The organism is Shewanella sp. MSW (assembly GCF_007636515.1).
Taxonomy (GTDB): Bacteria; Pseudomonadota; Gammaproteobacteria; order Enterobacterales; family Shewanellaceae; genus Shewanella; species Shewanella indica.
In genome coordinates this window covers 172542-230212 of the sequence record NZ_LVDR01000007.1, presented here as the reverse complement: position 1 = coordinate 230212, position 57671 = coordinate 172542, and the positions used below count along the sequence as shown (strand labels likewise).

Below are 57671 nucleotides of genomic sequence, written 5' to 3'. Positions count from 1 at the left end.
TGACACAGATGTTGAACAAATTCTGACCCGATTGGGCTTCCAAGTTTTAAAACAGGGCAGTGACTGGCAGGTGAAAACCGCCACTTACCGTTTCGACATGGCAATTGAAGAAGATCTTATTGAAGAAGTTGCCCGGATTTACGGCTATAACAACATTCCGAACACAGCCCCGCTGGCGCGTCTGTCTATGACAGATCATAAAGAGTCGGATCTTAAATTGAGCCGGGTAAGAGCTTTGTTGGTGGCACGGGGTTTCCAGGAGGCCGTCACATACAGCTTTGTGGATCCCAAGCTGCAAAAACTGGTTCACCCTGACAGCGACGCTATGGTATTGCCTAACCCGATTTCTAGTGAAATGTCGGCCATGCGCCTGTCCATGTTCACCGGATTGCTGAATGCCGTGGGTTACAACCAGGCCCGTCAGCAGGCTCGTGTACGCCTGTTTGAGACAGGTTTACGCTTTATTCCTGATGCACAAGCAGAATCCGGCGTAAGACAACAAACCATGCTGGGCGCGGTGATCGCCGGCCCCCAGAGCGATGAACACTGGAGCATGGAGTCGAAAACCGTTGATTTCTTCGATCTTAAAGGTGATTTAGAAGCCATTATTGGCTTGACAGTTTCCGAAGCTGAATTTAGTTTTAAAGGAGCGCAGCATCCGGCTATGCATCCGGGGCAATGTGCTGAAATATTGAGAAATGATCGGGTCATAGGCTATATAGGTGCAGTCCATCCCAGCCTCGAGAAGCCTTTTGGGCTGAATGGCAAAACCATAGTTTTTGAGCTGGAATTGGACGCCTTGCTGCAGGCTAAATTGCCGCAAGCCCAGGCTGTGTCTAAGTTTCCAGCCAATCGCCGCGATATCGCCATAGTGGTTGATGAAGAAGTCGCCGCAGGTGAAGTGATGACGCTGATAAGAAAAGTTGGCGAAAATCAGTTGGTTGGCTTAAACTTGTTCGATGTATACCGAGGTAAAGGTGTAGAGCAGGGCAAAAAGAGTCTGGCGATCGCACTTACGTTACAAGATAACACTCGTACACTTGAGGAAAAAGAGATTGCTGAGATGGTTGATACAGTGGTTTCTGCACTCAAGTCTGAGTTCAACGCATCGTTGAGGGATTAAAGTATGGCACTTACCAAGGCCGAAATGGCAGAGCATCTTTTTGAAACGCTTGGTATTAACAAGCGGGTAGCAAAAGAGATGGTTGAAGCGTTTTTCGAAGAGATCCGAACCGCGCTTGAAAATGGTGAGCAGGTCAAGTTATCTGGCTTTGGCAACTTTGACCTTAGGGATAAGAATCAAAGACCGGGAAGGAATCCCAAAACAGGTCAGGATATCCCAATTTCTGCCCGCCGGGTGGTGACATTCCGTCCGGGACAGAAACTGAAGAGTCGCGTAGAAGCCGCTAACAAAGGCAAATAACTGCTCGGTCAGTAATTTAGAACAGGGAAGCCGCTCCTGTGGGTGGCTTCCCTGTTTGTGTCTGTAGAAAGTGCTTCTACCCTGCTGTGTCGCATTTTTAATGCCTGGTTTGGCATTGCATTGGGATTAAACCCAGGGGTTAAACCTTGTCAAATACACCTTCCAAGCCTAAGAAAGGCAAATACTTCGATAGGCGCTTCCGTTGGTCATTGCTGCACCCCAGGTTTTGGGGGAGTTGGTTGGCGATAGGCGTACTGGTTCTGTTTGGTCTCTTGCCTGCTCTCATTAGAGATCCTATTGCCCGTGGGTTGTCGCGTTTGGTCAAACGTGTCGCTCATAAACCGATAAGTGTAGCCAGAGCCAACCTTAAAGCCTGTTTCCCCGATAAGAGTGAGCAGGAAATCGAGCAGTTGCTGGAACGCAACACCGAAGCTTTTGTAATGACACTGCTGGCACAATCTGAGCTTATCTTGATGCCGAGCTCCTATATACGCAAAAGAGTCAAGGTTGAGGGAGAAGAGCATATTGCCTCTGCCCGTGAAGCCGGGCAGCCGATTATCTTTATCATGCCTCACGTTTGGGGCATAGAGTATGCCGGCCTAAGACTCAATTTGGACTTGCCCATGGTGTCTATGGCCAAAGCGCATCGAAATGAATTGTTCAACTGGTTCAATAACCGGATGCGTAGTTCGCAAGGCGGCAATATCTATATGCGTGAAGCCGGGATCCGGGCCTTGTTGGCTGAGCTGAAACAGGGCAACAGTTTCTTCTATCTGCCGGATGAAGACTTAGGGCCGGAGCAGAGCGTATTTGCGCCATTTTTAGGGACTGTCAAGGCCACCTTGCCAGTGGTTGGCCGCTTGGCACAGGCAGGTAACGCCCAGGTGATGCCGGTGAAAATTGGTTATGATGACCAAGCCAGATGTTTTCGTTTGACGGTTATGCCGGCGATTGCCCCTGAGTCGATGCAAGGTAAGGAAAATGAAGCCATTGCATTAAACAAGGCCGTGGAGCAGGTGATTACCGCCTATCCCGAGCAGTATATGTGGTTTCTTAAGGTGCTGCGTACCCGCCCGGAAGGTATGCCGTCTATCTATTGAATATCAACATAGGCTCGGATTACCAAGGAACTTAATATCATTACTTGCATTTAGACTTGTGTCTCATGCGGTCATTGCCATAGCGGGATAGCTGCTTATGGCAATGACTTTGCGTGCAATACCGGCAGGTTTGTGCTTGATAGTGGGCACTATGCAATATCAGATAATTCCGGCACGACTTAAACGCGCGAGATTAACCCCTTTCAGTACCGCTATTTGATTGACCAACTTATTTACTTCAAAAGCCTGACCTTTGAGGATAATGGTTTCCAAACACTTATGATGGTCTATGTGGACATGGGTACTGCAGAGCACGTGTACTAGATGATTGTGCTGGATTTCAATCAGCTTTTCTGACAAACCTCTCTGATGATGATCGAAAACCAAGGTCAGTACACCTACAACATCCTCTTTGCTGTTGTTCCATTGCTTATCAACTATCCTGTCGCGAAACAGATCGCGAATATATTCTGAACGTGATTGATAGCCTCGCTCGCGGCTATCATTTTCTATCTCTTCGAACAGTGATTGGGGTAGGGATACGGTAAAACGTTGAGTTTCATCTGTCATGACTGTTTCTTCAGAAAAACACTATTGGTTAGTAGAGCTTACACAAGCTTTGCCACAAAATGTCCTTTTCCATTTTAATTGGGTGTGATCTATAGCAAACTTTTTATCTTTGTTGGTTTTTTGTGCTGTTACACTGAAAGGAATCGGGGTAGTGTTACTAAAAATAAATAAGTAATATCGGCGGGTGGCGTTAGGTTCCGGTCGAACATAACACTGAAAATGCCTTGTGGGCGTTTAATAAACAAGCCTATTTAAGCAATCAAGAGAGTTTGATCATTTCCTGCTGCACCCATTGGCCGGATCCCTAGCTTATATGAATAGTTAGGGTTCGGCTCAAATGATCTGGTTATGCACTGAACTTGAATTGCGCTCTTCTCCTTGGCAAACCAACATACAAGTTAGTATCACTTTGCCGCGGAACCGCCATCATATCCGTCAATAAGTCTAAAAAATTTTAGCCAGGTTCGGGAGTTTCAGGTGTTGCTTTCATCTGCTTATATCAAATCCAAGCGCAAACCCATTTGCCGGTCCAAGCCGCAAAGGTCAGAAAAACTGACACAATCAAAACATGGGTCCAAGTCGACAATATCAACTACCGGATTGCTGTTACTGACTCTGTTGGCAGTAGCTTTGCCTTTCCAGTTGAAAGCGAATACGACCCCAGAGCCCTTGGTCATGGTGCTGGGTGCGGAGCCCGATGGTGGCTTTGACCCCATCCTAGGTTGGGGGCGCTACAATAATCCGCTCATTCAATCTGCCTTGCTGCGCCGCTCAGGCGGCGGCGAGTTTATCGGTGATATTGCCAGCGATTGGACCTTGAGCCCCGACAGGCTCAAATGGACAGTAACCCTGAGGCCTAATCTGGTGTTCAGTGACGGCAGTCCGCTCAACGCAGAGGATGTGGCTTTTACCTTTGAGCAGGCCAGAAATGCTGCCGGTATGCAGGATTTATCCAATTTGGTCAAGGTGGAACAAAAGTCTGAGCTGCAAGTCGAATTCACCCTCAAGCAGGCAGATATCGGTTTTATCGATACCTTGGCCGAGCTGGCGATAGTGCCAAGCGACAGTTACGGCCCGGATTATGGTCAGCATCCCATAGGTTCGGGGCCCTATAAAATGCGCCGCTGGGATAAGGGGCAGCAGTTGATCCTGGAAGCTAACCCTAAATATCAGAGTGCCGATCCTGACAACCCGCTGCTGAAAAAGCCCTTTTTCGACAAATTGGTTATCGTCTTTGCCGACGAAGACAGCCGCTTTGCTATGCTCAGAACCGGGCAGTTGCAACTCTCGGCGCTGGCACCCAGATATGCCGATGCCCTGATGGCGCAGGGTAATTATCGGCTTTGGTCACAAACCAGCGTCGATAACCGCGGCATTGCCTGGCCGATGCGGGCGGAAGATAACCCGGTCACCAGTGAATTGGCGGTGCGCCAAGCCTTCGATATGGTGATCGACCGCCAGCAACTGGTCGATAATCTGCTGGGGGGCTACGCAAGACCGGCCTGGTCAATCGCCGATGACTTGCCATGGGGCGGCGCGGTTCCCGATTGGGCCGATTGGCAGATGAAGCAGCGTTTACTCAAAGCGTCAGAACTCTTGGCCAACGCCGGTTGGTTACCGGGAGCGGACGGCATTCGCGAAAAGAATGGGCAACGGCTGACATTCCCGCTCTACTATCTGGCCGGTGACAGCATACGTGAGCAGTTGGCGCTGGCCAGTGCCCAGATGGCCAGAATGGCTGGGTTCGAGGTGGAGCCCAAGGCGGACAGCTGGGAAAATATCTATCGGGTGATGCATCAGGCGCCGGTGCTCTTTGGCTTTGGCAGCCTTTCGGCCAATGAGATGGCGCTTGTCTACGACAGCCGCAATGCCGGTAAAGGCTATTTCAACTCCGGCTATTATGATAACCCGCTGGTCGATAAGGCGCTGGAAAAGGCTCGCGAGGCAGACTCTGTCGACAGTGCGATTGCATTCTGGCAACAGGCACAGCAACAGATAAGCCGGGATGTGCCCTGGAGTTGGTTGGTGAATCTGCAGCATCTGTATGCCGCCACCCCTTGTCTCGACTTGGGGCAACCCTTGGTGGAACCTCACGGTCATGGCTGGCCGATCACCAATAATATCAACCAGTGGCGTTGGCAATGTCCATGAAACCAATGTTGTCTGCTATCAAGCCGGTAGCACCTAAAAAGTGGTCGTCAGTCTGCTGGCGGGGAGCTTTGTTGCGGTCTCTGCGGCTGGCGCTGCTGTTGTTGCTTGCTTGTTTGCTGGCTTTTGTGCTCTTGTCCTTGTCGCCGCTCGATCCCTTAATTCACTATCTGGGTGGTAATCTGCTGGCGGTATCCGATGCCCAGCGCACCCAGATGATCCGCGAGCTAGGGTTGGACACCGGACTCTGGCAGCAGATCAGCAGTTACTTTTCCGCTCTGCTGAGTGGCGATATGGGTCAGAGTCTGGTGTTTCGCCAGAGCGTTTCCGAGGTGATTGCCGAGCGCTTGCCGCTATCCTTGCTGTTGATGGCGCTCTCCTGGGGACTGGCTCTGCTGCTCGGTTATGGCCTGGGACTGCTGTGTGCCATCACCGAAGGGAGTTTCTGCGATCGCTGGCTGAGACGCTTTGCCTGGCTGCTTTCGAGCATTCCGTCATTTTGGTTGGCAATGATAATGATAAGCCTGTTTTCTGTCACTCTGGCCTGGACACCCGTGTGCTGCGCTGCGCCGCTGGGGCTGAGTTTTACCGAGCAGAGCCTTGGCAGTATGTTGTTGCACCTCGCTTTGCCCTTGACTGTCCTGACGCTAAGCCAACTCTCACCCTTGGTGCTGCACACCCGGGAAAAGGTGCTGGATCTCTACCACAGCGAATATGTGGGATATGCCCAAAGTCACGGTAAAGGTCGTCTGGCGGTATTCAAGAAGCATATCTTTGCCAATAGTCTAAAGCCCGCGATAGTGCTGCACTTTGCTTCTTTTGCCGAGCTGTTCGGCGGCTCTATTCTCGCCGAAACCGTGTTTAATTTCCCCGGACTCGGTAGCGCCTTGGTCAAGGCCGGACTCGGTAACGATGCGCCCTTGCTGATGGGGATTACCCTGTTTTCGGCGCTGTTTGTGTTTTGCGGTAACCTGGCCGCCGAGCTTATCAGCGCCAGATTGCAGCGTGGCAGGCTCAGTGGACTTTCGACTCACGCCACTGGAGTGCAGGCATGATGGGCGGATTAACGCTTTGCTTGAAAAGCCTTCAGGCCAAGGATGGCAGTCGCGTCGCCATCTGGTTTTGGCCGGTTTGCGGACTTTTCTTGCTGACGACACTATGCCTGCTATTTGGTAATCATGCCAGTGAGCTTAACCTGCTGTCCAAGAGTCAGGGGCCATCCTGGGCTCATCCCATGGGGACGGATTGGCTTGGGCGTGATATGGCCGAGCGTAGCGGCGCGGCCATGCTCAAAAGTCTGTGGATAGGCGCGCTGGCGGTACTGCTCAGCAGTTCGCTGGCACTGCTGCTGGCCTTGCTGGCGCAAACCGGCTCCAGGTGGCGTCAGGCTGTATTGCTCGGTTGCGATCTCTGTATGTCACTGCCACATCTGTTGCTGCTGATCTTGCTGGCGCTGGCCTTTGGTGGACAGGAATATGGGGTGATTGCGGCCCTGGCTTTGAGTCATTGGCCGAGACTGACCCGTTTACTCTTACTGGAAATGGATGAAATCCTGGCTCAGCCCTATGTCAGTTTGGCTTTGGGTTTCGGCGGCTCCAGGTTAAGCACCCGCATGCGCCACTTATGGCCTCATATCATGCCGCAGTGGCTGATTGGCGGGCTCAACTTGTTTCCGCACGCCTTGCTTCATGTCGCGGCGCTGAGCTTTCTTGGTTTTGGCCTCGACAGCAACGCGCCCTCCATAGGCGAACTGCTGGCTGAGGCCAATCGCTATCTGTTGCTTGGCCAATGGTGGCTGGCGCTGTTTCCCGGGATCTTGCTGCTGAGCTTTGTTTTGCTGTTGTCTAAGCTTGCCGAAAATCTGATCCAGTTTGCCAGAGACGGTATGGCTGCGCCTAAGTTACCGGGCACCAATGCCTTGAGATCTAAAAGTGATTTACTTTCCTCAAGCGATGTTAAACCCGTCGTCGCCATTCATACCCAAGTGACAGATTTAACGCTTAAGGATAGCAGTGGCAGAACCTTGCTGGATGGGCTCAATATTGAGGTGACACCAGGACGAGTTACTGCAGTGCTCGGTGAGAGCGGCGCCGGTAAGAGCTTGCTGGCGCTGGCTATCATGGGCAGTTTGCCAAAGGGCATAGCCATGCAATGCGTTGGTTTGATGCGGCCGCAAAAGACGGCGCTTTGCGCTCAGAGTACCCAGGTGCTGGACGCCAACATTAAGATAAACGAATTGCTTGACTGGTACTGTGATGATGCCATGCGCCCTTACCGGCAGGCTCTGTATGACGAGCTGGGTATCACAGCGGAGATCTTGGCGGCTTATCCCCCCATGCTCTCCGGCGGTATGGCCCGGCGGGTATTACTGGCGCAGGCCCTATTGCAAGCGCCGGAACTATTGCTGGCCGATGAGCCTTGTTGCGGTCTGGATGAGCTTGCTGCCACTGAGCTTTACGCCTTACTCAACGACTTTGCCAGCGGCGCCTTGCAGCAGCGGCTGGGTTTAGACGCCAGCCCCAAGGCGGTACTGGTTATCAGTCATAACCTCAGGGCCGTGTTGGCCTTGGATGCCGAGCTGTATCTGCTGCGCCGCGGTCGGCTCACCGAGGTGACGGATAGCGCCAGTCTGCGGGGGAGTATTGCCGGGCATAAGCCGGGAGATGAATGTGAGAGTGACGGCTGCTATAGTCACACCTTGCTGGCGGCGTTGCCGGAAAACTGGCCTGCAGGCAGCTGTCGCTTGGCTGATGCTGAACCAAAGAGCGGTCCCAAGAGTCACCTCAATAGCCGGCTCGATAATCAAGCTGCCAGTCAACCCGTTGGCGAACCCGCTAGTCAACCAGCTGGTCAACAAAAGCCCCATGGTGACAGCCTGGAGAGTTTCAGCAACTCGCCTTGTCGGAGGCGTGCATGAGTCTAAATTCTTTGCATAACAAACCGACTCAATCCGGCTCTGCCTTGGCGCTTGAAAGCGCGCCTTTGCCTTCTGCATCCTTATCGCCGCTGCTTTCACTCAGTGGGGGCTTGGCTTATCGGGGCAGCAAGGTGATTGAGCTGCCTGATATCGCTATTAATCGCGCCGAGATTCTCGGGATCTGGGGTGACAGTGGCTGCGGCAAGTCCACCATGGCCGCGATACTCACAGGCTTGATGCCGCTTGCGGCGGGAAAGCTTGAGTGCAGTCAGGTGCTCAAGCAGGTTGGCGGCCGCCCTTCACCCATTCAGTGGGTTATTCAGCAGCCGGAGCAGGCGTTCAACCCCAGATTGACCCTGGCGCAATCCTTGAATGAGAGTTGGCACGGGCGTGATTATGCTCATCTTTTGCCCATGCTCGGCGTGGCCGAGTCTGAATTCAGGCGCTGGTTGGCATCACGCCCCGGCGGCCTTTCCGGCGGTGAGCTGCAAAGGCTCAATATTTTAAGGGCAGTGGCGCCGGAAACCCGGCTGCTTATCTGTGATGAAATCACGGCCCAGCTGGATATGCTGAGTCAGCAAAGGCTTTGGCAACAACTGTTGCAGATAGCCCGTGATAAACAGCTGACGCTACTGGTGATCTCTCACGACAAACCTTTGCTCGGCGCGGTTTGCGACAGAGTACAGCCCTTTAAGCCGGTGTAAAATACGTAGCAAAACTTGATATCCAGCCAATAAAAAACGCGCCCGGAAGCGCGTTTTTTTGGATAAGAACTCGTTAGAAGTTGGCGCTTCTTGGGGCGCGAGGGAAGGGGATTACATCGCGGATGTTGGAAACACCGGTAACGTAAGACACCAGACGCTCGAAGCCCAGACCGAAGCCTGAGTGAGGCACAGTGCCGTAACGACGCAGATCTCTATACCACCAGTAATCTTCCTTGTTGAGATTCATCTCGGCCAGGCGCATATCCAGTACGTCCAGACGTTCTTCACGCTGTGAACCACCGATAATTTCACCAATGCCGGGGGCCAATACGTCCATCGCTGCCACTGTCTTGCCATCTTCGTTGAGACGCATATAGAAGGCCTTGATATCTTTTGGATAGTTCTTCACGACCACAGGAGCCTTGAAGTGCACTTCGGCCAGATAACGCTCGTGCTCGGATTGCAGATCTATGCCCCATTCGACATCATACTCAAACTGCTTGCCGCAGTTTTTGAGGATCTCAACGGCATCTGTGTAGTCCACCTGGGCAAAGTCACTGCTGACAAAGTTTTCCAGGCGCTCAATCACGCCTTTATCGACGCGCTGGGCAAAGAACTGCAGGTCGTCCATTCGCTCTTCCAGCACCGCCTTGAAGGCGTACTTGAGCATAGCTTCGGCGAGACCGGCAATGTCGTTCAGATCGGCAAAAGCCACTTCCGGCTCAACCATCCAGAACTCGGCCAAGTGGCGGCTGGTGTTGGAGTTTTCAGCACGGAAAGTTGGGCCAAAGGTGTAAATCTTCGACAGGGCACAGGCGTAGGTTTCACCGTTGAGCTGACCCGATACGGTCAAAAATGCCTCTTTACCGAAAAAGTCTTCTTCGTAATTTACCTTGCCATCGGCGGTACGTGGCAGGTTTTCCATGTCCAGCGTTGATACGCGGAACATTTCACCGGCGCCTTCACAGTCGGAGGCGGTGATAAGTGGGGTAGAAACCCAGATAAAGCCGTTTTCGTGATAGAAACGGTGAATCGCCTGTGACAGGCAGTTACGTACTCGGGCCACTGCGCCAATGATGTTGGTACGTGGACGCAGGTGCGCCAGTTCCCTCAGGTGTTCAACCGAGTGGCGCTTGGCGGCCATAGGGTAGGTATCAGGATCTTCCACCCAACCTGTGACTTCCACTTGGGTGACCTGCAGTTCAAAGTCCTGGCCTGCGCCTGGGCTTTCAACCACTTCACCTGTGACAATTACGGAGCAGCCGGCAGTGAGCTTCAGCACTTCGTCATTGTAATTGGGTAAGCTATTTGGCACCACGCCCTGGATAGGATCGAAACAGGAACCATCATAGACGGCAAGAAACGAGATGCCGGCCTTGGAATCACGACGGGTTCTTACCCAGCCACGTACAGTGACCTGTGAACCGACCGCATGCTCACCTTTAAATACAGATGCGACAGATGCAATGCTCATTATTGCTTAGTTCTCCAATGAAACGTTTTTATGCTTCAATTCGGCTCCGAAAATAGTTCGAGAGCAGAAATCAGGCAAATCCCTGACTATATTGATGACACAGGAAAAATTTGGAGGTTAATATTACCTTGCTGGTGGCTTTTCTCAAGCTGAAAAAGGTATTCTGGGGACAATATCCCCCTTCAGACGGAAGGAGTTCGGATGAAGAAGGTCAAAATCTTTCAATATCTGTTGGCGAGCCTGTCGATTATAGGTTGGTCACTGGCGATTTATGCCCTGTTGATATTCGATAAGGCGAGGCCGGACAGGGCCGTAGGTTACTTCTTCAGCAAGGGAGCGCCAGTGCGTTTGTACTGGGACCCTCAGCAAACCATGCTGCTGGAATATATCATCTGGGCTTGCGCCGCCATCAGCTTCCTCAGTCTGGGCTTTAACTGGTATGTGGCTCATCACAGCCGTTTGGGTTACTGGTTCAATATTCCACTGTTGCTGCTCTCATCCACCGCCGCCGGCTTGTATCTGCGTTTCTTCATCTAAGGAAGGTGCGAATAAGTCCTCGCGGCCTTCTCTTTTGTAGAGAGTGGCTTACATAGCAATTGGCATTCAAGGCATCTGACTGAAGGCATGCCGGGGCCTGTCAAAGTCTTCCCTAACTGCCTTTATGCTGTGCTGTCAGCGCAGTTGTCGACAAAGCATATCGATAATCGCCGCGGTGGCGCCCCAGATAAAGTGCCTGCGATAGGGAATAAAGGTGACAGGGTAGAAATGGCCGCGGCGCTCGAACATAGCCGTGTGACGATTTTCCTCTTCCAGTAAAAACGCCAGCGGCACCCGAAATAGCTCCTGCACTTCGGCCGGGTCAATTTGGGCCTCAAAGGGTGACTTTACCCAGCCAAGCACAGGGGTGATCTCAAAGCCGGTAAAGGTGGGATGATTGGGCAGTTGACCTATGATTTCGACATTATCCGGCGCCAAGCCTATCTCTTCTTCAGCTTCTCTGAGGGCTGTCATGATAAGGTTCTGATCTTCGGCTTCCGGTTTGCCGCCGGGAAAGCTCACTTGACCTGGATGAGCCTTAAGATGCTTCGGTCTTTGGGTCAGGATAAGCTCCGGCCCCTGCAAACCCGGCTCCAGTGCGATAAGTACCGCCGCGGCCCTGAGTTTGGCCGGGAGCAAAGGACTTGAATGGTATCGACTCAGGGCCCTGAGTTGAAAACGGGTCAGCAGCTCGTCTTTATCCATAGCGTCCTTGAAGTAAATTGAAGTAATCAATAACCCAAGCCATTACTGTCCTGTCTTCGCAAAGAACTATCATCAAGCTTAAATGGCAAGCTTAAGGCTAAGGCGAGTCTGGCTCAGGGGTCAATAGCGGCAGTATTCGACTCACTTTATCATAGGTTTCCTGGTATTCGGCATCCACGTCTGAGTCGGCTACTATCCCGCCGCCGGCCCAGCAATAGAGTTGTCCGGAATCGGCAACCAGGGTTCGAATGGTGATGCTGCTGTCCATTTTGCCATCCTGACTCAGATACCCGATGGAGCCGCAGTAGAGTGAGCGGCGACTGGGTTCCAGCTCTTCGATAATTTCCATGGCGCGGATTTTGGGCGCGCCTGTGATTGAGCCGCCGGGGAAGGCGGCTCGCAGCAAGTCTGTGGCCTGATAACCCGGTGCCAGTTCGGCAGTCACTGTACTGACCAGATGGTGCACCGCCGGAAAGCTTTCTATGGCAAACAGATGCGGCACGGCCACACTGCCTGGGCTGGCAACCTTACCGATATCGTTGCGCAGCAAGTCCACTATCATCAGGTTTTCGGCTCTGTCTTTTTCTGAACTTGCCAGCTGTTTGGCAAGTACCTTGTCTTGCTGTTCATCAGCACTGCGGGGCAGGGTGCCCTTGATGGGCTTGGTTTCAATATGGCGATTGGAATCCAGGGCAATAAAACGCTCGGGTGAGATGGACAGGATGCAGTTGTGCTCCAGGCGAATAAAGGCAGAGAAGGGCGCGCCGTTGGCTTGTCTTAGCTTACGATAGGCTTGCCATTCATCACCCTGATAGTCGGCCTGGAATCTTTGGGTCAGATTGATTTGATAGCAATCGCCGCTGTGAAGATATTGCTGCACTTGGGCAAACTTGTCGCCATATTGCTCGCGGCTAAGCTGCGAGCGCCACTTACCACTGAGCCGGAACGCTTTCTGGTCAAGGTGCTTATTGGGGCTGTTTGCGACTTTGGACGTCAGCCGCGACAGGGTGTCAATCAGCGCCTTTTCACCGCGGTAGTGCACCAACTGCCAGCACGCTGATTCCTTATCTCGAATAAGGGCCCAGTCATAGAGGCCGACATTCATCTCCGGCAGAGCGATATCGGCTGCGGCCAGTTTCGGCAGTTTTTCCAGTCTGCGGCCAAGATCGTAGCTGAAGGCGCCCACAGCGCCGCCGCTGAAAGGCAGATTGACCTGCATGGCGTTGGGAAAATACTGTTGCAGCAGTTGTTGCAGCAAGGCAAAAGGATCGTCACTTGAGCGTCGTACGCTGCCTGCCTCAGCGATTTGGGTGGTTTCACCTGTGGTGACTAGCGTGGCTATCGGCTCGGCGACTATGATGTCGTATCTGGCGTCAGAGTGTTTGGCATCGGCCGAATCCAGCAGCATGGCCCAAGGCTCACCGCTGAAGTGGGAAAACAGCTCTAAGGTTGATAATTGCCAGTCAAGAAGGCGAATGGCGGGAGGGCAAATAGCCTGCTGGTACATCGAACGACCCTATCTGAAAATGTGATGTAGCCCAAAAAGGAACGAAAGAGTATCATAACGGCCACAAAAAACTAATAAAACCACCCCTGGCCCTTGGTGAAAACGCGTTGTATCACGGCTTTGCTATCGTTTTGAGCATTTTTGTGTCGCAAAACCGGCAAGCGGAGCCTGAAATTCAAGGCTTTGGCTTGAATCTCTGTTGAGCGTTGATCCTGAGCTGAAGGGGCGGATCCTTAGGCTAATGGAGCGCCAAACATGTCTGTAATCAAGCAAGCTGACTTTATCGACAGCATCACTGATGCCCTGCAATATATCTCCTATTACCATCCGAAAGATTTTATCGATGCCATGGCTGCCGCCTATGAGCGTGAGCAGAGCCAGGCTGCCAAGGATGCGATTGCCCAGATTTTGATCAACTCGCGCATGTCTGCCGAAGGGCACAGACCCTTGTGTCAGGATACCGGCATTGTGACCTGTTATGTCTATCTGGGGATGGGCGTGCAGTGGGACAAGACAGATATGACAGTACAGCAGATGGTGGATGAAGGCGTACGCCGCGCTTACACCAATCCTGATAACCCGTTGCGAGCTTCAATTGTGGCCGACCCGGCCGGCAGCCGTAAAAACACCCGCGATAACACGCCTTCTGTGGTGCATATTCAGATGGTTCCCGGCGATCATATCGAAGTGGCCATTGCCGCCAAGGGCGGCGGCAGTGAAAACAAGGCCAAGATGGTGATGCTCAATCCGTCTGACGATATCGCCGCCTGGGTTGAGAAGACACTGCCAACCATGGGCGCCGGCTGGTGTCCACCGGGTATGCTGGGAATCGGCATTGGCGGCACCGCCGAGAAAGCCGCTGTGCTTGCCAAGGAAGCCTTGATGGAGAGCGTGGATATTCATGAACTGATGGAACGCGGCGCCGAAACCACGGAAGAGAAGCTGCGTTTGGATATCTTCGAGCGCGCCAATAACTTAGGCATTGGTGCCCAGGGCCTGGGCGGTTTGACTACTGTACTGGACGTTAAAATCAAGACAGCGCCAACCCACGCCGCCTCCAAGCCTGTGGTGATGATCCCTAACTGCGCCGCCACCCGCCATGTGCATTTCCATCTTGACGGCAGCGGCCCTGCCGAGCTGACTCCGCCAAGCCTTGATGACTGGCCGGAAATCACCTGGGAAGTGGGTGAGAGCGTGCGCCGGGTCAATCTCGATACCGTTACCCAGGAAGAGATTGAAAGCTGGAACAGCGGCGATACTCTGCTGCTCTCGGGTAAGATGCTCACCGGCCGTGACGCGGCTCACAAACGGATCCAGAGCCTGATTGAAAGCGGTGAAGGCTTGCCTGAAGGGGTTGATTTCACTGGTAAATTCATCTATTACGTAGGTCCGGTCGACCCCGTAGGTGATGAAGTGGTTGGCCCGGCCGGTCCGACAACCGCTACCCGTATGGATAAGTTCACCGATCTCATGCTGGATAAGACAGGGTTGATGGGCATGATAGGCAAGGCTGAACGTGGTCCGGCCACTGTCGAATCTATCCGCAAGCACAAGGCGGTATACTTGATGGCCGTCGGCGGCGCCGCTTATCTGGTGTCCAAGGCGATTAAGCAATCTCGCGTAGTGGCGTTTGAAGATCTCGGGATGGAAGCTATCTATGAGTTTGACGTCAAAGATATGCCTGTTACTGTAGCGGTTGACTCCAACGGGGTGAATGCGCACGAAACCGGCCCGGCAATCTGGAAGGTGAATATCCAGAACGCCAAGGCTTAAGCTGAACCTTGAGGGGCCTATTGGCCCCTTTTGCATTGCAATCTACAACCAATAAGAAGATTTATAATGAAAACCAACCCACTATTGATGGCGCTGCTCGCCGCAGGACTGGCTCAGCCGGCGCTGGCTGCCGATAAGGCCCCTTTTACTGTCCAGGATCTGGTCAAGCTCAACAAACTTCATTCTGCCGCTGTATCCAATGACGGCACCAAGCTTATCTACGGCCTGAAAAAGGTTACCGATGATGGCAGCAGCTCAGATCTCTATCTGTTGGATCTCAGCGACAAGCATGCGACTCCCAAGCAGCTGACTTCTGCACCGGGTACCGAACACGATGTGGCCTTCAGCAGCGACGATAAGCAAGTCTATTTTATTGCTGCCCGTGATGGCAGCAGCCAACTGTATCGCTTGCCGCTGGATGGTGGTGAAGCCCAGGCCGTATCTGATCTGCCTCTGGGTATCGACGGCTACAAATTATCGGCCGATGGCAAGCAGGTGGTGATGAGCATTCGTGTGTTTCCCGAGTGCGACACCCTGGAATGTTCAAAAGCCAAGTTTGATAAAGAAGCCGAGCGCAAGAGTACAGGTCGTGAATACGATCAGTTGATGGTGCGTCACTGGGACACCTGGTCTGACCATGCCCGTAATCACCTGTTTGTGGCGCAGCTTGAAAACGGCAAGCTGGGTAAGCCGGTGGATGTGACCCAAGGCCTGGATACCGAAACCCCGCCAAAGCCATTTTCCGGCATGGAAGAGGTGACATTTAGCCCGGATGGCAAATACATAGTCTATAGCGCCAAGGCACCGAGCAAAGATCAGGCCTGGACCACCAACTACGATCTCTGGCAGGTGCCGGTAACAGGTGGCAAGGCCAAGAATCTCACCGAAGATAACCAGGCCTGGGATGCTCAGCCGGTGTTTTCCGCCGATGGCCGCTATCTGGCCTATCTGGCGATGAAAAAGCCCGGATTCGAGGCCGACAGATACCGCATCATGCTCAAAGACACAGTCACGGGTCAGAGCAAGGAAGTGGCGCCCATGTGGGACAGAAGCCCAGCCTCACTGAGCTTTGGTAAAGACAACAACACCCTGTATGTGACCGCTCAGGATCTGGGCCAGGTATCTGTCTTCGCCATCAACACTCAGTTTGGTGATGTGCGCACTATTTACAACGATGGCAGCAACAGCCTGGTGGGTCTGGCGGGCGATCGTTTGATCATCAACCGTAAGTCGCTGATAGAACCGGGCGATCTCTACTCCATCAATATGGATGGACAAGATCTGACCCGTTTGACTGAAGTCAACAAGGCCAAGCTGGACAAGGTCCAGTTCGGTGAGTTCGAGCAGTTCAGCTTCAAGGGCTGGAACAACGAAGAGGTTTATGGTTACTGGCTCAAGCCGGCGAACTTCAAAAAAGGCAAGCAGTATCCGGTGGCCTTCCTGGTACACGGCGGCCCACAAGGTTCATTCGGCAACAGTTTCAGCTTCCGCTGGAATCCACAGTTGTGGGCCGGTGCCGGATATGCCGTGGTGATGGTGGATTTCCACGGCTCTACCGGCTATGGTCAGGCTTTTACCGATTCCATCAGCCTGGATTGGGGCGGTAAGCCTCTGGAAGATCTGCAAAAAGGTCTGGCTGCGGTTGCCAAACAGCAGAAGTGGATCGATGCCGATAACGCCTGCGCCCTCGGCGGCTCCTACGGCGGTTACATGATGAACTGGATCCAGGGTAACTGGAACGACGGTTTCAAGTGCCTGGTTAACCACGCCGGCTTGTTCGATATGCGCTCTATGTACCATGTGACCGAGGAACTCTGGTTCCCAGAACATGAGTTTGGCGGCAGCTATGAGCAGGCCAAGGATCTTTATGAGAAGTTCAATCCGGCCAACTATGTGGAAAACTGGAAAACGCCCATGCTGGTGATCCACGGCGAGAAAGACTTTCGGGTTCCTTACGGTCAGGGTTTGGCGGCGTTCAGCTATATGCAGCGCAACAATATCCCTTCGGAGCTGCTGATCTATCCGGACGAGAACCACTGGATCCTGAATCCCAATAACCTTGAGCAGTGGTACGCCAAGGTGCTGGGCTGGATGGACCGCTGGACCAAGTAGAACAGGGAAACATGGCACAAGCTTGGTTATATGTTGCAGCGACATATACAGTTTATAGCCACAGATGCTGACTTAAACCACAAAGAGCCAAATCCGACGACTTCAGGTTGTCGGATTTTTTGTGTCTATAAGTAAAAATTTGATATCAGCGACGGTTAATAGCCGTTTTTAATAGGATGTTTTGCTAACAGAGAAAACGCTATCTATACGACAAGCATAAAGGCGTCATTTTCTTGGGAATGAGATCTACTGTTAACTTCTGAATACGGGGCCAATCATCTGATTGTTTTACCTATTTTAATGCTGTGCAGACTGCTTTTTACACCTGGGTTAACTATGTCCCCATTTATTCTTTAAGTTTTGATGCTAGTTATCTTGAATGAAGACCAACTATTGAAGTGAAGGTTGGGAAGGACAATAAAAATGCCGTCCACAATTGTGAACGGCATTTTGTGTTTCCAGTGATATTATCGACAGTCTTAAGCGGCTTGTTCTTCGCGGTTTTCCGGCTCCAGGCTCTGAGCCTTGAGTTCGGCGGGGTCAAAGTCATCCACGTTGATGGACTTCATTCGGCCGATTTCAGCGCGCTCCAGCAGGGCCACTTCTGCATCGCTCAGAACACCCAGCGCCTTGCCTTCTGCGGCCACTTTATCCAACCACATGAAGGGCAGACGTTTGCCGGCAGCCTTACAGACTTTGTCATACAAGGGCTCTGCCGCCAGTATGTCTTTGAAGGTCTGTTCCTGAATACCTACGGCATTATTGTCGCAGGCTTCCCAGAATTGTCCCTTACCCAGACGGTCACGGCTGGCACAAGGGGTCTGCATTATCTTGGCTACCTTGTGGTCCAACACATCACTTGGGCGCTTCAGTGGTCGACCGAAGGGGAACAACACCAGGCGCAGCACGCCGCCGAGGCCAGCAGGGAAGTTATCCAGCAGCTCATCCAGAGAAGACTGCAGCTTGTAGAGCGCGTCTTCAACCGCCCACTGTACCAGTGGCAGATCTTCACTTTGACGGCCTTCATCCTGATAACGCTTGAGGGTTGCTGATGCCAGATACAACTGGCTGAGCAAGTCACCCAGGCGAGCAGAGATCCGCTCTTTACGTTTGAGGTTACCCCCTAAGGTCGCCATCGCCAGATCCGACAGCAAGGCCAGGTTGGCACTGAAGCGGTTCATATGCTGATAGTAACGCTTGGTCTTGTCGGCAAAAGGCGCATTGGAGAAGCGACTGCCGGTGAGGCCCATCCACAGGCTGCGGATAAGGTTACTTGTGGTAAAGCCGATATGGCCAAACAGCGCCGCATCAAAGTTATTCAGGCCGCGGTTTACGTCGGTATCAAAGGCCGACTCCATCTCTGCCAGCACATATGGATGGCAGCGAATGGCACCTTGACCATAGATGATCATGGAGCGGGTCAGAATGTTGGCCCCTTCAACCGTAATGGCGATAGGTGCCGCTTGATATCCGCGTCCCAGATAGTTGTTGGGGCCAAGACATACCCCTTTACCACCGTGAATATCCATGGCGTCGATAACGCATTTCTGCATTCTGTCGGTCAGGTGATATTTGACTATCGCCGAGATGACGGAAGGCTTTTCACCCAGATCAATACCTGTGGTGGTCAAGGAGGTTACAGCGTCCATCAGATAGGCGTTACCGCCGATACGCGCCATAGGCTCTTCAATGCCTTCCAGCTTACCTATTGGCAGCTTGAACTGACGACGAATGCGGGCATAGGCACCGGTTGCCAAAGCCGCGGTTTTAACGCCACCGGCTGAGTTGGAGGGCAGGGTGATGCCGCGGCCAACCGACAGGCATTCCACCAGCATGCGCCAGCCTTGTCCCGCCATTTTCGGGCCACCTATGATAAAGCTCAGAGGGACAAACACCTCTTTGCCTCGGGTTGGACCATTTTGGAACATACAGTTGAGCGGGAAGTGGCGACGGCCGGTTTCCACACCTTCAACATCGGTTGGGATCAGGGCGCAGGTAATGCCCAGCTCTTCCTTATCGCCAAGCAGATGCTCGGGATCTTTAAGCTTGAATGCCAACCCCAAAACTGTGGCAACAGGTGCCAGGGTGATATAGCGCTTGTTCCAGGTCAGTTTCATCCCCAGCACTTCTTCACCTTGCCATTGGCCTTTGCAGACTACACCGAAATCCGGAATGGCGCCGGCATCTGAGCCGGCCTCAGGACTGGTCAGGGCAAAGCAGGGAACTTCCAAACCTTTGGCCAGGCGGGGCAGGTAGTGATCCTGCTGCTCCGGGGTACCATAGTGCTGCAGCAGCTCACCCGGGCCCAGTGAGTTGGGCACACCTACGGTCGAGGCCAATTCACTGCTGACACCGGCCAGTTTTTGCAGTACCCGGGATTGGGCGTAGGCAGAGAATTCCAGACCACCGTACTTCTTCTTGATGATCATCGCAAAGAAGCCTTTATCTTTGAGGAATTGCCATACTTCGGCAGGCAAGTCCGCCAATTGATGGGAAACCATATGCTGGTTAACCATGCGGCAGACCTCCTCCACAGGTCCTTCCAGGAAGGCATGCTCTTTGGCGCTCAGACGGGCAACCGGATAGTTGTGCAGCTTCTTCCAGTTGGGATTACCGGCGAAGAGATCGGCTTCCCACCAGGTAGTACCGGCTTCAATCGCCTCTTTTTCGGTGGAAGACATCTCCGGCATGATGCCGCGATAGAGTTTAAGTAATGGCCGGGTTATCACACTCTGCCTGAAGGCACTCAGGTTCAGCGGCAGGGCAATAACCAGGAAAATTATCCAGCTAATCAGTCCAGTTACATCCAGCAGGCTGCCTGCTGCCATGACCACTGCGGCGGCTATGGTTGCAGTCAGCAGGGATACTCTGAGGTACGCTGCTGCTCCTAAAACCAAGAGCAATGCCAGGATCCATAGTAGGGTAGTCACTGTTTGTTCTCCTTAATAAAACGACCACTTTATTCAGTGTAGAACGCCTCACTTGAGAGCGATCAAGATCACAATTATAGTGTGTGGTCAGACCTGTGTCGCAATAAAATTAAACCTAAGCGAAATCGAATACAAGCATTTTTCAAACAATTGTTTAAATTTTTTATTGCAAGCAATAATTCCCCTGCCGACAAGGCTTGGCTACAATGCCGCAGATAATGAAATAACAGATTCAGTGACAGGAAAACCAAGATGTGTGAGCTGCTGGCGATGAGTGCCAATGTGCCAACGGATATTGTCTTCAGCTTTACCGGGCTGGCGGAGCGAGGCGGGGTGACCGGGCCCCATGTGGATGGTTGGGGGATCACCTTTTATGAAGGCAAGGGCAGTCGCACCTTCAAGGATGCCAGCCCCAGCAGCCAGTCCCATGTGGCAAGCCTTATCAAGTCATACCCGATCAAGAGTGAAGTGGTGGTCAGCCATATTCGGCAGGCCAACCGCGGTGAAGTCTCGCTGGAAAATACCCACCCCTTTACCCGCGAGCTTTGGGGGCGCTACTGGACCTATGCCCACAACGGCCAGTTGTCTGACTATGAACAGAAGTTTCAAAGCGGCCGCTTTCAGGCCGTAGGTGATACAGACAGTGAGCAGGCCTTTTGCTGGATAATGAGCCGCCTGGCCGAGCGTTTCGGTGAATCCGAGCCGGATGATATTTTGCCCGTGTTTGAATATGTCGCCCAGCTTGCCGAGGAGATCCGCACTCTAGGGGTGTTTAATATGATCCTCAGCGATGGCCGTTATTTGATGAGTTATTGCAGCAATAACCTTTGCTACATCACCCGCCGGGCGCCCTTTGGCCGGGCGCAGCTGATAGACACGGATGTGGTGATTGATTTCGACACCCAGACCACCCCTAAGGATGTGGTCACTGTCATAGCCACCCGGCCGCTGACCGGCAATGAAAACTGGCAGCTATTGGCGCCGGGGGATTGGAAATTATTCCGTCTTGGCGAGCTGGTTATTGACTTCCGAGCCCAGGCTCAGCTTGGCTAACTTGATATCGAGCTGCTTGCTGCCTGACTCGAAATGGGTCAGGCGCACCGGCAGCCAGCCGAGATCCGGTGCCATCCAAATAAAGGTCTGCCGTTTGCTGCTGTCGCGGACCACTTCCAGTTTCACCGTGTTATAAACGCCACTGTCCAGTGTCATCCGCTCCTTGCCGACTATCTTGAAACTATAGTCATCTATCTCGTTGTCCTTGACCAGCTCATAGGCCAGTGGCTCCTTGCCGGCGGCGAGATCCAGCCGAAACTGCAGCTGTACCATCAGGGCATCGTAGAGGGCGCCTGAGTAGTCCAGCTTGCTCTTTTCATCCTTGTAGCGACTGAAGATTTTGCCCTGCTCCTTGGCAAAGGCTATCTGCTCATTGAAGTTGGGGCCTGTGCCGGTTCGCTGATGGCTGAAGCGCAGCGGCGTCAGCTGACCATCCTGATAGGTAAATTCACTGCGGATATGGCGTTTATCGCTCAGCACCAGCAGGCTGAGATCGCTGTCCAATTTGTATTGATAGAAGTCGCCCTCTGGCGGCAACAGCATAAAACGGGCGCCACCGAGATTGATTTCGCCATAATTGACCTGATATTCAGCAGTGTGGGGTGTCAGGGGGCTGGTCTGCGCCCATAGCGACAAGGGCAGTAACAGTACCAAGAGTAGAAGTGAACGGATCAAAGGCAGTCTCCTGTGGTTAAAACGGCATGGACAAGACCAGAGTGGCCATGTCCGGCCGCCACTCATATTCAGACAGGGCAATTCTGCCTTGGTTCACTTGTACGCCTTCGCTGCGCAGCAGGCTCATCTGTAGCTTAAACGGATGGGTATCCTTGGCAAAGGAGATTTTCCCCTGACTGTTGATCACCCTGTGCCAGGGCAGTGCCAGGCTGTCCGGCGCCTGTTTCAGTGCCCGGGAAACATAGCGTGCCCGTCCTGGTAAACCGGCATAGTCGGCAATCTTGCCATAGCTTGCCACCCGACCTTCGGGGATCAGTGCAACTATGTGCCAAATCTTCTGCATTGGACTTAGTGGCGGGGCGCTCGTTTCCGGGGTCATCTTGGCTCCTGATGCTATTGGCGCAAATTATAATACCATTCCATAGCGGAGGTTACTCACTTGGCAAAAGTGTCATGGCGGCTCTGCGCTGCACATGCAAGATTTGCCTTTTGATGCTTTTTCGCCATAATGGCGCCCATTGAACGCCAAGTCGAGTAAATTGAGAATATAACCCTATGGCAATTATGGATATTTTGACGGTTCCCGATCCCAGGCTCAAGCGTAAAGCCAAGCCTGTTACCGAAATAGAAGCCGTGCAGCCTTTCATCGATGATCTGTTGCAAACCATGTATCACACAGACGATGGTATCGGCTTGGCCGCGACCCAGGTGGGCAGTGAACACGCAATAGTCGTCATTGATATCTCAGAAGAGCGCAATCAACCTCTGGTGCTGATCAATCCGCAGATCACTGAGTCCAGCGGCGAATTTATCGGTGAAGAGGGCTGCTTGTCCATTCCCGGTTATCGCTCCAAGGTAAAACGCTTCGAGTCGGTCACTGTCAGCTATCTGGATCGCCAGGGCCAAGCCCAGACGCTCCACAGTGATGATTTCCTGGCCATAGTGCTGCAACATGAAATCGATCATCTGCACGGCAAGGTATTTATCGAGCATCTCTCTCGCCTTAAACAGGAGATGGCACTGAAGAAGGTGCGTAAGTTTACCGCTTAAGCGATAGACTTAAGTTGGGCTTCGCTGCAGCTTGGCAGTTGCAGCGGCAGCTCAAGCAATATGCTCAAACCGCCCTGAGGCCGGTTGACCGCTAGGGCCGAGCCGCCCAGGAGCTGCATACACTGGCGCACAATCGCCAATCCCAGCCCATAACCTCCCTGAGAGCTGTGACGCGCTTCATCCAAACGGGTGAAAGGGTTGAACAAGGCTTCCAGTTGCTCCTTGGGGATCCCGGGTCCATCATCGCTGACACTCAGCTGCAGCCTGCTATCACCTAATTTGTCGTCACCCAACTGAGATACCTGGATTTCCACCCGGCAGGTTTCACCGGCATATTTGAGGGCATTGCGACAGACATTTTCCAGCGCCCGCTTCAAGTAGGCCATATCGGTATGCAAAGTTTGCTCATCAATGGGGGCCTGTGCCCAGACTATGCTTTGCTTGGGGCCAGACTCAAACTCCAGATCCTGCAGCAGTGAGCGGCGTAATTCTGTCAGGGTAAAAGGCGCTGCCGTCAGCTTGATGAAGCCGTTGCTCAGGCGGCTGAAGTCTAAAATGGTGTTGATCAATTGCGCCATCTCTTCGCCCTGGCGTCTTAGCCTGGCAAGCGGTTGTTGATGTTCCTCCCCCAAGCGATTTTCCAACAGGTGTAAGGCCAGCTCCTGCCGGGCAAGAGGAGTGCGCAGTTCGTGGGAGACATCCCTCAGTAACCGCTGCTGGGTTTGAATGCTTTTTTGCAGCTGCTCGGCCATATGGTCAAAGTCGGTCGCCAACTGGAAAAACTCCGGCTGCTTTAGTGAAAAATGGCCGGCAATCCGGGTATCGAGTTGACCCTGTGCCAGCTGACGGGTGGCACTGCGCAGTAAACTCAGCGGCTGGATCAGATAGCGGCTCAACAGACGACTGAACAACAAGAGCACCAGTACTCCTACCAGGATACGGATAAGCCAGAGGCTTTTATCCAGTTGCTGCGCCGGATGTAAAGAGGCGTTGAGCTGCACCACCAAGAGCAGGGGATTATCCGGCTCCAGGCTATTGCGTAGTGGTAGGCCTATCAAAGGTTTTTGCACCCTGTCTCCCATAGGCTGCTGCAACTGCCTGAGGAAATTGAGTTTGTAAACAAAGTGCGGGTGCATTTCCCGCTGACTCACCGCCTGCTGCTCGCTATCCAGCACATAGAGTACAAATGCCTGCCGTCCCTCCCAATCCGCCAGTCCCGTAATATCGCCCCTGACGATATAGTCGTTGGCCTCATCGGCCAGTTGCTGTAACTGGCTTTGGGTCTGCTGGGGCAGCAGTAACAGGCGGTTTAGCAACATGGCTTCAATACCACTGGCGAGCAGCAGGATAAGCAGTAATGACACACCAAAATAGCCAAACAGTCGCCATTGGAGTTGGGAAAACAGGCCGGAAAAGGGCAGCAAGGCACGCTCCTGAATTATTCGCTGAAGTCGAGAATATGTTTCGATAATCATTCTCATTTATTCTATCTCGGGTTAAGGCTTTGGCGCCAGCACGACTTGTCAGTTGGCTAAAGTTAGTTATACTGTATAAAAATACAGTATCGGTGTTTTTCATGCCTGTTTCAGCCAAAACTCACTCTGTAAAATCTAATTCAGCAAAATCTCAGGCCTTGAACAGCCTGCTGGAGCGCCGGGATCTCTGGTTGGGGCCGGGCAGTCAGGGCAAAATATTGGGGTATCCCAGTGGTTTTGAAGCATTGGATGCGCAGCTCAGTGATGCCGGGTGGCCAAGGCAGGGCATTTGTGAACTCTTCAGTCAGTCTCCGGGGCACGGGGAACTCAGCCTGTTGCTGCCTTTGATGCGTTATTTACTGCCGGCTCAGTGTGGCTCTTATTCCGAAAGAAATCATTCCGAAATAAATCATTCGACAACAAGTCAGTCCGCAAAAAATCAGTCCAAAAGAAATCAATTTAGAGGGGATGAGTCCAGAGATACCATGATAATGCTGATAGCGCCGCCACTGCAGCCGCTGGCACAGAGCTTTGCCCAGCACGGTATTGCCGCCGAGTGTATTTTGTGGCTGGAGTTAACCCAGCGTAAAGAGGTGCTCTGGGCCATGGAGCAAGGGTTGAGCAGCGGCGCCTGTTCTTTGGTGCTGGCTTGGCTGGACAAGCTGACACTGAGTGAGGCCAGAAGGTTGCAACTTGCTGCAGAGCAGGGCAAGGCGCTGGGAATTTGCCAGTTGCCTATGGCTCAGGCCGATAGTAATCATCCTGTTACCCTAAAGCTGGCTATCAGCGCGGCTGGCGTTAATACCGCCAGGCTGCAAATTTTAAAGCGTCGCGGTGGTTGGCCCGTCCCTGAATTGCATCTGCGTGGCTTGCCGGCACTGGCGCTTGAACTGCCCCATGTCGAGCCGGGTGTGGTAACCCTGAGAAGCGGCAAGGCGGGTCTCAATCATAGTTTAAGTAACTCAACAGATTTAATTGAGCCAAACCATTCCGGCCGCAAGGCCAATGGCCCTGTGCTTCACGACTCTGGTTTACATGGCACTGGTTTTCATAGCACTGGTCTTCACAACTCTGGTTTTCATAGCACTGTGCTTCATGGTCCTTGGGGGATGGCGCAGTCAAGGATTGCTGCATCCAATGAATGCGCGGCTAATCCCTGGACGGCACGGCAAGAGTCAAATAAACCCGCGGGGCTTTTCCCAAGCGCTAATCCGCAACCGGCCAATTCTCAAACGGCCCAGAGCCAAGCCGCTCAAAGCCATACTGCTCAGAGTCAAGAGGCTATCTGAGATGCCCCAGGTATGGATGGGAGTCTGGTTTCCACAGCTATTGCTGCAATATCAGCGTTATCGCCTGGCTATGCTGGGCAATATGGCGGGCGCTATTACCGGTTCTATGACCGGTACTATGACCGACACTGTGACAGGTACTATGACTGGAAGTATGACAGGCAGTGGTGCGGCTCAGGTTCAAATACGCGCTCAAACTCAGCCCCAAACCCAAAATCAACCAAAAGCAGTGCCAACCGCTGCGGCGTCAGAGCCTTTTGATCCCCAAGTCCCCATGGCCTTGTATGACAGCCGGAAGCTGGTTATACATTCGGCCTGTCCCGCCGCTCAAGCAAAAGGCGTTACAGCTGGGATGAGTATCGGCAGCGCTCAGTCGCTGCTCGGAGAGTTGCAACTCTGGCCGCTGCAGGAGGTGGACAGCGAGGCGTTGCGGGATTGGTTATGTCAGTGGAGCTATGATTTCAGCGCCAGAGTCTGGCCGCCGTTGTTATCCGGACTTACTGAACAAGCGGCTCAAAGTGCGGCCGATGCGCGCTGGCCTACAGATACCCTGCTGCTGGAAGTGGGATCCATGGTTAAACTGTTTGGCAGTTTGAGCGCCATTGTCGAGGCTTATCTCAACGAAGTCGCCGACTATGGTCTGGAATGCTCATTGGTGCTGGCACACAGCCCGCTGGATGCGGCGATATTGGCGCGGCATACTCACGTCGGCATCAGCGCGGTATCAGCTGCCTTCATGAGCACGCCCACAGCTGAAAAAGCCGGGCGCCTCAAGGTGCATCACGGCTTACCGCCGGATTTACCACTGGATTTGCTGCCATTGACCCAAGAGGAACGGCAGCGGCTCGGCGCGCTTGGGCTGACGACTCTAGCCATGCTTGATGCTTTACCCCTTGCCGAGTTGGGGCGGCGCTTTGGTCAAGGTTTGCTGCAGCTGCTGGCACAAATCCAGGGGCGTTTGCCCTGTTGCCGCAAGGGATATGAGTTACCCGAACAGTTTCAGGCCAGGTTGACCTTGCTGCATGATGTTGAGTGGGTTCAGGGATTGCTGTTTCCATTGCAAAAACTGCTGGGGGAATTGGCAACCTATTTGCGGATCAGGCAGTTGGCGGTGCAACAGTTGGAGCTGTGGCTGAAGTTTCGCGAGCCAGAGACCCCGGCGCTGCAACTGACACTCAACTATCCCTTCGGGGAATATCAACTGCAGGGACTATCTCAGCTCTGCCGCTTACAGCTGGAAGGATTGCAACTGCCGAGCCCGGTCGTCGATATTGAGCTGCGAGCCAAGCAGTTTGTGTCGCAGCAGCAGGGCAGTCGAGAGTTGACCGAGTCCAGAGAAGGGCAGCAGCAGGATGCCAATCAATTACTCGCCAGATTACAGGCCAGGTTAGGTAACCATAAGGTGCGCTCTTTGGTGTTGGCGGCCGATCCCATGCCTGAACTGGCCAGTACTGCGGCTCCCCTGACTCGCTGGCCGCCACCGGCAAGGCCGCCCGTTCAGCCGTCGCTGGCGCTGCGACCTCTTTGGCTGCTGCAAGAGCCGCAAGCCATTGCTCCTGAAGCCGTGGAGCTGCTTAGGGGGCCGGAAAGGTTACAGAGCCCCTGGCATTCAGGGCCTTTTCCCTGCCGGGATTATTTTCTTGCCCATCATAAGGAGAGCGGCGGTCTGTGTTGGCTGTTCCGCACCGCTAATGGGCTCTTTCTTCATGCTTGGTTCAGCTGATGTACGCCGAATTGCATGCTATTTCCAATTACAGCTTTTTGCGCGGGGCTTCCCACCCGGATGAGTTGGTGCAGCAGGCCGCCAAACTGGGCTATGAGGCCATCGCCATTACCGACGAGTGCTCTCTGGCTGGTGTGGTCAAGGCGCATGAGGCCGCCAAAAAAAGCGGTATCAAGCTGATTGTCGGCGCCGAATTCCACCTGCCGGAAGGCTGCCTGGTGCTGCTGGCAAGAAATCGCCGGGGCTATGGTCTTATCAGCACTCTGATAACTAAAGGGCGGCGCCGGGCCGATAAGGGCAAGTATCGGTTAAGCCTAGATGATTTTGCGGCCATTGACCGCGGCTGCTTTTGCCTGTGGCGGCCGCCATCTGTGAGCGAGTTGCTGGTGCAAGCCGACTTGCAAAGCACTGAGCACCAGAGTCTTGGTCAGCAGAATGTCGATCATCAGAACTCTAAAAACCAGGGAATAGGCAACCAAAGCCCAAGTCAGCAAACCCCTTGGCTGACGCAGCTGCAGCAGCGCAGTCTGGCACAGTTGAATACCCTGACGGCACGGGTTAAAGCCGCGTTTTCACTGCCGCTTTATCTCTTGATGGAGCGGCAACTGCAACCCGGAGAGGCTTGGTATCTCGAGGCCTGTGAGGCGCTGTCGAGTTGTTTTTCCCTCCCCTGTGTCGCCGCCGGTAATGTACAGATGCATCTTGCCGAGCGGCAAAGGCTGCACGATGTGCTCAGCTGTATCCGCCATGGCTGCGCCGTGCCCATGGCCGGCGAGCTGTTATCGGGCAATGCCGAGATGGCGCTTAAGCCGATAACCGCTATGGTCAGGCGTCACCCTCAAGTTTGGTTGGCAAGGAGCTGTGAGCTGGCGTCCCGGTGTCATTTCAGTCTGGATGAACTCAAGTATGAGTACCCGGCCGAGTTGGTGCCAAGCGGCCTAAGTGCCAGTGAATATCTGGCGCAAGAGGTGGAAAAGGGCGCCAGCAGGCGTTTTGGCGAGGCGGTTCCACCTGAAGTGCAGACTCAGTATCGGCGCGAGCTCAAGCTGATTGCCGAGCTCAATTATGAATACTTTTTCCTGACCATCTATGACCTGGTCTGTTTTGCCGCCAGGCAAGGGATACTGCATCAGGGACGAGGTTCGGCCGCCAACTCTGTGGTCTGTTATTGCCTCGGGATCACCGAGGTGGATCCCACCAAGGTCAACATGCTGTTTGAGCGTTTTATTTCTAAGGAGCGCCATGAGCCGCCGGATATCGATGTCGATTTTGAACATGAACGCCGCGAAGAGGTGATCCAGTATATCTACCAAAAATATGGCCGTGAGCGTGCAGCCCTGGCCGCCAGTGTGATCACTTATCGTTTCAAGAGTGCCATGAAAGATGTTGGTAAGGCCCTGGGGCTCAGCGAGCAACGGCTGGATGAGCTGATAGGCGCTGTCGATCGCCGCGATCCGCAAGTGCCTTGGCAGCAGCAGTTGCAACAAGGCAAGCTGTTGCCACAACAAGGTTTGGGGCAGTGGTTGTTGCCGCTGGTGGAGACTCTGATGGGTTTTCCAAGGCACTTGTCGCAACATGTCGGCGGCTTTGTGATTTCGGCCGGGCCATTGGCCGAGCTGGTGCCGGTAGAGAATGCCGCCATGGCCAAGCGCACTGTGATCCAATGGGACAAGGATGATCTCGAGAGCCTGGGGCTGTTAAAGGTCGATGTATTGGCGTTGGGAATGCTGACGGCGATCCGCAAATGTTTCGAGTTGCTCTCCCGCCACATTCATCCCTTTGCCATGTCGGATATTCGCTGGGAAGATCCGGCTGTCTATCGTATGTTGCAGCAGGGCGACAGTATGGGGGTGTTTCAGGTGGAGTCACGAGCCCAGACCAGCATGCTGCCCAGGCTTAAACCCGCCTGTTATTACGATCTGGTGATACAGATAGCCATAGTGCGCCCGGGGCCAATTCAAGGAGACATGGTGCATCCCTTTCTGCGCCGCCGCGATAAAATCGAGTCGGTCACTTTTCCTTCGGCCGAGGTGGAAAATGTATTGTCACGCACTCTGGGGGTGCCCATTTTTCAGGAGCAGGTGATCCAATTGGCCATGGTCGCCGCCGGTTTCAGTGGCGGGGAAGCCGATCAGCTGCGCCGCGCCATGGCTAGTTGGAAACGCAGTGGCGAGCTGGAGCAATTTGAACACAAGCTGCTTCAGGGGATGACGGCCCGAGGTTACAGTGACACCTTTGCCAGGCAGATATTCAGCCAGATCCGCGGCTTCGGCGAATATGGTTTTCCCGAGTCTCATTCGGCCAGTTTTGCGCTCCTGGCCTATGTTTCGGCCTTTCTCAAACACTATTACCCGGTGGCGTTTTGCTGCGCCTTGCTCAACAGTCAACCCATGGGCTTTTACAGCCCGTCACAGCTTATTCAGGATCTTCGTCATCATGGCGGCCTGGTGTTGCCGGTTTGCATCAACCTCAGCCAGTGGCACAGCACACTGGAGCGACAAACCGATGGTTCCTTGGCACTGCGCCTCGGGTTCAGGTTGGTCAAGGGGTTATCCGAGCACAGCGCCGCCAAGATAGTAGCGGGTCGGGGCGAGGGCTTTACTCACTTGTCGCAGTTGGCGGCTCTGGCACTGCCAAGGCGTGAGCAGGAGGCGCTGGCTAGCGCCAATGTTTTTGCTACCCTGGGGGGCGATCGCCATCAGATCAGGTGGCAGTTGGCCGCCCGTCAGCAGAGTTTGCCCTTGTTTGAGCTGCCGGACGAGGCCGATTTTCGCCTTGAAACCGCCTTGCCTGAGGTCACTGAAGTCGATGCCTTGCTGGCTGACTACGCCTGTACCGGGCTAACTCTGGGACGCCATCCTCTGGCACTGCTCAGAGAACAGGGGTTACTCGGCAAGTGTCACAGCGCCGCCTCTTTGTGGCAGTGCCGTCATGGCCAGAATGTGACTGTGGCCGGGCTGGTGGTCGGCAGGCAAAGGCCTGGCACCGCCAGTGGAGTCACCTTTATCACCCTCGAAGATGAAACCGGTAATGTTAATCTGGTGGTATGGAGTGATACGGCCAGAGCCCAGAGACAGGCTTATTTGAGCGCCAGGATCCTCAAGGTGAGTGGGGTCGTGGAATTTTCGTCCGGCGTATTACATCTGCTGGCCGGTCGGCTGGAGGATATCTCGGGCAGTATGCACGCGCTGGTGGTACACTCGCGGGATTTCCATTAGCCGATAACTCATTTTGAGCTGCTGTTGCCTGTGAAAATAATCCTGCTGACCCATGAAAGAGAGCTGAATCGAGCCAGTAATACAGCCACCCTGGCGCTTAATGCTTATCCGACTCTGTGTAAGCGGGTACTGTGGGCGCGTAAAGCCCCGGATGCTTGGTTAATGGAGCACTTGTCTTTGGGGCGAACCGCCTTACTCTATCCGCAAACCGAAGAAAGTACTTCCGAAGAAAGTATTTCGTGAACTCAAGCTGCAAATGAAAGCCCAAACTTAAGCCAAAACTTAAGCCAAAACCAAGACCCAAATCCAACTCCAGACCCAAGTTCAAAGCTAAACCCAAGCCCCGCTCAGGGCGCAACATTGCCTCAGGAAGCCGTTCAGAAAACTGCTCTGAAAGCTGCTCTGAAATTAGGGAAGCCGCTAAATTCGCTGGTCATACTCGATGCAACCTGGCAGGAGGCCGGCAAGATGTATCGCCAAAGCCCCTATCTGCAGTCGCTTGCCAGAGTCGAACTGCAAGCAGAGCTGGGCTCAGCGTTTCGGTTACGGCGCAATCAGCGCCAGGGCGGGTTATGTACCTTGGAATGTATTGCGGCTGTTTGGCAAGACTTGGGTGGAGACTATAGTATCGCCGCTCGGAGGTTACTCAGTGAATTTAATCAATGGCAAACTGAGATAAGAGCTCCGGCCTAGCTGCACTAGAGTTGGCACAGCAAGCCGGAAGCCGTCTCTCTAGGGCGGCGCTGAGTTAAGCCTATTCGCCTGCGTTAGATCACCGTCAGATAAACACACAGGAAATGGCAAACGGCGCCGCCCAATACAAACAGATGCCAGATGGCATGATTGAAAGGGATCGCCTTGGTGGCGTAGAAGATCACCCCCAAGCTGTAGCTCAGCCCCCCGGCCAACAGCAAGTTGAACCCGGCAGTTGACAGGTTATCGATAAGCTCAGGCAACACGGCGACGCAGAGCCAACCCATGGCCAGATATAGCACCAGGCTCAGCGCCTTGAATCTGTGAATAAAGCAGCTCTTGAACACTATTCCCCCCAGTGCCAATAACCAGATGGCTATCAGCACCCATTCTTCCTGGGCATCGGCCAAAGTAATTAACATCAGCGGGGTATAGGTTCCGGCGATTAACAGATAGATGGCGCAGTGATCCAGCATCTTGAGGCGCCGCTTCCACACTGGCTGAGGAATGCTGTGATACAGGGTCGAGCAGAGAAACAGCAGGATAATACTGCTGCCATAGATGGTTACACCTGTTAACTGAATGGCATCCAGCGAATGCCAGCCCTTGAGTAACATCAGCACTAATCCCAGAATGCCGGCAATCACCCCCAAACCATGGCTGACGGCATTGGCTATCTCTTCATTCAGACTGTATCCAGCGGAAAACTGGCCATTGAACTGGGCTTCGGCTGCTGGGACTTTGCTGTTGGGCATGATTGACTCTCTGGTTCGACCTCATTGAAAGTGAGTCTAACAGCGCTATGGCACTCTGGCTAGATAAAAGTGTACAGCTGTTCGCTGAGATTGATTTGTTCTTTAAACCGTATCATCTGCATTTTTTGCAAACGTCTAATGCTGCACCTTAACAACTCGTTGCTCGGCTTCCAAGTCGCTTTTTACAGTTATTTTGTTCAGAGGATCCCGTCAGCCTTATTCGACAAAGGTTTTACCTGTTTTGTTTGAAGCCATCGATTTGAGTTTGTAGCGTAAATTGCTTTTCAAACAAGGGAATGAACTTTTTACCGAGGGTTTTCTCTAACACTGAGTTTACATTTGGTGAAAGATAAATCAGCGGCTTATGCCTCCACATTCAGATAAATTGATTGCCAGCCGAGACGAAAGCCCGGCGACAATGGCAAGCTTGAGCTTCAGCATTCCGGGTAGGGATGCTGCCTTTGAGCTTGATCTGGATGAAATCCTTAACACAGGTTCCTGCCAACCAAGCCATTTTCAAATACATTCGATTGACCCTTTCTTTGACCAATCGCTTTTTAGTCAACAGCTTGGGGTTCAACCCCAATGCCTGGCGCAAGTTGGCATGGCTAAAAAAGCAGAGCAGGGGGATGCTGAGGCAAAGGGCAACGCCTTCAGTAGTTGGACCGTGGCGGGAGCCGCGCACTTAGTGCTATTGCTGGGGTTATCCTGGTTTTGGCAGCAAGCCGAATGGCAAAGAGTGGTGACAGAGCCTGCCAAACCCAAGGCGTTGCAATCCTATCTTTATTTCAGTCAGCCCAGCCCAAAACCGTTAACGCCAGTGCCGGAAGCCTTGGCCGAAGAAGCAATAACCCAGCCCAAGGAAGCGATAGAGGTTAAAAAAGCTGACTCAAGCAACAGCACTGAGCCACAAAAAACCGAGCCACAAAACACTGAGCAACAAAAACAAGCTGCCGAAGAGTCAGAGCAAGAGACTGAACAAGTGGCTGTTCAAGACCAGAAAGAGCAAAGCGTCCCCAAGATTCGGGCTCAAAGCGTTAAACCTATTGGTAGCGTTATTGAAGAAACGAAAAATGCAGCCGTACCTGCGCCAGAGCGAGCAAATGACTTTAAATCGCAGCCGGCAGAGCAAGCTCAGCTGGACTTCAGTTCAAACGCATTAAAGTCTGCCCGAAAAGTATTGCAACACTCTCAACAGCAGGCGCTGCAGCAGCTATCACAGCAATATGCGGATAAGGCTACGGGACGCAAGAGCCTCAGTGAAATGGATGGGGAGATGGAGGTGCTTTGGGTCAATGACGCCGATGATTTCAATAAAGTGGCCAGTCTGGATCTGCCGCTCGACCCTAACCGTATCGTCAAGGATGGTGATACCTGCTATCGGGTCGTCAAGGTGCCGACTCCGCTCAATCCCTACGCCGAAAACTTGGGGTTTCCATTTAAGTGCGGTCAGACAGAGATGGAAAAAGCGCTCAAGGAGGCGGTGGCCAGCCGTCTAAAGCGGCTTGGTAAGTGAGTTTTGCAATCAATTTATTTGATTTGAAATAAGATTATTTTCAATTTATGAGAATATTTTAATTTAATTCAAATGCTTAAGTTGTGATTTTAATGGATTCAACACTGCGGTGCGTTTTGCTATTGGGCTTGTTTCCTGCTTCGGCTTGTGCTTATACTCGGCAGCAATCTTGTCGGAGTGCCCTCTGGGCTGAGACCGTTTATTCGGGATCCGTTGAACCTGATCAGGCTAGCACCTGCGAAGGAAACAAGCATTCAGCTGCAGCATTACCGCAGCCACTGCGAGCAAAAATCTATGCCAAAGGCTTTAAAGAGCCGAGGCGATATCTGGCTTCTCCAGCGGACATTGAACTGACCTGAAACCACGAGGTCAGTCTGCCAACACCGCCGGAGGAGGACTCCAAATCAAGGAGTTTAACCAGTCAGCTTGCGCCGCTTATTATTCAACTCTCCTGACAAGCAATTTCATTTTCCAAAAGAGTGAGCTTGCTTATGTCAAATCGTCAATCCAATCGTCGTCAAACCCGTGAGGCCGCCCAGGCTTTTATCGATAACCTTAAACCCTTGCAGCATCCCAATTCACAGAAGCTGTTTGTTCAGGGCTCCCGGGCCGATATTCAGGTTGCCATGCGCCAAATCAGGCAGACAGACACCCGAATACCAACCCAAGATGGCAGTGAGCAATTTGAACCCAATCCCGTTGTACGTGTTTATGATTGTGCCGGCCCTTATTCAGATCCCAACGCGGCTATCAATGTGCGCCAGGGCCTGGATAAACTGCGCCAGGGCTGGATCTTAGAGCGTGATGATACGCAAGAGCTGACCGAGGTCAGTTCCAGTTTTACCCAGCAGCGACTGGCGGATGAAGGGCTGGATCATTTGAGATTCGACGCTTTGCCCAAACCGCGCCGGGCCAAGCCGGGTAAGCGGGTGACCCAATTGCATTACGCCCGCGCCGGCATTATCACTCCTGAAATGGAATATATCGCCATTCGTGAGAATATGGCCCGGGCCAATGAAGCGCTTGCCAAAGATCCGCAACTGGCCCGCAAGGCCAAAGGAGAAGCCTTTGGCGCTATAGTTGCCACGCCGATAACCCCTGAGTTCGTTCGCAGCGAAGTGGCCCGTGGCCGCGCCATTATTCCCGCCAACATCAACCATCCGGAAGCCGAGCCTATGATTATCGGCCGTAACTTTTTGGTGAAGGTTAACGCCAATATCGGCAATTCGGCGGTGACCTCTTCCATCGAGGAAGAGGTGGAAAAACTGGTGTGGGCCACCCGTTGGGGTGCCGATACGGTGATGGATCTGTCCACCGGCCGTTATATCCACGAAACCCGCGAATGGATAGTGCGTAACTCGCCGGTGCCCATAGGTACCGTGCCCATCTATCAGGCGCTGGAAAAGGTCAACGGCATTGCCGAAGATCTCAGTTGGGAAGTGTTTCGCGACACCCTGATAGAGCAGGCCGAACAAGGAGTGGATTACTTCACCATTCATGCCGGGGTCTTGCTGCGCTATGTGCCCATGACGGCCAATCGGGTGACCGGCATGGTATCCCGCGGCGGCTCCATTATGGCCAAGTGGTGCCTGAGCCATCATAAGGAAAACTTCCTCTACAGCCATTTCCGCGACATCTGTGAGCTTTGCGCCGCCTATGATGTGTCACTGTCGCTCGGTGACGGCATGCGCCCCGGCTCGATTGCCGATGCCAACGACGAGGCTCAATTTGCCGAGCTGGAAACCTTGGGTGAGCTGGTGAAAATCGCCTGGGAATACGATGTGCAGACCATAATCGAAGGGCCGGGCCATATTCCTATGCAGCTGATCAAGGAGAATATGGACAAGCAGCTTGAGTACTGTGATGAGGCGCCTTTCTACACCTTGGGGCCCCAGACCACGGATATTGCGCCCGGCTATGATCATTTCACCTCTGGCATAGGCGCGGCGATGATTGCCTGGTACGGCTGTGCCATGCTCTGTTATGTGACCCCCAAGGAGCATCTGGGCTTGCCTAACAAGGAAGACGTTAAACAAGGGCTTATTGCATACAAAATTGCGGCGCATGCCGCCGATGTCGCCAAAGGACATCCAGGCGCCCAGCTGCGCGACAATGCGTTGTCCAAGGCCAGATTCGAGTTTCGCTGGGAAGATCAATACAACCTGGGGTTGGATCCCGATACCGCCCGGGCGTTCCACGATGAATCCCTGCCTCAGGAGTCTGCCAAGGTGGCGCATTTTTGCTCCATGTGCGGCCCCAAGTTCTGCTCGATGAAAATCACCCAGGATGTACGCGACTATGCAGCGTCTCTGGCTGCATCCTTGTCTGCATCTCAGCTAGCTTCGGGGGATTCGTCAGGGCCAGACGCGGCAGAGCGCCAAACCGAGCCAGTGCAGGCAGAAGAACTGATGGCACAGCCGCTGGAAGTACTGGATGCCGAGGCGGGGATGGCGCGGATGTCTGCGCAGTTCAAGGCCGCTGGCAGCGCCCTGTATCAACCGGCAACAGCAGGCGAAAAGTCCGAGTCCAATCCCAATCCAAAGCCTAAGTCCAAGTCCAAGCCAGAGGCTACACGCTATGAAGAGGAAGCCTGAAATGGCGGCTGATAAAAGGCCGATAGTCTGGAGCATAGCCGGCTCAGACAGTGGCGGCGGCGCCGGTATCCAGGCCGATCTTGCCACCTTGAGTAATCTTGGCTGCCATGGCTGCTCTGTCATCACCACTTTGACCGCCCAAAGCAGTGTGGCAGTGACGCTAACCGAGGCGGTGAGCGAGGAGATGTTGCTGGCGCAGCTCAATGCTCTGCTCGGAGACTTACCGCCCAAGGCGATAAAAATCGGCTTGCTTGCCAATCAAGCGCAGCTGCAGCTGCTTTGTGACTGGTTGGCTCGGCACCTGCCTGATGTTCCTTTGGTGGTCGACCCTGTCATGGTGGCCAGTTGCGGCGATGCACTCTCTAAGAGTACTGCAACGGGCGCAGCGCGGCTCGATTACCGGCCGCTGGCGGTGCTCGCCACTGCGCTGACCCCCAATATTCACGAGCTGGCGTTGCTGAGTCGCAGCGATATTCATGACTTTCCTTCCTGGCAAGATGCGGCAACTTGCCTGGCAAACGAACTGCCTTGCCATCTCTTGGCCAAGGGCGGGGATTTCGAGGCGGGGATCGCGCGCGGTCTGGCAGAAGACTTATTGCTTTTTAAAGACTTGCCTCACAGCTCAGGGTTGCATCAACGGCAGGGGTTTGTGTTGGCGAGCCCAAGGCAAGCATCCAGCAACAACCATGGCAGCGGTTGCACGCTATCCAGTGCCATAGCGGCATTTTTGGCCCACGACTGGATCTTGCCCGATGCCCTAATTCTGGCCAAGGCCTATATCAATGGCGCTTTGGCGCAGAGTTATCGGGTAGGCACTGGTCCCGGGCCCTTAGGTCGACCCGGGGCTTGTCTGGCCGCCGAGCTTATGCCTGTCATCTGGCCGCTGGAGGATTATCCCTGGGCCAACCCAGCCCAAGTGCTCGGCGCCCCCTGGCTTGCAGCGCCAACCTCTGCTGATGCTGTTAGTGCTAAAGGCGTTAGTGCTGAAGGCTTTAAAACACTGCCCCATAATTTGGGTATCTACCCGGTCGTGGCCGATGTCGAATTGCTGGAAGCCTTACTCAAGGCAGGTTGCCGCACTATTCAATTGCGGCTCAAGGAGGAAGTACAGCCAGGTTCGAGCGCCGAGCAGGCGATCATTCGCGCCATCGCGCTCGGGCGCCAATACCAGGCGCGGGTATTTATCAATGATCACTGGCAACTGGCCATTGCCCACGGCGCCTTTGGTGTGCATTTGGGCCAGGAGGATCTCAGCCAGGCATCCCTTGAGGCCATTCAAGGGGCGGGTATGGCGCTGGGGTTATCCAGTCATGGTTATTTCGAGGCGCTGCTTGCATTGCGCCACAGGCCCAGTTATCTGGCTCTCGGACATATCTTTGCCACCAAGACCAAAGTGATGCCGTCTCTGCCCCAGGGACTGACGCGCCTTGCTGCCTATAGCGAAACCTTCGGCTCCTTGCTGCCGACGGTCGCCATTGGCGGCATTGACGAGCATAACCTTGATGCCGTCAAGCATACCGGAGTGGCCAATGTCGCCGTGGTGCGGGCCATTACCGAGGCCGCCGAACCGGTAACGGCTTTCAGGCACCTGACACAAAGCTGGTTAGGGCGAGCAGCCACGATTGCAAGCGGGATTAGCTATGCTCAACAAAATGCCGGGCTTCAGGAAGGTGCAGCTGAGCGGGATGGTACTGGAGTTCTGGGCCGTGCTGGGGTTCAGGACTGTGCTGGGGGTCAGGACTGTACCGGGCTGAGCGATCGCGACTTTATCCGTTACGGTAGCCAGTTGCTGCTGCCCAGAGTCTCAGAAGCGGGGCAGCTCGCCTTACAGGTAAAGACGGTCGCCATAGTGGGGCTCGGAGGTCTTGGTCATCATCTGGCGCGCTCTTTGGCCGCCGCCGGAGTAGGGCGTCTCATTCTAATCGATCCCGATATTGTCGAGTTGGGTAATCTGCCGAGGCAACTGCTCTACAACGAGCAGGATATCGGCCGTTTGAAGGTCGACGTGGCCAAGGAAAAGCTGGGGCGCGATTATCCAAACTGCCTGATTGAGATTGAGCCCAAGCTATTTGGCCCCAAGAGCGCGGAGCTTATTAGTGAGGCGTCATTGGTATTGGATGCCAGCGACAATTTTCTTTGCCGTCATAACCTTAACCAAGCCTGTGTGAAGTTGGGCAAAGAGCTGATTGCGGCGGCGATCAGCGCCGATTCCGGCCTATTGTGTCATACCGCCCCTTGGCTTAACCCCGAGGCGGGCTGTTATGAATGCCTGTTCCCTCGGGATAGCACTGGCTCGGGGCGCTGCCGCGACATGGGGGTGTTGGGTCCTGCGGTGCAAACCCTGGCGGCGATGCAGTCGCTGGCAGCCATCAATACTCTGCTTGGAGAGCGCAGCACCCTGGGACGGCTCATCAGCTTGGATTGCCGCACTCTAAGCATGCGTGAGGCCACGCTTTGTGCCGACCCGGCATGTCTTTGCTGTCAAACCCACACTCAGGCTGGACATAAAACACAAGCCCAATTCATGAAAGGGCGCCCAGAGCTTAGCCGTGAGGAGAATTGCGATGCAAATTAAGATAAACAATCAAGTCAAAGAGTTGCCTGAAGCTATGACGCTGTTACAGCTGCTCGAGTGGTGTGAGATAGCGCCTGGCAGCGTGGCGCTGGTGCGTAATGGCGCCGTAGTGCCCAGATCTCAGTGGCCAGAGCTTGAATGTCAAAACGGAGACAGCCTCGAGCTGTTTTCCGCCGTTGCCGGAGGTTGATATGTTGCAAATTGGCGAGTTTGAGTTTCAATCCAGGCTGTTTGGCGGCACCGGCAAGTTTGCTTCGGCAGAACTGATGCAACGCTCGCTCGTGGCCAGCGGCGCCGAGTTGGTTACTGTGGCGATGAAGCGGCTCGATTTTAACCAGGGCAGTGATGAATTGCTGGCACCGCTCAAAGAGCGCGGCGTGCAGCTGCTGCCCAATACCGCCGGGGCCCGCAATGCCAGGGAGGCGATTTTTGCCGCCGAGCTGGCGCGGGAGATGCTGGGCACCCAACTATTGAAGCTGGAGATCCACCCGGATCCCCGTTATCTATTGCCGGATCCGGTAGAAACACTGGAAGCGGCCCGAGTCTTGTGCGCCGAAGGCTTCACTGTTCTGCCTTATGTGCATGCCGATCCCGTGCTGTGCTTGCGCCTCGAAGAGGTAGGCTGCGCCGCCGTGATGCCGCTTGGCAGTCCCATAGGTTCCAATCAGGGGCTGGCCACAGAACCCTTTTTGAAGATCATCATAGAGCAGGCCAATGTACCTGTGGTGGTGGATGCCGGGATCGGCGCGCCGTCTCAGGCGATGCGGGCGATGGAGTTGGGCGCCGATGCCGTGCTGGTCAATACTGCCATCGCCTCCAGCTTGGATCCCGTGACCATGGCGAGTAGCTTCAAAGATGCGGTGCGCGCCGGGCGAGCGGCCTATCTTGCCGGACTCGGGGCCATCAGCAATCGAGCCCAAAACACCAGTCCGCTGACCGGGTTTCTCAATCTGGGAGAAAACCATGGCTGATTTTCTCGAGCGTTTTACCGCTATCGACAGAGATCTACTGCGCCTTGCTATTGCCAGTGTCAGCGCCGCCGAGGTTGAGCGTTGTCTGGCGCGGCCCGAGACGATAGCGCACAATCCCTCGGCCTTGCCCATTCTCTTGTCACCGGCGGCCCGGGAGTTTCTCGAGCCTATGGCGCAGCTCTCTGCAGCGCTCACCCGCAAGAAGTTCGGCGCCAACATAGGTCTCTATGCGCCGCTCTATGTTTCCAATCTATGCGCCAATGATTGCGACTACTGCGGTTTCAGCATGAGCAATAAAATTCGCCGCAAGACCCTAAGCCAGGCCGAACTGGATGCTGAAATTGCCATTCTCAAGCAGCGCGGCTTTGATTCTGTATTGCTGGTTTCCGGCGAACATGAAACCAAGGTAGGGCTGGATTATTTTGCCAAGGCGCTTTTGAGGTTCAAGCAGGACTTCAGCTATCTGGCGATTGAAGTGCAGCCCCTCGCCGAAGCGGGCTATCGGCGCCTGGTTGATGAGGGACTGGATGCCGTGATGGTATATCAGGAAACCTATCAGCCCGCCACCTATGACCGCCATCATCTTAGAGGCAATAAAAAGGACTTTGGTTTCAGGCTTAATACACCGGACAGAGCCGCCAGGGCCGGGGTCGACAAGATAGGCCTGGGGGTCTTGCTCGGGCTGGATGATTGGCGCCTGGACTCGGCACTGATGGGATTGCATCTGGACTATCTGCAGCAAAAGTACTGGCGTAGCCGCTTCAGCGTGTCGCTGCCAAGGCTCAGGCCCTGCGTTGGTGGGGTAACGCCGGCTGTGACTCTGGATGATGCCGGATTGGTGCAGTTAATCTGCGCCATGCGCTTGTTCAGCCCGGCGCTGGAGTTGAGTCTCTCTACCCGGGAGAGCGCCTCACTCAGGGACAATCTATTGCCCCTTGGGATCACTCATGTGAGTGCCGCCAGCTCAACAGAGCCAGGTGGTTACAGCAATCCCAAGTTGCAGCTGGATCAGTTCCAGATAAGTGATGAGCGAACTGTCCCTGAGGTGGTCAGTGCCATTCGAGCACAAGGCATGCAACCTGTGTGGAAAGATTGGGACGCGAGTTGGTTCGCAGGCGCCTCTTTTGCGGTAACCCATCAAGGCGCATGAACCTTTCGGGCTGTACATCTGCACCGAATTGACCAATAATCGTTCAAAGCTGTGGTTGAAATGGTAGCAACTGATTTTAACCACAGAACGACAATCCACAGTCCAATACAGACAAGGGGCAATTATGCAAATTCCATCGGCTTTTTCGGCGGGAGTTCAAGGGCTGCAAAGCGCCCAGTCCGGCCTGACTCAGGCAACAGTGGATATCGCCCGTCCGGCACCTGCGCAGCAGGCCGATTCGGCCCGCCCAGTTGAGGAGGCAGACAAAACCTCGGCACTGGTATCGGCATTGGAATCCAAGGCCCAGGGTCAAGCTTCAGTAGAGGTGATTGAACGCGCATCCGACACCTTGGGCAGTATCATAGATATCGAGGTGTAATATATGGTTGGCGCGCTGGCCGGCGCGGGGCTGACGGCAACAGCCGTGTCCCGGCGGCCAAGCTCGTCAATTGCCAGCTTAAGCAGTGGCAGCTCCATAAACCAATCGCCTCTCAGTGCCAACCCTGCCGGTAAAATCTCCGCCAGTCAAAATCCCTCTCAGATAAGTGGCGTAAAGCCCAGCTCAATAAACCCGAGCTCGGGAAATCAAAGCCCAGTCAATACAAGTTCAGTCAATTCGAGCCCGCACCAAGGTTCAGCTGCGCAACATTCAGAGCCTCAAATTGAAAAGCCGCCGCGGGAAGCACTGGTCAGTTTGACTAAAGGAGCCCTTGGGGCAGCAGCCTTGTCCAGCTCAGGCCATTGGCATGGAGAGGTTCAAGCATCGATGCCGCTCGCGGGGACATCGACTCAAGCATCTGCCTTTTCCGGCCAAGGTGCAGATGTTGCCGGCGGCCCTGCGATACCAGTAACTTTAGCGGGAGAAGCGCCTGAGGTTCCCGCTTTTAATGGCGCAAATACTTCCGCCAACTCTATGGGTGAGGCAGAGCAGGATTTTGACAACACTTCCGGCAGCTCTTCGAGTCGCTCATCGAGCCAGGCAGGAAGCGAAGTAAAAGAAGGGGATTATGGGGCAGCTCGTCAGTCAACCGGGAAGCCGAATACGACAAGCGCCGCTGAACCCAAGCCGGATGAGGCGCAACAGAAACAGCAGCAGAACCGTGAGAGTCGTGAGCAACAGGCGCTTGAGCGGGAAATCGACTCCCTGATGAAGCGCGATACCCAGGTGCGCTCCCATGAACAGGCTCATGCCGCAGTAGGTGGGAGCCATGCCGGACAACCGGCATTTGAATTCGAGAAAGGACCCGATGGCAAGTGTTACGCGGTGGAAGGCGAAGTTCAGATAGATGTCTCTGTGGTGAACGGCGATCCGCTGGCGACCATGGCGAAAATGAAACAGGTCTATGCGGCGGCGATGGCACCTGTCGATCCCTCCATGGCCGATATCCGGGTCGCCGCCGAGGCGATGCGTAAATATAACCAGGCAAGGGAAGAGGCCGGCACCCAGAGACTTGCCGCCGCGCCGAAGCCTGAGCTGAGTCAAAACCTGATGGGAGCCGTAGATCCGGCCGCTGAAAAGTCCGCGGCTTCCTTTGAACCCAAGGCTGGCGAATCTGCAAACTTTCCCATAGGCCTGTCTCGTCTGATGGGCGCCATAGCACAGCAGTCAAATGCCTTGAATGAACAGACTTTCAGTCCATCCAAGGCCGAGTTGCAGCTTGAGTCGGGTTCAGTTGCCGATGTGATAGCCGCTGAGCAGCAACAGGCGCAGCGCATTCGGGATGAGAGTCGTTAGTGCTTCACCTATCTTCAAGGCCAATTTGAGTTCGGCGATGGCGCGGCATAATAACCTCCTTGTTAAATGCTTAAACAAAGCATAGTCGGGGGTTTACTTCCGCGTCATTAACGCTGGGTGTCCATATTCTCGCAAGGCATACTAGACGCCTTTGTATGACATTACAGCAACTAAATCACTAGGTTTAGCACTATTTATTGTTATTACCCATTGCTCTAGAAAACTACTGCCTTGATACAATGTATATGAAGTTGTACTCAGGTTGGCAGATTGAGAAATTAGTTCTTTTTTATATGTAAAACCGCTACCTTTGGGTGGTAACCAAGCCTCCATGCTCGCTTGAATAGTATTTGGGTCACCTTGATGTACGTATACGGAACAAAGTTTATTTTGCAGTAGTGCTAACCCGAAACTACCCTCACTATTATTCAAGTGCCACGCTTTACCAGCATTACCCTTTAAGTAATTTTGAGCAATTTGTTTAGGAGCGAGTACGAAACCTTTTCTTTTAGCTGACTCTTCAAGAGCCGCTGGGCTTTGACGACCAACTACACATGTCCCCATGAACAGTTGAATTGGTGTTGATTTTCGTAAAGCAAGACTTTCATCTTCTTTTTCTGAAGTTGATTTACACCCAGCAACTGATACTAGAAAAATTGCAATAATATAAGACTTAACTCGATTCATATTCCGTATGCCTAACAGTTGTATAGTACGCTTACGCGTTTTAGTCCTCGGATGAGTGAAACGCGCATCGCTATTTTTTTGTATCCTATCTATTTGTATCGATTGGTTAAATAGGCTTTAGTCCTAATATCCCTCGCAGCTAAACGCACATACGCGGTTTCCAAACCTGTTATCTAACAAAAAATCGAGCCACCCATTATAAAACAATAACCTAACCTTCTTTCTGTCTGCGTTCAAGCACAGTTAGGTGATTTGACAAAAGATATCCTTGTAGTCAGAAAGCCACGCCGTACCACTCGGCTACAACAGTGATAGTAAGGCGTATCTTCAAGACTAATTTGAGTTCGGCGAGGGCGCGGCACAATAACCTTCTTGTTAAATGCTTAAACAAAGCATAGTCGGGGGCGTGCCATTAACGCAGGGTGTCCATATTCTTTCAATAGAGCTCATAACCAACTTGCTACTTGATTTGGCGCACAGTAATGGTATCGCTAACACCATCGACTTTTAGCGTGCAACCACCGCTTACAGGATAAATCATGACTTTTGGCATGAACGAATACATATAGGTGTAGGAGTAGCTGCTCTGCTGCCAGATTTGCCCATTCATAAGCTTAAAAATGGTTTCACCTTCCCAGCCTTCAAAATCTCCATCTATCTGAGATTCGATTACTGGCTCGCAACCACCGCCTCCCGATCCACCAAAGCCCCTTAGTCTGTTGTGGACTTCGAGTGCCCCCTTAGCCTCGGCTGGGGATAAATCATTAGCCTTCTTTTGCCTTTAACGATAAGCAGATAGTTTTCTAAAGCTCGTTCAAGATCAGCCATAGCTACAGATGGTGCTACCCAGGCAAGCATGGCGAGAGAAAAACCAATGGAAAATCTGATAGTTTGGTTGCTTTTCCTCAGAGAGTTTTCCTGTAAATGGCCCGTTACTTTTTACACATACCAGCCATATAGTGCGCATGCGCGGTTTCCAAACCTATTATCTACCAACAGTGTTTTATATCTATATGACTTTAATGATACTTTCTGTGATATTACAGAAATAATGCGCCAGATTATCTTCAAATTTCCGAGGTTTTTGTCAAAACCTCAATAATACTGTGTGAAAAACAAGCACTATAGTGTGCTTCCGGAGCTGTTCGAGTCTTTTTCTAACTGATATTTGTGACGTCATACCTTACGGACACAGGGTAAATATGAAGTTGCTCCGTTTCTTACTATTTATAATGAGCCAGATTTATACTGAGCCGGATTTATGTTGAGCCAGGATCAGTGATTCCAGCAGCTTACAGGCCGGGCCTTGTTTATCTCTCTGTGGCACCACCAGACTGAGCAGTATCTTGCGGCTGCTGGAACCTTTGAGACTGAGCCGTACCAACTCTCCATTTTCCAGCTCCTGCTTGACCAGATGCGCCGGGATCCAGCAAAAACCTATGCCTTTGGCCAGGATCACCTTGGCTTCGTGGAAGTTGCTGACGGTCCAGCGCTGCTCGGCCTTGAGCCAGCCGATTTCCAGTTGACTATTGACGCCGGTATCTTTGATCACAATTTGCAGATGTTGGGCCAGCACTCTGTCGTCTTCAATTTCCACTTGGGCCGCCAGCGGATGGGAAGGGTGGCAGAGCAGGTAGAAGTTCAAGTCGCAAAGGGGCTCTGAGATATACCCCATGGGCGGGGTACCGCAAATCGCAATATCCACCTGATGGTTTTTGATCATCTCCTGAGTACCGCTGATCACAGTGTCCCGCACTGTGACCCGGGTTCCGCGACTCTGGGGCAGAAAGGCGGCCAGCGCCTCGGTCAGGGTTTCCATGGGGTAGACCAGCTCCCTGGCGATGCTCAGACTCGGCTCCCAGCCCTGTTCCAGATTGCTGGCGAGCTGCTCCAATTCCCCCACAGCCTGAGTGACGTGACGAGAGCGGCGCAGCAGTACTTCGCCGCATTCTGTCAGATAGGCCTTGCGGCCGCGCACTTCGAGGAGTTGGATCCCCAACTGATGCTGCAGCTTGGCAACAGCATGGTTGAGGGATGACTGGCTCTTGTTGAGCTGCTCGGCAGCCTGGGCGTAACCACCGAAGTCGACGACGGCCTGCAGGATCCGCCACTGTTCCAATGTGGACTTGGGTCTGTTCATTTTCTAAAAACTCGTCAGATTTCGGCCTATCATGGGTGGAAACTGCCAGTTTTTCAAACTATTTAGCCTTTTTCGTCGACTCGGTCGCCTGTTTGACCGACTCGAGTGGCGTCACCTGCATCGGCAGGTATTTCCGGGTCGCCTTGAGCTCACTCAAATAGGGGCCTTTATGCAGTTTTTCCGGCCATTTGAGCAGCATCATCGCCAGCACATTACGGTGTTCACCCAGGGCCAGCGCCGGGTTGCCTTTGGGGGAGCGAATAAAGTCCACCTCAGGATCGAAGGACTTGATGATGTGCGCCTGAGTGGCTTTCACCATGGGATGATCTTTGCCCTTGCCGGCGAGCAGATAGCTTATTCCTACTTCGGCAATAATATCGTCGGTGGCATCACTGAGGATCCGCTGGCGGTTGGCTTCGAAGTAGTCGAGGATCCAGGCGAACTCCTTGGTATCTACCGGGTGCTGATAGTATTCACTGGCGGCGAAGATAAAGTGAGTCAGGCCATAGAGCTTATTGCGATATTGTGCCTTACTGAGCTTGCCATCCTCGGCATCCGGGTAGACACGTTTGAAGGCGGCTTTGTAGTCTTCCAGGTAATCGCCAACGCCAAGTTGCTTGGCCCAGTAAACATAATTGATCAGCTGCGCCGCCCAGGCTTCAATCATGGCTTCGTCGGTCAAGCCGTGCTGCAGATCTGTACTCTTGAGCCCTTTGAGCAACTTGTCGTGGCAGGGGCCGGTAAAACCAAACTCATTTATACGGCTGGCGTAGCGCAGCAGCACATCGGTATAAAACAGAAATTCGGGGAAGGGTTTGAGCGCTTTTTTGCGTGCCTTGGCCCGGGGGCCATTGCCCAGTTGGGATATTGCCTTGAGCGATTCACTTTTGACAAATTCAGGGTCGTCCAGTTGGCAGGCATAGAAGCTTTGCGCTTCAGTAACCGCAAACAGATCCACCAAGGCGGCGTTGGCGTACTGCTCGTCACCTGTCATCCGATAGAGGCGGATCCCGTAATGGCCCTGCACCCTTGGGGGCAGCTGGTAGAGATGTTGCTCCAGATTCTGCTGAATGCGTTGATAAACCTCATCAGCGCTGGGCTGGCTCTTGGCGGCCAGGGTACTGCTCATCACTCCCAGGCAGAGGGCAAGTGTCAGTTGACCGGTTCTCTTGAGTATTGGCATCGCGTATCCTCCGGATGAGTGTGGCCGCATCGGCAGCGCCAAACAGGCTTTGCAAACGGGCGGCCATAGGTTGGGCTGATTCGTTGACCAGCAAGAGATCAAATAGTTGCGCCGGGTTGCAGCCCCGGGTGTGAACATCTATGGCTCTGGCAAGTTGCTGTTGCCAGAGCCCGAGATAATAGAGCGGCCCCTGAACGCTGATGGCGCCAAAGCTGTAGCTATAATCACTGACTTCGGGCCAGGAGCCATTAAAACTGGCTTCAAACGCCTTGTGCAGCTGTGGGTATTGGCTGTTGCCAAAGGCTTCAAAGCTGGTGAGGGCCACTTTGGCACGAAACACCTTGAGCTGCTGCTGGTATTCTTCGGCCAGTTGTTCGCGCGAGCCGGGAGCCGGCTTGAGTGAAAATGCAAAGGCGCCGCTCAGATAGCGTTCCAGCCAGGCTTTGCCCACTCCGGCGCCATCCTGAGGCAACTCCAGACTGTTGTTGAGATAATAACGGCCGCCGCCACTGAGTTGGGCTATGGCGGCGCTCAGGGAAGAAACTGCGGTCTGATAATCTTTTAGCCTAAGTTGCTGAGGCTTAAGCACCAGCTCGCTCTGGCCGGTTTGTTGGCCGACAACAGCGCGGCGCAGCATTTTATGGCGGTTGTGTTTGCCTTCGCTGATAAGCAGTTCACCCAGCAGCCGACCATGGTGATACACCCTGAGCCAGTCGTCGTTAATCCGCTCTGCGGTTAATCCCAGCGGTTTGAGATGGTCAAACAGGGCTTTTAGTACTTCAGAGCCTTTGAGCGCGACCATTTCGGTCGAGTGGGCCTGTTGTAACTCACGGCCCAGATCCCAAGGGGCGTAATCCAGTTTTTGAGTGCTGGCATCGAGAAATTTGGCCACATCGCTTGGGGTACTCAGCAACTGAGAACTGAGGATAAAATCACTGTAGCTCGGGTAACCATGCGCTTTGGCTTGCTCCTGTCTGAGGGCAAAAATGGATGACAGCGGCAGTTGATTGCGTAATCTGGCGCGGCCCTGATAAGTGCGCCAAACCTTGGCGCGACAATCACTATTGGCCTGTTGCATCAAGTAAGAGGCTATATTGACTGCAAAAAAGCCGGGCTTTTGGGCTGATTGAGCGGCTTCCTGCTCCGCTGAATCCTCTTCGGGGTTGGAAGCCTGTTGCATGCCGGGCAGGGCACATTGTCCCAACTCCAGCTTGAGATCGTCACTGCGCATTCCCTGGCGAATGCTGGCCTGGGCGCCATGAAGACGGGCCTTTTCCTCTATGCCCAGATGTTGCTGCATCAACCAGTCCAACCTCTGGGCCAATGCCTGAAGCTGTGGCTCATCATCCTGGGTCAGTTCGGATGTCAGGCTTGTCAGCGCCGGTTCGCTCAGGAATCTATCCATGGTGTCGGCCAGTTTCAACTGACATTGCAACAGCAGCTCATGCTGTGCCGCTGACAGGGGGAAACTCCGATAATAACCGAGGCGGTCATTGATATTGTGCAGCCCTAGGGTTTGCCGCTCCAGCAGCTGCAGATCCTGAAATTCAGGTTGAAAATTGTTGCTGTATTCGACACATTGAGCCGTCAGCAAGGGGACGGCATTAGGCGCGGCCAGGGCAGGGGAAATGCCCGAGGCCATTGTCGATGCCAGCAGGGACGCCAACAACGACAGTGGCAGTCTGGACTTGAGGCGAGATGGACTCAGGCCGGAGTTAGCGGCTGGCAAAGTGCTTCTTGGCATAAGCGACCCGTTCTTCCACTGACATGGGTTTGCCTGTCATTCTTTCCACATGCTGCAGCCTTGGCAATATCCCCATGCCATTGGCTATCTGGATAGCAAGCCCGGGACGGGCGTTGAGCTCCAGCAGCAGTGGTCCCTTGTTTTGATCCAGTACCATATCGGTTCCCAGATAACCCAGTTCGCACATCTCATAGGCGCTCGAGGCCGTGTGCAGCAAGGTATCCCAGTGGGGCACCTCGATTTCAATCAGGTTACGCCCCGTGTCCGGATGCAAATCGACCGGGCGGTCAAACTGCACCGCATGCAGACCGCGGCCGGTGGCGATATCCAAGCCGACACCAACCGCGCCCTGGTGCAGGTTGGCCTTGCCATCGGAAGCGGCGGTGGACAATCTGAGCATTCCCATCACAGGAAACCCCTTGAATACTATCAGGCGGATATCCGGAACCCCTTCATAGCTGAAGCCATCGAAGACGGGATCGAATTCAATCAAGCCCTCGATAATGGCCACATCCGGCTTGCCACCGAGGGAGAACAGACCGCTGAGGATGTTGGAAACGTGGCGGTCGACCTCGCTCGGGGTGACTTCATTGCCATTGGGCTTATAGAAGCGACCATTCTCCACATGGGTGATCACCAAGATCCCTTTGCCGCCCGAGCCTTTGGAGGGTTTGATCACAAAGCCACTGCGATCTTTTACCTGCTCGGGAATGCTATTGATACCGTGTTGCTCGCGCACCACACCTATGAGATCGGGCACGGCAATATCATTGGCAAGCGCCAGTTGTTTGGTGGTGAGCTTGTCGTCCACCCGTTTGTAAAACTTGCGCGGATTGTAGCGGCCAATATAGTCGATATTGCGCTTGTTCATATTCAGCACGCCAGCGCGGCGTAGCTGCCATGGCCAGGCAAAATTCATTTTATTCTCCTGCCAGTGGCTTGAAGCGCTTGAGCTCCAGCAGTCGATAACCCGTGTACTGACCCATCAGCAGCACCAGCGCCAGGATCACCAAATGGATACCCAGGAAGTTGAACACCCAGTGCTGTACCCAAGTGGCGCTCATGGCCAGATAAGCCAGAGTGGCTACCAGAAGTGAACCGCCACCTTGCACCATCACCTCTTTGGCGCCTTCCTCTTCCCAGAGGATAGACATACGTTCAATGGTCCAGGCGAGAATGATCATCGGGAAGAAGGTGATAGTCAGGCCTTCACTGAGGCCAAACTTGTACGACAGCAGGGTAAACAGGCCAATAATGCCTATCACCACTATGATCACCGCCGATATTCGCGAAATCAGCAACAGGTTCAGATGCGATAGATAGGAGCGGATCATCAAGCCAAAGGCCACAATCAGCAGGAAACCTATCAGGCCGGTCAGCAGTGTGGTCTGGATAAAGGCCAGGGCGATAAGCACAGGCATAAAGGTACCTGAAGTCTTTATTCCTATGATAACCCTAAGGAATACCACCATCAGCACTCCGATGGGGATCAGCAAAATCCCCTTGAACAGGCTCTGCTCTTCCAGCGGCAGTTGGTAGAGAGAGAAGTCGAAGGCGCTGTTTTTGGCCATCATATCAATGGAGGTCGCCAGGGCTGAACGTGTGTCTTTCAGCATGGAGAAGTTGACCTGGGAGTTGCTGCCACCCAGTACGTCCAATACCGATTTGCCATTGCGCTCCCACAGCACCATGTTTTCCGGACGGCCCTCTGTGCCTTTGACCAGATCGAACAGGTGCCATTTACCGTCCTGATAGACTTCGACAAAGGGAGACAGTTGCTGCCGACGACGCTGATCTTCCAGATACAGACCATTGACTTCCTGAGTTGGAATACCGCGGCTATTGAGCATATGGACAAACAGTTTGGTGGGTGAGTTGGCCGACAGCAGCAGCTCTATGTTCTGACTGCGATCACGGCCGGCAATGGCGCGCATGATCTCACGGGCAAAAGAGAGGTTACCGGCACTGCGGGCCCAGGCTTCGTCCATCACCTGTTCGGCGGCGGCTTTCTCGGTCGCAGACCAGATATAAGGTGCCGGCGGCAGGGGTTCTTCCTGTGCCTTGAGTTCTTCTCGGCCTGTGGGGATCAGGGTGACCTTGTAGTAGAGGTCCTGTTGGCCATTGGCTTGACGAATCGACCAAAGCGCGCGGCGGCCCTGTTCATTGTTGCTGATAGTCAGGCCATAACCCGGGGAGGTGGCATTTTCCATCAAGACTTCAAATGCCGGGTCTTGTGGCAGGGAGAAAGAGACTTCTGCCGGGCCACCCGTACCCTGAAAACTCACCTTGGCATCGACAGCCCAACTTTGCACCTGCTCACCGGGCAGGAAGGGCACATTGTGTTCAATACCACGATAAATACTGGCGCTTAGCCCAACAATAAACAGCAGAGCTACCACCAGGTAGAAAGGTTTCCGTGAATGCATTACCGCTCCTATTTATGGCTCGAAATCACTAAGTCTTTGGCTTTGCCATGCAGATAGGCTTGGCCTACATCGACAACGGCTATGTCTTTCATAAACTTGCGGCCAAGCAGCAAAGGATATTCGAGGTGACTGCGGTCGGTAAGGTTAAGATCGGTTTCAGCGGCATATTTGCCTATTTTGAGGTGGGCGTGGATTACCGGACGACGATCGTCCTTTTCATCGGCCTCTTGTTTGATACGCACAAAACGCACCACCTTGGATTCGAAGGTTTTTCCCGGTGCATCTGCGCCATTGATCATCACATCGAATCTAACCCACTGGGCGCCGTCACGCTCAAACAGAATTATGTTGCGGGCATCGAGTGACGAAGATTCGGCGCCGGTATCGATACGGGTGTCGAAACTGGCATTCAATTCATCGATAAAGACGCTTTCGACTTCACCGAGAATATATTTGTCGCCAATAGGTGAAGCTTCGCAGGGCGCAGGCACCTGTACTTCCTTGATGGTTTCTTTGGGGGGCTGCTGCAGTTTCTTCATCTGCTGTTGCAAACTCTGAAGCTGAGTATTCAAGGCATCCAGATGCTGTTGCTGTTGATTCTGCGCCTGAGCAATCACATTGACTATGCTGGCTTCCTGAGAGGCGAGGTTGGACTGCAAGGTCTGGGCGTCGACCGGCACCGGGGCATTGGCCACTTCCTGAGTGCTGGCGCAGCCGCCGGCAAGTGTTGCCATGGAGGCCATGACGGCGATTGAAATCGTCTGTTTCAACATGTTGCTTCCTGTATTCTGTTTTCCAGATTGCGTCACTTTTATATAGGGCTCGGTGAGCTCGATTTACTTAATCGCGATAAAGGTAGCCCGTTTGGGAGCGGGGTAACCTTCCACTGTTAAATTGATGTCGGTCGGATCGAGGTAATCCACCAGAGATTCGTTGCGCATCCAGGGCGTGGAGCGTTGCTCGGCCAGAGATGTGACATCGACGTCGACACAGCGAACCTCACGAAAATCGCACTTCTCAAGCCAGAGTTGCAACGCGGCAACGGACGGGATAAACCATACATTATTCATCTTTCCATATCTATCCCGTGGCAGCAGTACGGCATTTTCATCACCTTCTATGACCAAAGTCTCCAAAATGAGTTCACCTCCGGTTCGCAATTGATCACGTAGTTGCAACAAGTGATCAATGGGGGAACGCCTGTGATAGAGCACTCCCATGGAGAACACGGTATCAAAGGCATCCAGTGGCGGCAGTTCTTCTATCCCCAAAGGCAGCAGGTGCACTGGCGGAGTGCCGCCTGTAAGGCGTTTGACCGCTTCGAATTGGCATAAAAACAGTGAGGAGGGATCGACACCGACCACCATTTTGGCGCCTTCACCATACATGCGCCACATGTGATAGCCGCTGCCGCAGCCTACATCCAGCACGGTTCTACCTGCCAGCGGGCTGATATGGGGCGCGACGCGCTCCCACTTCCAATCAGAGCGCCATTCGGTATCGATATGAATGCCGTGAATATGAAATGGTCCCTTGCGCCAGGGATGCAGCAACTGCAGCAGGTTTTCCAGCTTTTCCCGCTGCCCTGTTACCAATTGCTCACCTGAGCCTATGGTGACACTATCTTTGAAATCCAGACGGTCGGGGGTGGGGTAGTTAAGCTTGGCGAGTACTTTTTCCCACTTGGGCAGGGCGCCGTGTTTGTGTTCTCTTTGCCAGTCGCCGAGTTTGGCCGGCAGTGTTTCCAGCCAATGCTGCAGATTGGAATCGGCAATCTGTTGATAGAAATTACTGAAACTGATCACTTGATAGCTACCATGGATGTGAAATTGAAGCACTGGAACCAGACACCGTAATGGCCAAAACCGGCCTGGGATAATCTGTTGTAGTGATTGTCGAGTTGATCGGGTTTCATCACGTTTTCCAGTGCGCTGCGCTTTTGGCTGATCTCCAACTCGCTATAGCCATTGGCGCGTTTGAAATCCAGATGATGTTCATCCAGTACTTGCTGGATAACTTCATCGCCGAAGCGGATTTTTTCCGACAGTACCAAGGCACCACCGGGGCGTAAGCCGGCATATATTTTCTGGATCAGGGTATCGCGATCCTCGGGTGGCAGAAACTGCAAGGTAAAGTTGAGTACCACCAAGGAGGCGTCTTCGATGGCGACATCACGAATATCACCACAAATAAGCTGCACTTGGGTATCGCTGACATAAGCATTGAGATACTCCTGACAGCGCTCGGTCATCGCCGGTGAGTTGTCGACGGCGATAATCTCGCAGCCCTTGCCTTCAATACGCCTACGAATACTTAAAGTCGCCGCGCCAAGAGAACACCCTAAATCATAGACTTTACTGTCTTGTGTCACAAAGCGTTCGGCGAAATCGCCTATGGTGTTGATGATCTGGCCGTAACCCGGCACAGAGCGACGGATCATATCGCTGAATACGCCGGCCACCCTATCATCAAAAGCAAAGTCTGAGACCTGACCGCAGTCAGTTGCATATATGGTGTCTTGAGAAGTGTTCATCTGAAATCTTGTGCGGGAAAATCAGTGACGTATTTTACCGAATCCCGCCTGAAAGCAGCAAGTGTGCTCTGGTAATTGACGCAAATTTTTTGTCTAATGATGCGGGAATAACAAAATAATTACATCGCCTTATCAGGAAATAAGCACTTGAAATCGCTGACCTCTCTTTTGAGTCTATTGTGGGTGCTCGTATGTCTGCCGCTGGAAGCGGCCACCCAAGATCTGTCTTCTGCCCCCCCTCTTGTCATCGTCATGGGGGAGGACAGCTATCCCTACCAATTTGTTGATGATGCCGGCCAGCCCCAGGGGATATTGGTGGACCTATGGCAGGAATGGAGCCGGGTCAATCAAAGACCCATCACACTAGTGGCACGGCACTGGAACGACTCTTTGAAGCAGCTCAAAGAAGGCAAGGCGGATGTGCACCTGGCGTTGGCGCTGACCCCGGAGCGCGAAGCCGAGTTTGAATTTGCCAAGCCCATCAGTCGTATTGACACCTACCTTTATCTGCACTCTGAACTAAGACGCAAGGACAGTTTCGATGAGCTGCTGCCGTATCGGATAGGGATAGTCACAGGCTCGTCCCACGAATCGGATCTTAAGGCGCAGCAGTCCGGCCTGTCATTTGCCTTCTATCCAGGTCGCGACGCTTTGCTCAAGGCGGTATCCCGCGGAGAGATCAAGGTGTTTGCCGGCATGGAAGGGTATCTTCGTGATCGGCAATTGGCGCGCAGTATTGCCCAGCAATATCCAACCGCCAACAGGATGCTGATAAAGCACTCGCCGGTGGCGCCGGCTGTTGCCAAAGGCAGGCAGGCCTTGGTGGCCGAAATCGATAGTGGCTTTGCCCAGATTACTCCTGAGTTTATCGTCCAGACCCAGAGGCGCTGGCTGGGCTATCGCGCCGATCAGCATGGGATCACGGTTGCCATGCCACTGAATATGGAGCCGTTTTCCGATCTTGGCCCGGATGGTTTACCCCATGGCCTGTATGTGGATATCTGGCACAAATGGTCTGCCAAAACCGGGGTGCCGGTGGAGTTTGTTGCCGGTAGCATGAACAGCACTCTGGAGCAGGTCAAGCAGGGGATTGTTGATGCCCATATAGGCTATCCGGAAAGTGATGACCTCAGCTCAGGACTCAAGCGTGCCTGGCACTTGCACACCCAAAACAGTCGGCTATTTCTCAAAGGGCAGGTGGTGGATTCGCCTGCACTTTTGGACGGCAAACGCTTAGGCATTTTCCCGTCATCACCTTATATCACAGAGCTGAAACAGGGCTTGCCCAAGGTACAGCTCAAATATTTCGACTCTCTCGATGCCATGGTCAATGCCGCCGACCGCGGTGATATCTCAGGCTTCGTCTCGCCCTCGGCCTGGACTCAGCACTACCTGTTGACTCATGGACTCTGGGCCGGTTACCAGCAAGCAAAAGCCTTGCAATTCAGCTCAGATATCTATGTGTTGACCCGCAGGCAGGACCATGGCCTGACCCAAAGACTGAGCGCGGGCTTTAATCTGTTGACCCGCGACGAGTTGGCGGCGCTGGAAAACAAATGGATGCTCAATGGTGACGATCATGTTTACAACAAGGAGCAGAGTCGGCTGCCATTGACTCAGGTAGAGCAGCGCTATCTTGAAAGCTTGCCCGAGCTTAAAGTGGGTTATCTCAAGGATTGGCCGCCCTTTGAATTCAAGGATGAGCAGGGGCAGTTTGCCGGAATTAATGCCGACGTGATGACCAGGGTGGCGCAACAGTTGGGGCTTAAACTCGCGCCCGTGGCTTTCGATGAGTGGCGCGATCTCCTCAAGGCGCTTGGCAGCGGCGATGTGGTGATGGCCGCCAGCCTGGCGGCGAGGGATGAGCAAGATGCTGCGCTGGCTTTTTCCGATGGTTATTGGCCATCGCCCTGGGCCATGGTATCCACTGTAAATCATCTGAATCTTTATAGCCTGGGGCAACTCAATGGCCAGCGGGTGGCGATTGTTGAAGGTTATCAGCTCGCCGGTGAACTTATGGCCAAGAGCCAGGGGATAATCCCGGTATTGGTGCCCGGCATGCGTGAAGGATTGGAGGCGGTCAACCAGGGAAGGGCGGATCTCTTTATCGATAAAGTGATATCGCTGGCCTCGGCACTTTCTACCGGGCAATATCCGGCACTGAAGATGAACCTGATAACCGATATGGCCGATCAAAAGAGCCATATTGGCGTCACGTCAGGCTACAAACCTTTGGTGCCTTTGATTAACCGGGTAATAAGCGGTATAGATGACAGCCAAAGGCAAAGGATCCATGAAAAATGGATTGGCACTGTGATTACCGACAAGAGCCAACAATATAAGGAGTGGCTTGGCTATTTTCTGCTGGCACTCTTGATTGCGCTGTTTATTGCACTGCTGGTGTTGCAGCTCAATCGGCGCCTCAGCCGGGAAACGAGCTTAAGGCGCGAGGCCGAGCTCAAGATGAAGCATCTTGCCAATCACGATCCGCTCACCGGCTTACCCAATAGGGCGCTACTCGATGACAGGCTGGAGCAGGCGTTTTTGCAACATGCCAGAGAGCAGGAGCGCTTTGCTGTGCTGTTTTTGGGTGTCGATGGCTTTAAGGCCATTAACGACACCTATGGCCATGAGGTTGGGGATAGAATGCTGGTACAAGTAACGGAACGCTTGGCTACTGTTATTCGCAAATCTGATACCCTGGTACGCTTTGGTGGCGACGAATTTGTGGTGATCCTCAATCGGATTCAGGATTTCGATGCTGTCTGCCAGGTGGCGGAAAACTTGATCCAATCGCTGGCAGGACCTCTTAAGTGGCAAGATATCAGTGTGCAGTTGTCGCTCAGTATCGGGATCAGCGTGTATCCGATGGATGGTGACAACGCCATCGAACTGCTCAAACGGGCCGATCAACTCATGTATCGCGCCAAGAAGGGCGGCGGTAACTGTTATCGCAGTGCCTGATTGTTGTTATTTTGAACGCTCGTGCCTTGACCTGGTTTCAGCCACTGGTCAAAGGGAGCAAACTGTTTGATACTTCACCGTCTGAAAGTGAAGTACTTTGGTAAGCGGCAGATTTTCTCTATAATGCCGCTCTTATCGTGTTGAATCGTTCCAGAGCTCAGCAGGCCGGAATAAAGGATATAAAGCAGATGCGCAGTCATTATTGTGGGGACGTAAACAAGTCCCACGTTGGACAAGAAGTGACCCTGGTGGGTTGGGTAAACCGTAGCCGCGACTTGGGTGGTGTGGTGTTTTTGGATCTCCGGGATCGTGAAGGATTGATCCAGGTAGTATATGACCCGGACTTGCCTGAGGTTTTCGATGTCGCCAGCACACTGCGCAACGAATTCTGTGTCCAGGTTAAAGGTGTGGTCAGAGCCCGTCCCGACAGCCAGGTCAACGCTCATATGCGTACCGGTGAAATTGAGGTGCTGGGTAAGGAACTGACTATAATCAACGCCGCCGACCCTCTGCCGCTGAGTATGGATAACTTCCAGAACAACAGCGAAGAGCAGCGTCTCAAGTATCGCTATCTGGATCTGCGTCGTCCGGAAATGGCCCAGCGACTGATTTTCCGCGCCAAGGTCACCAGTGCCGTGCGTCGTTTTATGGACAGCAACGGCTTTTTGGATATCGAAACCCCCATTCTGACCAAGGCCACGCCGGAAGGCGCCCGTGACTATCTGGTGCCAAGCCGCACATACAAGGGGCAGTTTTTTGCCTTGCCTCAGTCGCCTCAGCTGTTCAAACAGCTGTTGATGATGTCCGGTTTCGACCGTTACTACCAAATCGTCAAATGTTTCCGCGACGAAGACTTGCGCGCCGACCGTCAGCCTGAATTTACCCAGATTGATATCGAAACCTCTTTCATGAGCTCTGAGCAGGTGATGCAAAAGACCGAGGAGATGGTGCGCAGTCTGTTCCTCGAACTGCTCAACGTGGACCTGGGTGAATTCCCGACCATGACCTATGCCGAAGCCATGCGCCGTTTCGGCTCCGACAAGCCGGATCTGCGTAACCCGCTGGAACTGGTGGACGTGGCCGATCTGGTCAAGGATGTTGAGTTTGCGGTATTCAACGGCCCGGCCAACGATGTTGAAGGCCGTGTGGCGGTTATCCGGGTGCCGGGTGGCGCCGAGTTGTCCCGTAAGCAGATAGACGACTACACCAAGTATGTCGGTATCTACGGTGCCCGCGGTTTGGCCTGGATGAAGGTCAACGATCTGGCTGCAGGCATGGAAGGCATTCAGTCACCTGTGCTCAAGTTCCTCAATGAAGATATCGTTAAGGCGCTGCTGGAACGCACCGGCGCGCAAAGCGGCGATATCATACTGTTTGGTGCCGACAAGGCCAACGTGGTTGCCGAAGCCATGGGCGCGCTGCGTCTGAAACTGGGTGAAGATTTCAACCTGCTCCAGGGCGAGTGGGCGCCGCTGTGGGTGGTGGACTTCCCTATGTTCGAAAAGGCCGATGGTCGCCTGTACGCAGTGCACCATCCGTTTACCGCGCCGCGGGGCGTGACTCCGGCCGAGCTGGAAGCCAACCCGGCCGAGACGGTATCCGACGCTTATGATATGGTACTC

Annotated in this window: 45 protein-coding genes, 1 pseudogene and 1 riboswitch (2 of these 47 cut by a window edge); of the genes and pseudogenes, 27 read left to right on the top strand and 19 right to left on the bottom strand. The window is 53.5% G+C overall.

Annotated features, from left to right (window positions below; all coding sequences use genetic code 11):
• The 3 genes from pheT to lpxM form a co-directional block, all read left to right on the top strand.
• Positions 1-1123: the final stretch of a phenylalanine--tRNA ligase subunit beta gene (pheT, locus tag AYI96_RS10025; RefSeq protein ID WP_144361536.1), read on the top strand. It extends 1265 nt beyond the left edge of the window; 1123 of the gene's 2388 nt are visible here — the last part of the coding sequence; its start codon lies beyond the left edge, outside the window; its stop codon occupies positions 1121-1123.
• A 3-nt stretch (positions 1124-1126) separates the two neighbouring features.
• Positions 1127-1423 (top strand): integration host factor subunit alpha, encoded by a 297-nt coding sequence (gene ihfA, locus AYI96_RS10020; RefSeq protein ID WP_025009628.1) that lies wholly within the window; start codon positions 1127-1129, stop codon positions 1421-1423.
• Between the two features lie 146 nt (positions 1424-1569).
• On the top strand, positions 1570-2523 hold the full coding sequence (lpxM, locus tag AYI96_RS10015) for a lauroyl-Kdo(2)-lipid IV(A) myristoyltransferase (protein WP_039035282.1): 954 nt from the start codon (positions 1570-1572) through the stop codon (positions 2521-2523).
• 159 nt (positions 2524-2682) lie between these two features.
• Here the strand turns inward: lpxM and nikR are convergent, their stop codons facing one another.
• Positions 2683-3093 (bottom strand): nickel-responsive transcriptional regulator NikR, encoded by a 411-nt coding sequence (nikR, locus tag AYI96_RS10010; RefSeq protein WP_039035281.1) that lies wholly within the window; start codon positions 3091-3093, stop codon positions 2683-2685.
• Positions 3094-3735: 642 nt separating this feature from the next.
• Between nikR and AYI96_RS10005 the strand changes: the two genes are divergently transcribed.
• The 4 genes from AYI96_RS10005 to AYI96_RS09990 all read left to right on the top strand — a co-directional run bounded on the left by AYI96_RS10005 (position 3736) and on the right by AYI96_RS09990 (position 8862).
• A complete protein-coding gene (locus AYI96_RS10005; protein ID WP_256213955.1) occupies positions 3736-5244 on the top strand; it encodes an ABC transporter substrate-binding protein in 1509 nt (502 codons plus the stop codon).
• 71 nt (positions 5245-5315) lie between these two features.
• Positions 5316-6296 carry an ABC transporter permease gene (locus AYI96_RS10000; protein ID WP_256213956.1) on the top strand — a complete coding sequence of 327 codons (981 nt, stop codon included), beginning with the start codon at positions 5316-5318 and terminating at the stop codon, positions 6294-6296.
• Positions 6293-8158 carry an ATP-binding cassette domain-containing protein gene (locus tag AYI96_RS09995; protein WP_144361535.1) on the top strand — a complete coding sequence of 622 codons (1866 nt, stop codon included), beginning with the start codon at positions 6293-6295 and terminating at the stop codon, positions 8156-8158. The genes AYI96_RS10000 and AYI96_RS09995 overlap by 4 nt, the downstream gene beginning before the upstream one ends.
• A complete protein-coding gene (locus AYI96_RS09990; protein WP_144361534.1) occupies positions 8155-8862 on the top strand; it encodes an ATP-binding cassette domain-containing protein in 708 nt (235 codons plus the stop codon). The genes AYI96_RS09995 and AYI96_RS09990 overlap by 4 nt, the downstream gene beginning before the upstream one ends.
• A gap of 73 nt (positions 8863-8935) precedes the next feature.
• Here the strand turns inward: AYI96_RS09990 and asnS are convergent, their stop codons facing one another.
• The gene (gene asnS, locus AYI96_RS09985; RefSeq protein WP_100143754.1) at positions 8936-10336 is read right to left on the bottom strand and encodes an asparagine--tRNA ligase; all 1401 of its coding nucleotides are present in this window, start codon (positions 10334-10336) and stop codon (positions 8936-8938) included.
• 201 nt (positions 10337-10537) lie between these two features.
• Between asnS and AYI96_RS09980 the strand changes: the two genes are divergently transcribed.
• On the top strand, positions 10538-10873 hold the full coding sequence (locus tag AYI96_RS09980) for a hypothetical protein (protein ID WP_100143752.1): 336 nt from the start codon (positions 10538-10540) through the stop codon (positions 10871-10873).
• Positions 10874-11008: 135 nt separating this feature from the next.
• Here AYI96_RS09980 and AYI96_RS09975 read toward each other — a convergent pair whose 3' ends face one another.
• Together AYI96_RS09975 and pabB are read right to left on the bottom strand one after the other, a co-directional pair.
• A complete protein-coding gene (locus AYI96_RS09975; RefSeq protein WP_039035278.1) occupies positions 11009-11578 on the bottom strand; it encodes a CoA pyrophosphatase in 570 nt (189 codons plus the stop codon).
• Positions 11579-11675: 97 nt separating this feature from the next.
• The gene (gene pabB / locus AYI96_RS09970; RefSeq protein ID WP_144361533.1) at positions 11676-13085 is read right to left on the bottom strand and encodes an aminodeoxychorismate synthase component 1; all 1410 of its coding nucleotides are present in this window, start codon (positions 13083-13085) and stop codon (positions 11676-11678) included.
• A 255-nt stretch (positions 13086-13340) separates the two neighbouring features.
• Here pabB and AYI96_RS09965 point away from each other — a divergent pair, with 255 nt between their 5' ends.
• The gene (locus AYI96_RS09965; RefSeq protein WP_039035276.1) at positions 13341-14858 is read left to right on the top strand and encodes a fumarate hydratase; all 1518 of its coding nucleotides are present in this window, start codon (positions 13341-13343) and stop codon (positions 14856-14858) included.
• Positions 14859-14924: 66 nt separating this feature from the next.
• Entirely contained in the window at positions 14925-16970 is a 2046-nt protein-coding gene (locus AYI96_RS09960) for an alpha/beta hydrolase family protein (RefSeq protein WP_144361532.1), read from the top strand.
• Between the two features lie 479 nt (positions 16971-17449).
• Here AYI96_RS09960 and fadE read toward each other — a convergent pair whose 3' ends face one another.
• A complete protein-coding gene (gene fadE, locus AYI96_RS09955) occupies positions 17450-19900 on the bottom strand; it encodes an acyl-CoA dehydrogenase FadE (RefSeq protein ID WP_144361531.1) in 2451 nt (816 codons plus the stop codon).
• Positions 19901-20152: 252 nt separating this feature from the next.
• On the opposite strand from fadE, the gene AYI96_RS09950 reads away from it, so the two are divergent.
• Positions 20153-20953, top strand: coding sequence for a class II glutamine amidotransferase (locus tag AYI96_RS09950; RefSeq protein WP_039035273.1), 801 nt, complete (start codon positions 20153-20155; stop codon positions 20951-20953).
• Here the strand turns inward: AYI96_RS09950 and AYI96_RS09945 are convergent.
• Both AYI96_RS09945 and AYI96_RS09940 read right to left on the bottom strand, forming a co-directional pair.
• Entirely contained in the window at positions 20897-21625 is a 729-nt protein-coding gene (locus AYI96_RS09945) for a DUF3108 domain-containing protein (protein WP_405130443.1), read from the bottom strand. The two genes, AYI96_RS09950 and AYI96_RS09945, sit on opposite strands and share 57 nt — an antisense overlap.
• A 19-nt stretch (positions 21626-21644) precedes the next feature.
• On the bottom strand, positions 21645-22007 hold the full coding sequence (locus AYI96_RS09940; protein ID WP_260852987.1) for an MGMT family protein: 363 nt from the start codon (positions 22005-22007) through the stop codon (positions 21645-21647).
• Positions 22008-22183: 176 nt separating this feature from the next.
• On the opposite strand from AYI96_RS09940, the gene def reads away from it, so the two are divergent.
• The gene (def, locus tag AYI96_RS09935; RefSeq protein WP_039035272.1) at positions 22184-22678 is read left to right on the top strand and encodes a peptide deformylase; all 495 of its coding nucleotides are present in this window, start codon (positions 22184-22186) and stop codon (positions 22676-22678) included.
• Here def and AYI96_RS09930 read toward each other — a convergent pair.
• Entirely contained in the window at positions 22675-24102 is a 1428-nt protein-coding gene (locus AYI96_RS09930; protein ID WP_233962384.1) for an ATP-binding protein, read from the bottom strand. The two genes, def and AYI96_RS09930, sit on opposite strands and share 4 nt — an antisense overlap.
• Positions 24103-24311: 209 nt before the next feature.
• Here AYI96_RS09930 and AYI96_RS09925 point away from each other — a divergent pair, with 209 nt between their 5' ends.
• The 5 genes from AYI96_RS09925 (at position 24312) to AYI96_RS09905 (ending at position 31076) form a co-directional block, all read left to right on the top strand.
• Positions 24312-25442, top strand: coding sequence for a hypothetical protein (locus tag AYI96_RS09925; RefSeq protein ID WP_144361529.1), 1131 nt, complete (start codon positions 24312-24314; stop codon positions 25440-25442).
• A gap of 1 nt (position 25443) precedes the next feature.
• Complete coding sequence (locus AYI96_RS09920; RefSeq protein ID WP_144361528.1) at positions 25444-27165, top strand: Y-family DNA polymerase; 1722 nt, start codon at positions 25444-25446, stop codon at positions 27163-27165.
• Positions 27165-30383 (top strand): error-prone DNA polymerase, encoded by a 3219-nt coding sequence (locus AYI96_RS09915; protein WP_144361527.1) that lies wholly within the window; start codon positions 27165-27167, stop codon positions 30381-30383. Before AYI96_RS09920 ends, AYI96_RS09915 begins: the two co-directional genes overlap by 1 nt.
• A 30-nt stretch (positions 30384-30413) precedes the next feature.
• On the top strand, positions 30414-30626 hold the full coding sequence (locus AYI96_RS09910) for a DTW domain-containing protein (RefSeq protein ID WP_144361526.1): 213 nt from the start codon (positions 30414-30416) through the stop codon (positions 30624-30626).
• A 117-nt stretch (positions 30627-30743) separates the two neighbouring features.
• Complete coding sequence (locus AYI96_RS09905) at positions 30744-31076, top strand: DTW domain-containing protein (RefSeq protein WP_144361525.1); 333 nt, start codon at positions 30744-30746, stop codon at positions 31074-31076.
• Between the two features lie 74 nt (positions 31077-31150).
• Here the strand turns inward: AYI96_RS09905 and trhA are convergent, their stop codons facing one another.
• The gene (gene trhA, locus AYI96_RS09900) at positions 31151-31831 is read right to left on the bottom strand and encodes a PAQR family membrane homeostasis protein TrhA (protein ID WP_144361524.1); all 681 of its coding nucleotides are present in this window, start codon (positions 31829-31831) and stop codon (positions 31151-31153) included.
• A gap of 604 nt (positions 31832-32435) precedes the next feature.
• Here trhA and AYI96_RS09890 point away from each other — a divergent pair.
• The 8 genes from AYI96_RS09890 to AYI96_RS09855 all read left to right on the top strand — a co-directional run bounded on the left by AYI96_RS09890 (position 32436) and on the right by AYI96_RS09855 (position 42372).
• Entirely contained in the window at positions 32436-33347 is a 912-nt protein-coding gene (locus tag AYI96_RS09890; protein ID WP_144361523.1) for a hypothetical protein, read from the top strand.
• Between the two features lie 163 nt (positions 33348-33510).
• Positions 33511-33610: riboswitch (TPP riboswitch) on the top strand.
• Positions 33611-33838: 228 nt separating this feature from the next.
• Positions 33839-35941, top strand: coding sequence for a phosphomethylpyrimidine synthase ThiC (gene thiC, locus AYI96_RS09885; protein ID WP_144361522.1), 2103 nt, complete (start codon positions 33839-33841; stop codon positions 35939-35941).
• A gap of 1 nt (position 35942) precedes the next feature.
• Positions 35943-38516 carry a thiamine phosphate synthase gene (thiE, locus tag AYI96_RS09880; RefSeq protein WP_260852986.1) on the top strand — a complete coding sequence of 858 codons (2574 nt, stop codon included), beginning with the start codon at positions 35943-35945 and terminating at the stop codon, positions 38514-38516.
• Positions 38506-38706, top strand: a complete 201-nt coding sequence (gene thiS / locus AYI96_RS09875) for a sulfur carrier protein ThiS (RefSeq protein WP_039035260.1) — start codon at positions 38506-38508, stop codon at positions 38704-38706. Before thiE ends, thiS begins: the two co-directional genes overlap by 11 nt.
• 1 nt (position 38707) lies before the next feature.
• Positions 38708-39487 carry a thiazole synthase gene (locus tag AYI96_RS09870; RefSeq protein WP_144361520.1) on the top strand — a complete coding sequence of 260 codons (780 nt, stop codon included), beginning with the start codon at positions 38708-38710 and terminating at the stop codon, positions 39485-39487.
• A complete protein-coding gene (thiH, locus tag AYI96_RS09865; protein ID WP_144361519.1) occupies positions 39480-40637 on the top strand; it encodes a 2-iminoacetate synthase ThiH in 1158 nt (385 codons plus the stop codon). Before AYI96_RS09870 ends, thiH begins: the two co-directional genes overlap by 8 nt.
• 124 nt (positions 40638-40761) lie before the next feature.
• Positions 40762-41016 (top strand): hypothetical protein, encoded by a 255-nt coding sequence (locus AYI96_RS09860; RefSeq protein ID WP_025888106.1) that lies wholly within the window; start codon positions 40762-40764, stop codon positions 41014-41016.
• Positions 41017-41019: 3 nt separating this feature from the next.
• Complete coding sequence (locus tag AYI96_RS09855) at positions 41020-42372, top strand: putative metalloprotease CJM1_0395 family protein (RefSeq protein ID WP_144361518.1); 1353 nt, start codon at positions 41020-41022, stop codon at positions 42370-42372.
• Between the two features lie 141 nt (positions 42373-42513).
• On the opposite strand, the gene AYI96_RS09850 is transcribed toward AYI96_RS09855, so the two are convergent.
• From AYI96_RS09850 to cmoA, 10 genes and pseudogenes are all read right to left on the bottom strand, one after another.
• A complete protein-coding gene (locus AYI96_RS09850; RefSeq protein ID WP_144361517.1) occupies positions 42514-43059 on the bottom strand; it encodes an NMCC_0638 family (lipo)protein in 546 nt (181 codons plus the stop codon).
• Positions 43060-43334: 275 nt separating this feature from the next.
• Positions 43335-43421, bottom strand: a pseudogene (locus AYI96_RS20495) (Mobile element protein); the annotation flags it as partial.
• A gap of 881 nt (positions 43422-44302) precedes the next feature.
• A complete protein-coding gene (locus tag AYI96_RS09845) occupies positions 44303-45199 on the bottom strand; it encodes a LysR family transcriptional regulator (RefSeq protein ID WP_144361516.1) in 897 nt (298 codons plus the stop codon).
• A 58-nt stretch (positions 45200-45257) separates the two neighbouring features.
• Positions 45258-46328 carry a DUF3541 domain-containing protein gene (locus tag AYI96_RS09840; protein ID WP_238398911.1) on the bottom strand — a complete coding sequence of 357 codons (1071 nt, stop codon included), beginning with the start codon at positions 46326-46328 and terminating at the stop codon, positions 45258-45260.
• Positions 46288-48126, bottom strand: a complete 1839-nt coding sequence (locus AYI96_RS09835) for a M3 family metallopeptidase (RefSeq protein ID WP_144361514.1) — start codon at positions 48124-48126, stop codon at positions 46288-46290. The genes AYI96_RS09840 and AYI96_RS09835 overlap by 41 nt, the downstream gene beginning before the upstream one ends.
• Positions 48098-49045 carry an alpha-L-glutamate ligase-like protein gene (locus tag AYI96_RS09830; protein WP_039032903.1) on the bottom strand — a complete coding sequence of 316 codons (948 nt, stop codon included), beginning with the start codon at positions 49043-49045 and terminating at the stop codon, positions 48098-48100. The genes AYI96_RS09835 and AYI96_RS09830 overlap by 29 nt, the downstream gene beginning before the upstream one ends.
• Position 49046: 1 nt before the next feature.
• Positions 49047-50552, bottom strand: a complete 1506-nt coding sequence (locus AYI96_RS09825) for an inactive transglutaminase family protein (protein ID WP_039032904.1) — start codon at positions 50550-50552, stop codon at positions 49047-49049.
• 8 nt (positions 50553-50560) lie between these two features.
• Entirely contained in the window at positions 50561-51325 is a 765-nt protein-coding gene (locus AYI96_RS09820) for an ATP-dependent zinc protease (RefSeq protein ID WP_039032905.1), read from the bottom strand.
• A gap of 63 nt (positions 51326-51388) precedes the next feature.
• Positions 51389-52357 (bottom strand): tRNA 5-methoxyuridine(34)/uridine 5-oxyacetic acid(34) synthase CmoB, encoded by a 969-nt coding sequence (cmoB, locus tag AYI96_RS09815; RefSeq protein WP_071476683.1) that lies wholly within the window; start codon positions 52355-52357, stop codon positions 51389-51391.
• Positions 52354-53085, bottom strand: coding sequence for a carboxy-S-adenosyl-L-methionine synthase CmoA (gene cmoA, locus AYI96_RS09810; protein WP_039032907.1), 732 nt, complete (start codon positions 53083-53085; stop codon positions 52354-52356). The genes cmoB and cmoA overlap by 4 nt, the downstream gene beginning before the upstream one ends.
• A 156-nt stretch (positions 53086-53241) precedes the next feature.
• On the opposite strand from cmoA, the gene AYI96_RS09805 reads away from it, so the two are divergent.
• The gene (locus tag AYI96_RS09805; protein WP_409928942.1) at positions 53242-56049 is read left to right on the top strand and encodes a diguanylate cyclase domain-containing protein; all 2808 of its coding nucleotides are present in this window, start codon (positions 53242-53244) and stop codon (positions 56047-56049) included.
• A gap of 188 nt (positions 56050-56237) precedes the next feature.
• A protein-coding gene (aspS, locus tag AYI96_RS09800; RefSeq protein WP_039032908.1) for an aspartate--tRNA ligase crosses the window boundary here: on the top strand, positions 56238-57671 show its 5' portion. It continues 348 nt past the right edge of the window; 1434 of the gene's 1782 nt are visible here — the first part of the coding sequence; its start codon is at positions 56238-56240; its stop codon lies off the right edge, out of view.

What these genes read in the sequence shown, in the direction of transcription:
- ihfA (WP_025009628.1), top strand. Translation starts at nt 1,127, where the DNA reads ATGGCACTTACCAAGGCCGAAATGGCAGAGCATCTTTTTGAAACGCTT.
- nikR (WP_039035281.1), bottom strand. Translation starts at nt 3,093, where the DNA reads ATGACAGATGAAACTCAACGTTTTACCGTATCCCTACCCCAATCACTG.
- AYI96_RS09995 (WP_144361535.1), top strand. Translation starts at nt 6,293, where the DNA reads ATGATGGGCGGATTAACGCTTTGCTTGAAAAGCCTTCAGGCCAAGGAT.
- AYI96_RS09990 (WP_144361534.1), top strand. Translation starts at nt 8,155, where the DNA reads ATGAGTCTAAATTCTTTGCATAACAAACCGACTCAATCCGGCTCTGCC.
- asnS (WP_100143754.1), bottom strand. Translation starts at nt 10,336, where the DNA reads ATGAGCATTGCATCTGTCGCATCTGTATTTAAAGGTGAGCATGCGGTC.
- AYI96_RS09980 (WP_100143752.1), top strand. Translation starts at nt 10,538, where the DNA reads ATGAAGAAGGTCAAAATCTTTCAATATCTGTTGGCGAGCCTGTCGATT.
- AYI96_RS09975 (WP_039035278.1), bottom strand. Translation starts at nt 11,578, where the DNA reads ATGGATAAAGACGAGCTGCTGACCCGTTTTCAACTCAGGGCCCTGAGT.
- pabB (WP_144361533.1), bottom strand. Translation starts at nt 13,085, where the DNA reads ATGTACCAGCAGGCTATTTGCCCTCCCGCCATTCGCCTTCTTGACTGG.
- AYI96_RS09965 (WP_039035276.1), top strand. Translation starts at nt 13,341, where the DNA reads ATGTCTGTAATCAAGCAAGCTGACTTTATCGACAGCATCACTGATGCC.
- AYI96_RS09960 (WP_144361532.1), top strand. Translation starts at nt 14,925, where the DNA reads ATGAAAACCAACCCACTATTGATGGCGCTGCTCGCCGCAGGACTGGCT.
- AYI96_RS09950 (WP_039035273.1), top strand. Translation starts at nt 20,153, where the DNA reads ATGTGTGAGCTGCTGGCGATGAGTGCCAATGTGCCAACGGATATTGTC.
- AYI96_RS09940 (WP_260852987.1), bottom strand. Translation starts at nt 22,007, where the DNA reads ATGACCCCGGAAACGAGCGCCCCGCCACTAAGTCCAATGCAGAAGATT.
- def (WP_039035272.1), top strand. Translation starts at nt 22,184, where the DNA reads ATGGCAATTATGGATATTTTGACGGTTCCCGATCCCAGGCTCAAGCGT.
- AYI96_RS09920 (WP_144361528.1), top strand. Translation starts at nt 25,444, where the DNA reads ATGCCCCAGGTATGGATGGGAGTCTGGTTTCCACAGCTATTGCTGCAA.
- AYI96_RS09915 (WP_144361527.1), top strand. Translation starts at nt 27,165, where the DNA reads ATGTACGCCGAATTGCATGCTATTTCCAATTACAGCTTTTTGCGCGGG.
- trhA (WP_144361524.1), bottom strand. Translation starts at nt 31,831, where the DNA reads ATGCCCAACAGCAAAGTCCCAGCAGCCGAAGCCCAGTTCAATGGCCAG.
- AYI96_RS09890 (WP_144361523.1), top strand. Translation starts at nt 32,436, where the DNA reads ATGGCTAAAAAAGCAGAGCAGGGGGATGCTGAGGCAAAGGGCAACGCC.
- thiC (WP_144361522.1), top strand. Translation starts at nt 33,839, where the DNA reads ATGTCAAATCGTCAATCCAATCGTCGTCAAACCCGTGAGGCCGCCCAG.
- thiE (WP_260852986.1), top strand. Translation starts at nt 35,943, where the DNA reads ATGGCGGCTGATAAAAGGCCGATAGTCTGGAGCATAGCCGGCTCAGAC.
- thiS (WP_039035260.1), top strand. Translation starts at nt 38,506, where the DNA reads ATGCAAATTAAGATAAACAATCAAGTCAAAGAGTTGCCTGAAGCTATG.
- AYI96_RS09870 (WP_144361520.1), top strand. Translation starts at nt 38,708, where the DNA reads ATGTTGCAAATTGGCGAGTTTGAGTTTCAATCCAGGCTGTTTGGCGGC.
- thiH (WP_144361519.1), top strand. Translation starts at nt 39,480, where the DNA reads ATGGCTGATTTTCTCGAGCGTTTTACCGCTATCGACAGAGATCTACTG.
- AYI96_RS09860 (WP_025888106.1), top strand. Translation starts at nt 40,762, where the DNA reads ATGCAAATTCCATCGGCTTTTTCGGCGGGAGTTCAAGGGCTGCAAAGC.
- AYI96_RS09855 (WP_144361518.1), top strand. Translation starts at nt 41,020, where the DNA reads ATGGTTGGCGCGCTGGCCGGCGCGGGGCTGACGGCAACAGCCGTGTCC.
- AYI96_RS09850 (WP_144361517.1), bottom strand. Translation starts at nt 43,059, where the DNA reads ATGAATCGAGTTAAGTCTTATATTATTGCAATTTTTCTAGTATCAGTT.
- AYI96_RS09845 (WP_144361516.1), bottom strand. Translation starts at nt 45,199, where the DNA reads ATGAACAGACCCAAGTCCACATTGGAACAGTGGCGGATCCTGCAGGCC.
- AYI96_RS09840 (WP_238398911.1), bottom strand. Translation starts at nt 46,328, where the DNA reads ATGAGCAGTACCCTGGCCGCCAAGAGCCAGCCCAGCGCTGATGAGGTT.
- AYI96_RS09835 (WP_144361514.1), bottom strand. Translation starts at nt 48,126, where the DNA reads ATGCCAAGAAGCACTTTGCCAGCCGCTAACTCCGGCCTGAGTCCATCT.
- AYI96_RS09830 (WP_039032903.1), bottom strand. Translation starts at nt 49,045, where the DNA reads ATGAATTTTGCCTGGCCATGGCAGCTACGCCGCGCTGGCGTGCTGAAT.
- AYI96_RS09825 (WP_039032904.1), bottom strand. Translation starts at nt 50,552, where the DNA reads ATGCATTCACGGAAACCTTTCTACCTGGTGGTAGCTCTGCTGTTTATT.
- AYI96_RS09820 (WP_039032905.1), bottom strand. Translation starts at nt 51,325, where the DNA reads ATGTTGAAACAGACGATTTCAATCGCCGTCATGGCCTCCATGGCAACA.
- cmoA (WP_039032907.1), bottom strand. Translation starts at nt 53,085, where the DNA reads ATGAACACTTCTCAAGACACCATATATGCAACTGACTGCGGTCAGGTC.